Annotated in this window: 45 protein-coding genes (2 of these 45 cut by a window edge); 13 read left to right on the top strand and 32 right to left on the bottom strand. The window is 37.3% G+C overall.

All coding sequences use genetic code 11. The annotated features are described in order from the left end of the window. From BC008_RS20640 to BC008_RS20580, 13 genes are all read right to left on the bottom strand, one after another. A protein-coding gene (locus BC008_RS20640) for a GumC family protein (RefSeq protein ID WP_027840278.1) crosses the window boundary here: on the bottom strand, positions 1-129 show its 5' end (the start). The gene continues 2,127 nt to the left of window position 1, outside the view; the window shows 129 of its 2,256 coding nt (coding positions 1-129); its start codon is at positions 127-129; the stop codon falls past the left edge of the window. A 24-nt stretch (positions 130-153) separates the two neighbouring features. Then, positions 154-1,254 carry a glycosyltransferase gene (locus BC008_RS20635; RefSeq protein WP_027840277.1) on the bottom strand — a complete coding sequence of 367 codons (1,101 nt, stop codon included), beginning with the start codon at positions 1,252-1,254 and terminating at the stop codon, positions 154-156. Between the two features lie 218 nt (positions 1,255-1,472). Next, positions 1,473-2,234 (bottom strand): PIG-L deacetylase family protein, encoded by a 762-nt coding sequence (locus BC008_RS20630; protein ID WP_027840276.1) that lies wholly within the window; start codon positions 2,232-2,234, stop codon positions 1,473-1,475. Then, the gene (locus BC008_RS20625; RefSeq protein ID WP_027840275.1) at positions 2,227-3,435 is read right to left on the bottom strand and encodes a glycosyltransferase; all 1,209 of its coding nucleotides are present in this window, start codon (positions 3,433-3,435) and stop codon (positions 2,227-2,229) included. Before BC008_RS20625 ends, BC008_RS20630 begins: the two co-directional genes overlap by 8 nt. 1,092 nt (positions 3,436-4,527) lie before the next feature. Then, entirely contained in the window at positions 4,528-5,841 is a 1,314-nt protein-coding gene (locus tag BC008_RS20620) for an NAD(P)H-dependent oxidoreductase (RefSeq protein ID WP_027840274.1), read from the bottom strand. Between the two features lie 501 nt (positions 5,842-6,342). Next, on the bottom strand, positions 6,343-6,888 hold the full coding sequence (rfbC, locus tag BC008_RS20615; protein WP_027840273.1) for a dTDP-4-dehydrorhamnose 3,5-epimerase: 546 nt from the start codon (positions 6,886-6,888) through the stop codon (positions 6,343-6,345). Between the two features lie 106 nt (positions 6,889-6,994). Continuing rightward, positions 6,995-7,960, bottom strand: a complete 966-nt coding sequence (locus tag BC008_RS20610) for a glycosyltransferase family 2 protein (protein WP_058183801.1) — start codon at positions 7,958-7,960, stop codon at positions 6,995-6,997. Positions 7,961-8,441: 481 nt separating this feature from the next. Continuing rightward, positions 8,442-9,470, bottom strand: a complete 1,029-nt coding sequence (locus BC008_RS20605) for an NAD-dependent epimerase/dehydratase family protein (protein WP_027840272.1) — start codon at positions 9,468-9,470, stop codon at positions 8,442-8,444. A 423-nt stretch (positions 9,471-9,893) separates the two neighbouring features. Next, positions 9,894-11,105, bottom strand: coding sequence for an L-2-hydroxyglutarate oxidase (gene lhgO / locus BC008_RS20600; RefSeq protein ID WP_027840271.1), 1,212 nt, complete (start codon positions 11,103-11,105; stop codon positions 9,894-9,896). A gap of 85 nt (positions 11,106-11,190) precedes the next feature. After that, positions 11,191-11,964, bottom strand: a complete 774-nt coding sequence (gene rfbF, locus BC008_RS20595; protein WP_027840270.1) for a glucose-1-phosphate cytidylyltransferase — start codon at positions 11,962-11,964, stop codon at positions 11,191-11,193. Between the two features lie 829 nt (positions 11,965-12,793). Further along, positions 12,794-14,977 carry a tetratricopeptide repeat protein gene (locus tag BC008_RS20590; RefSeq protein ID WP_027840269.1) on the bottom strand — a complete coding sequence of 728 codons (2,184 nt, stop codon included), beginning with the start codon at positions 14,975-14,977 and terminating at the stop codon, positions 12,794-12,796. A gap of 76 nt (positions 14,978-15,053) precedes the next feature. Then, the gene (locus BC008_RS20585) at positions 15,054-15,833 is read right to left on the bottom strand and encodes a PP2C family serine/threonine-protein phosphatase (protein ID WP_027840268.1); all 780 of its coding nucleotides are present in this window, start codon (positions 15,831-15,833) and stop codon (positions 15,054-15,056) included. 50 nt (positions 15,834-15,883) lie between these two features. After that, on the bottom strand, positions 15,884-16,558 hold the full coding sequence (locus BC008_RS20580; RefSeq protein ID WP_027840267.1) for a vWA domain-containing protein: 675 nt from the start codon (positions 16,556-16,558) through the stop codon (positions 15,884-15,886). A gap of 592 nt (positions 16,559-17,150) precedes the next feature. Between BC008_RS20580 and BC008_RS20575 the strand changes: the two genes are divergently transcribed. The 4 genes from BC008_RS20575 (at position 17,151) to BC008_RS20560 (ending at position 22,139) form a co-directional block, all read left to right on the top strand. Beyond that, a complete protein-coding gene (locus BC008_RS20575; RefSeq protein WP_027840266.1) occupies positions 17,151-18,530 on the top strand; it encodes a response regulator in 1,380 nt (459 codons plus the stop codon). 176 nt (positions 18,531-18,706) lie between these two features. Then, entirely contained in the window at positions 18,707-19,111 is a 405-nt protein-coding gene (locus tag BC008_RS20570; protein WP_058183800.1) for a response regulator transcription factor, read from the top strand. Between the two features lie 104 nt (positions 19,112-19,215). Continuing rightward, positions 19,216-21,654, top strand: a complete 2,439-nt coding sequence (pheT, locus tag BC008_RS20565; protein WP_027840265.1) for a phenylalanine--tRNA ligase subunit beta — start codon at positions 19,216-19,218, stop codon at positions 21,652-21,654. Between the two features lie 215 nt (positions 21,655-21,869). Further along, positions 21,870-22,139, top strand: coding sequence for a YciI family protein (locus BC008_RS20560; protein WP_027840264.1), 270 nt, complete (start codon positions 21,870-21,872; stop codon positions 22,137-22,139). A 305-nt stretch (positions 22,140-22,444) separates the two neighbouring features. On the opposite strand, the gene BC008_RS20555 is transcribed toward BC008_RS20560, so the two are convergent. Continuing rightward, complete coding sequence (locus BC008_RS20555; RefSeq protein ID WP_036263784.1) at positions 22,445-22,633, bottom strand: hypothetical protein; 189 nt, start codon at positions 22,631-22,633, stop codon at positions 22,445-22,447. A gap of 643 nt (positions 22,634-23,276) precedes the next feature. Here BC008_RS20555 and BC008_RS20550 point away from each other — a divergent pair. After that, a complete protein-coding gene (locus tag BC008_RS20550; protein WP_027840263.1) occupies positions 23,277-25,808 on the top strand; it encodes a mannose-1-phosphate guanyltransferase in 2,532 nt (843 codons plus the stop codon). A gap of 1,056 nt (positions 25,809-26,864) precedes the next feature. Beyond that, complete coding sequence (locus BC008_RS20545) at positions 26,865-27,764, top strand: pentapeptide repeat-containing protein (protein WP_027840262.1); 900 nt, start codon at positions 26,865-26,867, stop codon at positions 27,762-27,764. A 372-nt stretch (positions 27,765-28,136) separates the two neighbouring features. On the opposite strand, the gene BC008_RS20540 is transcribed toward BC008_RS20545, so the two are convergent. Beyond that, positions 28,137-29,468, bottom strand: coding sequence for an ABC transporter ATP-binding protein (locus BC008_RS20540; RefSeq protein ID WP_027840261.1), 1,332 nt, complete (start codon positions 29,466-29,468; stop codon positions 28,137-28,139). 660 nt (positions 29,469-30,128) lie between these two features. Here BC008_RS20540 and BC008_RS20535 point away from each other — a divergent pair. Together BC008_RS20535 and BC008_RS20530 are read left to right on the top strand one after the other, a co-directional pair. Further along, complete coding sequence (locus BC008_RS20535) at positions 30,129-30,809, top strand: single-stranded DNA-binding protein (RefSeq protein ID WP_027840260.1); 681 nt, start codon at positions 30,129-30,131, stop codon at positions 30,807-30,809. Between the two features lie 261 nt (positions 30,810-31,070). Further along, positions 31,071-31,943: a tetratricopeptide repeat protein gene (locus tag BC008_RS20530; RefSeq protein WP_027840259.1), complete on the top strand. Its 873-nt coding sequence runs from the start codon at positions 31,071-31,073 to the stop codon at positions 31,941-31,943. Positions 31,944-32,088: 145 nt separating this feature from the next. Here BC008_RS20530 and BC008_RS20525 read toward each other — a convergent pair whose 3' ends face one another. The 3 genes from BC008_RS20525 to BC008_RS20515 form a co-directional block, all read right to left on the bottom strand. Further along, positions 32,089-32,643 (bottom strand): GNAT family N-acetyltransferase, encoded by a 555-nt coding sequence (locus BC008_RS20525; RefSeq protein WP_027840258.1) that lies wholly within the window; start codon positions 32,641-32,643, stop codon positions 32,089-32,091. After that, positions 32,640-33,467 carry an EndoU domain-containing protein gene (locus BC008_RS20520; RefSeq protein ID WP_407657068.1) on the bottom strand — a complete coding sequence of 276 codons (828 nt, stop codon included), beginning with the start codon at positions 33,465-33,467 and terminating at the stop codon, positions 32,640-32,642. The genes BC008_RS20525 and BC008_RS20520 overlap by 4 nt, the downstream gene beginning before the upstream one ends. Positions 33,468-33,612: 145 nt before the next feature. Beyond that, positions 33,613-33,951, bottom strand: a complete 339-nt coding sequence (locus BC008_RS20515; RefSeq protein ID WP_027840256.1) for a winged helix-turn-helix transcriptional regulator — start codon at positions 33,949-33,951, stop codon at positions 33,613-33,615. 107 nt (positions 33,952-34,058) lie between these two features. On the opposite strand from BC008_RS20515, the gene BC008_RS20510 reads away from it, so the two are divergent. Beyond that, positions 34,059-34,370 carry a hypothetical protein gene (locus BC008_RS20510; RefSeq protein WP_027840255.1) on the top strand — a complete coding sequence of 104 codons (312 nt, stop codon included), beginning with the start codon at positions 34,059-34,061 and terminating at the stop codon, positions 34,368-34,370. A 333-nt stretch (positions 34,371-34,703) separates the two neighbouring features. After that, positions 34,704-34,931 carry a hypothetical protein gene (locus BC008_RS20505; protein ID WP_058183799.1) on the top strand — a complete coding sequence of 76 codons (228 nt, stop codon included), beginning with the start codon at positions 34,704-34,706 and terminating at the stop codon, positions 34,929-34,931. Positions 34,932-35,036: 105 nt separating this feature from the next. Here BC008_RS20505 and ilvC read toward each other — a convergent pair whose 3' ends face one another. Together ilvC and BC008_RS52145 are read right to left on the bottom strand one after the other, a co-directional pair. Further along, positions 35,037-36,032, bottom strand: a complete 996-nt coding sequence (gene ilvC / locus BC008_RS20500) for a ketol-acid reductoisomerase (RefSeq protein ID WP_027840254.1) — start codon at positions 36,030-36,032, stop codon at positions 35,037-35,039. Between the two features lie 91 nt (positions 36,033-36,123). Next, positions 36,124-36,258, bottom strand: a complete 135-nt coding sequence (locus BC008_RS52145) for a hypothetical protein (RefSeq protein WP_268768238.1) — start codon at positions 36,256-36,258, stop codon at positions 36,124-36,126. A 1,172-nt stretch (positions 36,259-37,430) separates the two neighbouring features. On the opposite strand from BC008_RS52145, the gene BC008_RS20490 reads away from it, so the two are divergent. After that, positions 37,431-38,966 (top strand): SagB/ThcOx family dehydrogenase, encoded by a 1,536-nt coding sequence (locus BC008_RS20490; protein ID WP_027840252.1) that lies wholly within the window; start codon positions 37,431-37,433, stop codon positions 38,964-38,966. Positions 38,967-39,784: 818 nt separating this feature from the next. On the opposite strand, the gene BC008_RS20485 is transcribed toward BC008_RS20490, so the two are convergent. The 7 genes from BC008_RS20485 to BC008_RS20455 all read right to left on the bottom strand — a co-directional run bounded on the left by BC008_RS20485 (position 39,785) and on the right by BC008_RS20455 (position 48,326). After that, positions 39,785-41,278 (bottom strand): GMC oxidoreductase, encoded by a 1,494-nt coding sequence (locus tag BC008_RS20485; protein WP_027846004.1) that lies wholly within the window; start codon positions 41,276-41,278, stop codon positions 39,785-39,787. Between the two features lie 61 nt (positions 41,279-41,339). Next, the gene (locus BC008_RS20480; protein ID WP_235595897.1) at positions 41,340-43,367 is read right to left on the bottom strand and encodes a P-loop NTPase fold protein; all 2,028 of its coding nucleotides are present in this window, start codon (positions 43,365-43,367) and stop codon (positions 41,340-41,342) included. A gap of 231 nt (positions 43,368-43,598) precedes the next feature. Next, entirely contained in the window at positions 43,599-44,219 is a 621-nt protein-coding gene (locus BC008_RS20475) for a cytochrome c oxidase subunit 3 (RefSeq protein WP_036267877.1), read from the bottom strand. An 81-nt stretch (positions 44,220-44,300) separates the two neighbouring features. Further along, complete coding sequence (gene ctaD / locus BC008_RS20470) at positions 44,301-45,968, bottom strand: cytochrome c oxidase subunit I (RefSeq protein WP_027846006.1); 1,668 nt, start codon at positions 45,966-45,968, stop codon at positions 44,301-44,303. Between the two features lie 135 nt (positions 45,969-46,103). After that, positions 46,104-47,033, bottom strand: a complete 930-nt coding sequence (locus BC008_RS20465; protein WP_027846007.1) for a cytochrome c oxidase subunit II — start codon at positions 47,031-47,033, stop codon at positions 46,104-46,106. 173 nt (positions 47,034-47,206) lie between these two features. Next, positions 47,207-47,806, bottom strand: a complete 600-nt coding sequence (locus BC008_RS20460; protein ID WP_027844774.1) for a DUF2231 domain-containing protein — start codon at positions 47,804-47,806, stop codon at positions 47,207-47,209. 19 nt (positions 47,807-47,825) lie between these two features. Beyond that, complete coding sequence (locus BC008_RS20455) at positions 47,826-48,326, bottom strand: DUF2231 domain-containing protein (protein ID WP_027844775.1); 501 nt, start codon at positions 48,324-48,326, stop codon at positions 47,826-47,828. A gap of 1,057 nt (positions 48,327-49,383) precedes the next feature. Between BC008_RS20455 and BC008_RS20450 the strand changes: the two genes are divergently transcribed. Then, entirely contained in the window at positions 49,384-49,644 is a 261-nt protein-coding gene (locus BC008_RS20450) for a chlororespiratory reduction protein 7 (RefSeq protein WP_027844776.1), read from the top strand. Positions 49,645-49,795: 151 nt separating this feature from the next. On the opposite strand, the gene BC008_RS20445 is transcribed toward BC008_RS20450, so the two are convergent. The 3 genes from BC008_RS20445 to BC008_RS20435 form a co-directional block, all read right to left on the bottom strand. Further along, positions 49,796-50,938 (bottom strand): hypothetical protein, encoded by a 1,143-nt coding sequence (locus tag BC008_RS20445; RefSeq protein WP_027844777.1) that lies wholly within the window; start codon positions 50,936-50,938, stop codon positions 49,796-49,798. Positions 50,939-51,549: 611 nt separating this feature from the next. Continuing rightward, positions 51,550-51,939 carry a RidA family protein gene (locus BC008_RS20440; protein WP_027844778.1) on the bottom strand — a complete coding sequence of 130 codons (390 nt, stop codon included), beginning with the start codon at positions 51,937-51,939 and terminating at the stop codon, positions 51,550-51,552. Positions 51,940-52,189: 250 nt separating this feature from the next. After that, complete coding sequence (locus tag BC008_RS20435) at positions 52,190-52,621, bottom strand: NUDIX domain-containing protein (RefSeq protein WP_027844779.1); 432 nt, start codon at positions 52,619-52,621, stop codon at positions 52,190-52,192. 417 nt (positions 52,622-53,038) lie between these two features. Between BC008_RS20435 and malQ the strand changes: the two genes are divergently transcribed. Further along, on the top strand, positions 53,039-54,547 hold the full coding sequence (gene malQ / locus BC008_RS20430; protein WP_027844780.1) for a 4-alpha-glucanotransferase: 1,509 nt from the start codon (positions 53,039-53,041) through the stop codon (positions 54,545-54,547). 259 nt (positions 54,548-54,806) lie between these two features. Here malQ and BC008_RS51440 read toward each other — a convergent pair whose 3' ends face one another. Then, positions 54,807-57,245 (bottom strand): CHAT domain-containing protein, encoded by a 2,439-nt coding sequence (locus tag BC008_RS51440; protein ID WP_058183798.1) that lies wholly within the window; start codon positions 57,243-57,245, stop codon positions 54,807-54,809. Then, positions 57,230-57,671, bottom strand: partial view of a HEAT repeat domain-containing protein gene (locus BC008_RS52480; protein ID WP_058183797.1) — the 3' portion only. It continues 5,198 nt past the right edge of the window; the window shows 442 of its 5,640 coding nt (coding positions 5,199-5,640); the start codon falls outside the window, past its right edge — the gene reads right to left on this strand; the stop codon is at positions 57,230-57,232. Before BC008_RS52480 ends, BC008_RS51440 begins: the two co-directional genes overlap by 16 nt.

Here is a 57,671-nt window from a genome sequence, read left to right as displayed (position 1 = left end):
CGCCACAGAAGCACTAAACACTACTAAAAACCAAGGAAATCTACGAATTAAAATCGCAAACAGTTGTCCATACCCTGGTTCTGGCTCAGGGGATGGATTTAAGTTGGGATTCAGACTGTTTTGAATCACGTTTACTATCCTTGAATGAACAAATCAGGTGAATGATTTTTGTGGACTACAAGATTGTTCTATTACTTGCTCTACTTTATTAAAAAAAGCTTGTTCTGAAAAATTTTTCACTGCATGATTGCGAATACTGTCATAATTCCAAGAGATTTCTCTACTTTCTAGTAGGGCTCCTTGCAGTGATTCGGGAGTTTGTCTTTTAAAAAATACTCCGGTTTTGCCAGGAATTTGAGTATCGAGAACACCGCCAGCGCCATAAGCAACCACTGGTGTCCCACTAGCATTTGCTTCAACTGGAACTAGTCCATAGTCTTCTAAAGCAGCAATGATTACGGATTTGGCTTTTGAGAACAACTGAGTACGCTTGGTGTCGCTAACATGACCCAAAAATTTAACGTTATCTAAAGCTTTAGACTGCAAACGTTCTCTTTCGGGACCATCCCCAGATATTAGTAATTGCCAACCCAGCCAATTAAAAGCCTCGACTATTATATCAAGACGTTTATAGCTAATCATCCGGGCTGAAGCAAGATAGTATTCATCTTTATTTTGCGAAAAACTAAATTTGCTAGTATCTATGGGATAGTTAATAACTATGGCTTTTTTGCCATAAATTTCTTTAATTCTGCGAGCTACTACGCTGGAATTAGCAATGTAAAGGTCAGGCTCTTGAGCATATTTCAAGTCTACCTTTCTCATCATGTCAAAGATTTTTTCAATTAGAGGTGCGAAATATCTATAATCTCCATATTCTCTAAGGTAAGTTTGAGTATCCCACAAAAAACGGGTTACATTGTGACAAAAACAGACGTGTCTTGCATTTGGTTTTTTTTGTACTGCTTTTGCAAAACTAGTGCTGCTGGAGATAATCAAATCGTATTCCTGGAGATTTAAGGCCCGAAATGCCGGGAAGTACAAAGGTGCCATCATTCGGAAATATTTAGCAGCACCAGGAATTTTTTGGAGAAATGTGGTGTTTACGATCCGTTCGCCTAAATCTATAGTCGCTTTGGGATCGTATAAAGATGTAAAAATATCTGCTTCAGGAAAACGCTTGCATAATAATTCGAATACGCGCTCTGCGCCACCTTTTTGTGTTAAATAGTCATGTACTAGAGCAATTTTCATAGGTTCTTAATAGGTTTAAGCTATACAAGTACTTGTTGAATAATCAGTTGATATACGTAGAGATAGAGATTTAGATTTAATTGTTCGGATTTAATCTTTCAAATTTAATTGTTTTAACTAGTTGAATTGACTGAGTGATATACTCTATTCTCTACGTAGATCCACAAGACTTTATAAATTTTCCTGAAAGTCTTGTTAATTATTCGAATAATTTATGTTTACTTTTTGAAAAAAATTTCCTCTGAGTTCAAAGAAGATGCCAAAACTCCGTAGGGTAAGTATCTTAACTGGGATTTGTAACTCTCAATAGCTTGTTTTTTTTGCTTTTTAACTGCAGCTATAGAGACACGGTGTGCATTTGTTAAGTTTTCTCGATGCAGTTTAGAATTTAAAGGATTTTGCCAAAATACCCAAATTGGGTACTGGAATAATTCTGTTTCCAGACCGGAGTGGGCGATCGCTGCTAAAACTAAATCGAATGTGGCTTCATGGTCGGGGTGACCATCTTGATTATGGGGCACATAAACTTCCTCTGGGCGCGATGATTTTAAAATCTTGCTTAAACGGGAAATTAAGTCATATCTTTGTGATTCCGATAGTTGGGAAAGACTACCATCCGGTTCGCCAAGAAAGTATGTATCAGATTGTTCGACTCCCAAAATATTAAGAGCAGTTTCTGCTTCTTTTTGCCTAAACTGGATAATATCTTCTGGTTCGATCCAATCTGGTCTACCGTAGCGCCCATCAGTTAGAAAAACGACCTTGACAGATACCCCCAAAGAACGCTTGATTGCGATCATACCCCCACAGCCAAGACTTTCATCATCTTGATGTGGAGAAAATACTATAGCCGTTTTATTATTAGCCTTAATCCTTTGGCTTTTAAATTTTGCAGTCAGGAAAAGTACTTTTGAGTTAATATTGCGAACTACTTCTCCTGTGAATATTTGTAGCCGATTTTTCAAGGTTAATTTAGACATAACTGGCTAGCTGCTGTTTTGAAGTGCGGTCTTTGATAATTTGTTTGATTGTTTGAGAATATACCCGAGCAAAATTTTCTTGAGTATGGTGTTCTCTGACAAATTCTCGAGAGTTTTTTGCCATTAGTTGTAATTTTTGAGTTGGAAAATCTGCAAGGGTACGAATTGCATTTTTAATTTCCTCCAAAGAACAATTTGGCAATATAATCCCACAATCTTCATTCACGTCCACACTCGATTCATAGCTCACAATGGGAATTAATCCTCCATGCATGCAAGTAATGACGCATCCTCCTCCTCCTTCCGAGCATGAAGGATAGATAACAGCAACACAACTGTTAAGAATTTTCAAAAATTCTTTACTACTTATGTCAACCCAACCAATAGTATCGATGTTAGGAGTGTGATAAAGTTCCTTTTCGAAAGCAGCCTCAAAGTCCTTCTCCTTATTAATAGGTCCACAAATGGTCAGATGATAATCTGGCATTTGGGCAAAGACATCTAAAAGTAAATCTAATCCTTTATGAACTAAACCACCGCTACCAAACCAGAGAAAACGTCGACGACAAGTGGAAAAGTCTTTATCTTCAAACCAAGGGTAAAGTACTGGCGTTGAAATGGGTACTCTATAAATAGGTTTATTTGCATATTTATAAGTACTTATGGTAAATTCATTCCCTAGAACAATAGCGCAATCGGCGTGTTCTATGGCCTTATTCGGCATTTCAAACCTACGGGGTGTTAAAGTTAATCCCCTTCTTTGTTGTAGTTGTAAGAGTCTATTAGCTTCTGCAGCATTGTGAAATATTAGATGAGCTGCGTCAGCATGAAATATTTTGATGCAATTTTGATCTAAGTGAGGTGTACTTCGTTGTAGATTCCATCGAGTCTCAATAAAAAAATCATATTTTTTTTGTGGAATAAATACATCGTTGTCAAATCTGATTACATCAACGCAATAACCCATATCCAGGAAAGTTTTTGCCATTTGTAAGCATTCCCAAAAGTGAGTATGGGATAATGGCATTTCCTCGCCAGGTTTTAAGAGGAAAGGAGTAAGAATATAAGATATCAGTACGTTACCAATCGGATTTTGAGGTGGGTTAAGAGATATTATTCGTCTTCTTTCAATACGACCTTGGATTTTAGAAGTGACTAGGTTGACGCTATCTGTAATGCGATTAACGATATTGATTTGCATTTTTTACATACCTGGGATGTGGAGTTAACTAATTCAATAAGTTTATTTTAAAACTTACGCATTAATAAAAGTTCTCTTATACACAAAGCCTTACTTTCTTAAAAGAATAAGATTTGATGGTTTATATAGTGGATTTCTTATACCTCTTCTCTTAAGTTTAAGTATGAAGGCAATTAACTTATACAAAACTTGGAATAAAAATGTTACAAGTTAATTTAGGACGATTCATCCTATCAAGTACTTTGCAGATAGTCCAGATAAATTTTAAGTTTTTAAGTTTGTCAATAGTGGAGTGCTTAATTTCCGACATTCAAAAACACTTGTACTATATTTGAGTTTAGTATCTGATATAGCGTTACGCGCAAGTCATTAGCGGATTGCAGGTTTCTGACAACGTTAGCGAAGAATTGCCGTGAGGCTTAACCGTAGGCGTCGGCGTTAGCCTAAGCGCGTGTCCGTAGACATAAATTAAAAGACCGCGCCTTGTAACGTTAGTCATAGGCGCGGATCCGGCAACAAAAAGCTCATAACTCATAACTTTGCGGGATTTACCAATGTCCTAACCTTATTACGTGGTGCTATATTTCCTGAGGAGTATACCCACCCTATATATTTTTCAGCACCCATCCTATGTATATTGTTGGGGGAAAGCTTAGCTATAGTGCTACGTGCAAGTCATAATGGGCCGCGCCCACGACTAAATTCACCTCACGTATTGGCTCAAAAGCTTGCTAATTATAGCTTTCAGACTTAACCAACATCATAACCTGATTACCTCGCGCTACACTGCTTTACTGTTTTCGCTCGGAAATTATAAGCAATTTACAAGATTATTCTGAACGCAACGTTAGTGAATCCAATTCAAGCAAGGTAGATGCAAATCAAATAGATTAGACTGCGAACGTAACAGCAGTATAGTTTTTAGAATACTTTTCTGTTCCCTTTGGAGTGAAATTTAGTCTTTACTAGGGAGAAAAGAATCTCTATACCCCGAACAAAGGCAAGAGACTCTTTTTTATTTTTTATTTACTCGCAGCTTTTTAAACGAATCATAACAGTGGGATAAAAAGCAATATAAAGTAATTTCAGCTATTACCTCGCCATTGCTAAATTTTTAGAAGCATCAAAGTAATTATTTTGCTCCATTCTGAGCTTATCGCACAATCTACCTTGCGGTAATTCAACATCTTCATAGGTTAGTACTGCATCTTTAGGAATATCTCGCTTGAGGCGACAACCTTCAGCTAAACCAATTGGAAGAAGATTTTGCTTTTGGGTGGTGTCGGAGTTTTCACACTGTCCGTATGTCATATAGTAGCCAATACCATCCAAAGTTTCACCCGCTTTAAGATTGATTTTAGCTGTGGTTACTACATCAACTATTGGACCTCCCAAGGGGCTTAAAACATAATCTTGAAAGAGAACAGCACGAGCGACAGATATTGGTACTTCAAAATGACACAGATGATAAGGAGTATAAAAACTATAGAGTGGACCTTCCCCTAATTTGTATAAATTAAGATAATGACGTTGCTTGGGGTCATCATGGGTTCCAAAGACAAATACTCCTGGACCAGGCTTTGCTCCAACTACATAATCAACAATTCCACCTAGCTCTTTAAGTTGCTCGACATCATACATGTTGGTCATTTCATCCACATGACCTTTGAAGTCATAACCTAACATCCCACGCTTAGCAACCTTCATACCTGTTGCATTAGCAACAATTGCCTGTTCAAAGGAGATTTTTGTCCCGTCAGCAAAACTAGTGACCATATGGGGTTTTTGTCCCCAACGTTTCGCAAATGCTTCTTGGGTTGTGGGATTGCGATAGGGGTCTTGTAAACCTTTGATATTTCCACATAGCAGGGGAGTTAAACCAATGCTTTTGACAAAACGATAAAGGTTCATTTGTACCCCAGGCTGATCGCCATCACATGCTGAAAGGATTACTCCAGCTTTGTCCGCGTGTACTTTGAGGATGGGGCCAATTGTACCGTCAAGCTCAGCATTCATCATAATTACGTGCTTGCCATTGGCGATCGCTTCCATGACTACATGAGCGCCAAACTCTACTGCACCAGTAACTTCAATTAAAGCGTCAATACCAGAAGCACGGCACAATAACATTGCATCTTCAGTGATAGCATAGCTGTTATTAGCAATACTAGCTTCTAAATCGCTGACGCTGGAAACAACCTTAAAATCTTCAATTCCTGCTTCGGAATAAGCTCGCTTAGCTGCATCAATGCTGCGATTAGAAATTGCAACTAATTCCATACCAGGAACTGAGTTAGCAATCTGATTGGCAATACCCCTACCCATAAAGCCAGCTCCAATCATCCCAACTTTGATTGGATTACCTGCTTCGGCACGAGCTTGTAAAGCACGATCTACAATAATCATGGATTTAGACTTCCTTTCAAAAGTAATTTTGCAATTAACTAGGATTTAATATTTTTTCTAAGTTTCGTAGGAGATTAACCTTTCACAAATTTCACAAATTATTCTTCACACTCTTAGCAGCGATAATTTTACGTTGTAGCGCAATATATTAGCAGACGCATAGTATTTACAAGAGCACAGTGTCGACAAAATAGGAAATTGGCATTCCTGAAACATCTAGTTTTCACTGAGATTAATTTACTTATCTATAGAAGAAATATTGCCAATAAGTCTTGTTAATTTACTTAGCGTCCATAAATTTAATAAAGGATTTATCTTAACTACCCATGGCAAAAATCGTATTCTTCTATTCAGGTAGTTGATAAAATAATCCGGAGATTGTGCGGCAACCATATCTATAGATTTTTACGCGCAATATAATTCAGCCTAAACTTCTGCAAATCTATTAAGAGAGTGAAAAATTGTAAATTCTAAGAATTTTAAAAGTGAAAATTTTAACTTCTAACCCCCTACTCTCATCATTGTCATCAAAGGCCAATTAGAATCTTTTTCTGAAATTTCAGTTACTTCGGTAGGCCATTGAATATTAAAAAATGGATCGTTATAGCGCAGACCCCGCTCATAACCAGGTGTGTAAAACTCTCCTACTTGATAGACAACTTCTGCACCATCTGTAAGTGCTTGATAGCCATGGGCAAACATTTCTGGTACATATAAAGCTTTACGATTATCTTGAGTTAACTCCACACCGACATGGGAAAGATAAGTAGGAGACTCCGGACGCATATCAATAATAACGTCGTAGATGGCACCTCTAGTACAGCGAACTAACTTGGTTTCAGCAGCAGGGGAAACTTGATAATGCATCCCCCGCATCGTACCTTTTTTATGGTTATAGGATAAATTACACTGGGCTACTACTGGTTTAAGTCCGTGGTCTTCAAATTCTTTCGCGCAAAAAGTACGGGCAAAGAAACCACGATGATCTGGCTTCTCTTCCAATTCGATGATGTATGCGCCTTTGAGCTTTGTTTCAGTAAATTTCATTGTTAACCTCAAGCAGTAAATATTGGGATTAAGATGCTTTCTAAATTTTGACTGTAAACTTAATAAAACCCTGGTTTAAGATAAAGTAAAAATTCGTGAATTTGCGTTAGTTATTTTCCAGGTTGAGTTGTCTTGGATTTAAAGGTGGATGAAAAATATTACCCACAGTGCATTGATAAACACAAAATAAATAAGTAAGCATCGCTTTTATGGCAATCAAAGGCCATCTTCTCAAAGCACCAAACAATACCCTCCAGTTGAAGTGAATCAATCTGCTCAGAACCATTTTTCTACTAAAACTGCTAGAAAAACCGACTTCTGGCAACTTTGCTAACACCTCTGGAATATCAGCATACTCCAGGGCAACTAAGAGTTTGGGATTTTCCATAAAATAATGGGTGCCAGCAACACATTCTAAGTAATTCTCTTTAGTAATACGAACAGTACCTTGACTTGCACAAAAAGCTGTCCAATAAATTTGAACTGCTAGATTTTCTAGACCTGTTTCCCATTTACCGATCGCACGTTGTGCTAATTTTGTTTTATAGACTAAAGCCGTTGTCAGTCCTACGCCGCCAATGCTTTCTTCTAAGCGCTGCTCAAACAAGGCTATTCCATTGCTGGTAATTTCATCTCTCTCTACATCAAAGCAACGCGGTTCAAAAACTTTACCGGTTTTGGCATCACTTTTAGAAAAATTTAAAATCACCAGTGCTAAATCCGCAGACTTTTTTAAAACCTTGACTAAATAAGCAACTGTTTGATCGAATATTTTGTCATCATCGCTGATTGTCCACACATATTTACCAGTCGCACTCTGAATACATGATGCAATATTTTTCACCGCACCAATATTTTCTTGGTTGCGCTTAGAGATAAATTTAGTGTTCTCGAAAGCTAATTGCCATTTTTCAACAACTTTGGGAGTATCGTCAGTGGAGCAATTATCGGATATCAAAATTTCGCATTCTGATTCAAATCCTTTAATTGCACCAGCCAGCCATGCTAGTTGTCTATCCAATAATTCCGCACGGTTAAATGTCGGAATCGCAATTGTTAATAATTTGTTCATCAGGACAACCACAAAAATAACTACTCAGCACTTGGGTAATCTGCGCTCGAGATTACTCAAAGGTTTTTCACCGCATCACTGTTTAATTCTTGAGAGAAAACTGGTCTAGAACAAGCTACCACCCCATGCTTAGTCATAGACAAATACTGTTGTTGAACTTAGGTAGATAAATAATCAATGAAGTTTTCCTAAGTAAGTCCACGTCAGACAAGACTTATAAGCATTTGTGTTAGAACAATGATTTCGCTAGCCGAGTCAGCAAACAGTGCATTACTGTTAGTTTCAAGAATTTGTTTGTTAATGGCGAATAATTAATAACCTTATTCATTGGCTGATGGTTAACTGTCAGAATTTTTTTAATGACAAAAACCTTACTTATTATTCCCTCTGATTCAAATTATCTTGCTACACACAGTTATTCCGAATCATAAATTTTCTGATTCGGAGCATTAAACACTGCTGCTGGGAACTTAACTAATACTTACTTCTTATTCCAAAAGAAATTTCCATCTATTTGTTGAGTGCGAATAAGATACTCTAACTGCTTTAAGCGTGTAAAGCCGCGAAATTGAAACATGTCTTCAGTCATATCAATTTGCTCAAATAGGTCGTATAGCTGCTGAGCGCCAAGTTGAGCGTTCCAATCGCATTTAAAACCGGGCAACTTAGTATTAATTTTTTCAAAGGATACTCGATAGCTACGATTGTCCCCACCACTATCGCCGAAGCTTAATTCACAGCCTTTAAATATACTCGCAATAATTTCAGCGACCTCCTTAACTCGATAGTTATTACTTGTATCGCCAACATTAAAAATTTGGTTGTGGATGATATCCCTGGGCGCTTCTAAAGTACAAACAATAGCTTTACATATATCTAAAGCGTGAACCAAAGGACGCCATGGAGTCCCATCACTAATCATTTTTATCTCTTTGGTGGTCCATGCCAAACCAGCTAAGTTATTGAGAACAATATCAAAGCGCATTCTGGGAGAAGCACCAAAAGCAGTTGCATTACGCATAAAACTTGGGGAAAAGTTGTCGTCTGCCATTGGCTGAACATCTCTTTCTACCAAAGTTTTACATTCGGCATAAGCTGTTTGAGGATTTACTGGAGATTCTTCTGTAACATCACCTTCAGTTGCTACGCCGTAAACACTACATGAAGACATGTATACGAATCGACGCACTCCAGCTGATTTTGCTAATTCAGCAAGACGAATAGAACCTTTATGATTAATTTCGTAGGTAATGTTTGGCGCAAGTTGTCCGGTTGGATCGTTGGATAACTCTGCCATGTGGACTATTGCTTCTACACCTTGTAAGTCTTCCTTGGTTATATTGCGAATATCTTTATTTAAAGTTTTCGCTGTTAGCGTAGTACCGTTGTACAACCAACCAGATTTATAAAAACCTGTATCCACACCAATTACTTCATGCCCTTTTTCTAATAATAAAGGAGGCAATAATGACCCTAGGTAACCCTCAGTTCCAGTGACAAGAATTTTCATAGATGCCAATTCCTATTAGTTAATTTGTTCAGTTCTATTTTTGCTTTTATCAAGCTATTTACCTGGCGCTTAGACTAACTTTTAGTCAGCCCTTATGTCAACAAATTTTAAATTTTAACAGTATTTATTGACACAAATTTCATAATCCATGTTTCTTGATAAAAATTTCGGAAAGTGTGTTTGCATAACACTGACTACATCAGCAGTAACTGGTATCAGCAAGCCAAATCAACCTATATTTTTACCCAGGAAATATAGTTTTGCAACAAGCAATTAAACCGCTTTATTACACCAATAAACCATCTCCTAACTTGTTATTAATGATGTAATAGATGTAAATTTGAGATTATTTTATCCACCTATAATTTAGATTTGCCTGCGCCAATTTTTGTTTGTCAGACGCAAGCAATAATTACGAGAGAATTAACTCAACACAGGCTGTAACGGCGATTGTTCTTTAATCCTTTCGACAATGGCTTTACCTATTTCTAAAGAAGAAGTTGCAGCAGGTGAAGGTGCATTGCAAACATGAATTGAATTTTGACCTTGAACAATCAAAAAATCATCCACCAATTTTCCATCTCTCATTAATGCTTGAGCTCGAACCCCTGCGTGGGTTGGAACCACATCTTGTGCTTGAACTTCAGGAATCAATTTTTGCAGGCTTTGCACAAAAGCCGCTTTACTGAAAGAACGAATAATTTCTTTGATGCCCTCATCTGCATGCTTAGCTGCTAATTTCCAGAAGCCAGGATATGCCATTACCTCAGTAAAATCGCGTAAATTAAAGTCTGATTTTTTGTAACCCTCACGCTTGAGGCTAAGAACGGCGTTGGGACCAGCATGAACGCTACCATCTATCATGCGGGTAAAATGTACTCCCAAGAAGGGGAAGTCTGGATTGGGTACCGGGTAAATTAATCCTTTGACTAGATAACGTTTTTCTGGTGTTAATTCATAGTATTCACCCCGGAAAGGTACTATTTTGGCTTGAGGATTAACATGACCAAGCTTGGCGACGCGATCGCTGTATAAACCAGCACAGTTGACTATAAAATTAGCTTCAAATGTACCGTTATTAGTTTCAAGTATTTGAGAATTACCCCGAGTTAAGATTTTTTGAACCTTGGTGTTAAGACGTAAATCTCCACCACCCTCTGCGATTATTTGGGCATATTTAAAGCAGACCTGCTTGTAATTAACAATGCCAGTGGATGCTACATATATTCCACCAACACTGTTAACGTGGGGTTCAAATTCTTTAACTTCTTCTGGACCGATTCTTTTGACTTCAATATTATTTTCTAAACCGCGTTGGTAGAGATTTTCCAGGCGGGGTAATTCCGAACTATCTGTTGCAACAATTACTTTGCCACAAACTTCATGGTCAATATTATGCTCTTGGCAAAATTCAACCATTGAGCGGCAACCATCTCGACTAAATTTAGCCTTGAAACTTCCAGGTTTATAATAAATACCAGAGTGAATTACGCCACTATTATTGCCAGTTTGATGGGCAGCCCATTGGTTTTCTTTTTCTAAAATTAATATACTTGCCTCTGGGTAAGTTTGACTTAATTTCATACCGATGGACAGACCGACAATTCCACCACCAATAATTGCAAAATCGTACATTAATGTTCTGCTCCCCTGTTTATTTAATATTCCCAGTCCCTGTTCGGATAATGAATGAATTAAATTAACCAATTATTTGCATCAGTTACCATATTTTCCAGGGAGCTTGATTATTATTCCACAGTCCCTCAAGATATCTTTTATCTCTTAATGTATCCATCGGATGCCAAAAGTCATAATGTTTATAAGCAGATAACTGTTCCATTTCTGCCAATTTTTCTAACGGTTCTCTTTCCCAAATGCTACTATCATCAGCAATTAAATCGATTACTGCTGGTTCTAATACAAAATATCCACCATTAATCCATGCTCCATCACCTTCTGGTTTTTCGCGAAAGTTGGTAATTTTTGTTTGTTCTTGACCTAAGACAATAGCACCAAAACGTCCTGGAGGTTGAACTGCTGTTAATGTTGCTAGGGTATTTTGTTGTTTGTGAAAGTTAATTGCTTCAGTGATATTTATATTGCTTACACCGTCACCGTACGTAAAGCAAAAAGTTTCATTTCCAAGATGTTCTCTGACCCGCTTTAAGCGTCCACCTGTCATCGTAGTGTCGCCAGTATTTACCAAAGTAACTCGCCAAGGTTCTGCATTACCAGAGTGAACATTCATCTGGTTGTAGCGCATGTCGAAAGTCACGTCTGACATGTATAAGAAGTAGTTGGCAAAATACTCTTTGATGACGTAACCTTTATAACCACAGCAAATAATGAAATCATTGATGCCATGGGCTGAATAGACCTTCATTATATGCCATAGAATTGGCTTGCCACCAATTTCTACCATTGGCTTTGGTCTGACACTAGTTTCTTCGCTGAGGCGAGTACCAAGACCTCCAGCTAAAATTACTACCTTCATAAAACTACCTCTAATTTTATTTGCATATTGAGCAGATTAGTATAAAACTGCTGAATTTTATTACAATACAAAAATAAATATTAATTTTGTTAGTAATAAATTTAACTATATTATTATCCACAGGGATAAAGAAAAGGTAAATAAAATAGTTTAGTGTGTGAAAAATTGAAAAAGTTTACTAAAAATATAATACACACGATATTAACACTGAAGTACTTAATCAAGCTCGAAATATACAAGTATTTTTAAATAAAAATATTGAAATGTATAAAATAATTTTGTATTAAAATTCTTTTACAAAAAATCTGGGTGTTATGAGAAAAAATGGTTATATTTTTATCTTTGAAATAATTGATGCTATTATGCAAACCTTTTGTTAATAATCAATCTTAACTCTCATAGATTATTACATTTATTTTCTTGCAAGGAACTTTGGGAAAAACTAAATTTCATTCAATCAAGGGTTTTTATTTATACAAAAACTGACAATAAACTTTATTACACATATCTAATCTGTAAAGTATCTAATCTGTAAAGAAAAGAAAATCAATTAAAAAACCGCTGTCCTATTTTGGAAAGCGGAATACTTGAGGATATTACCTAAATTCATTTTTAACTTTTGCTGATACAGCTTCTGTTAATAAAATTCAAATCAAAAAATTTGTATCATATAGATGATATGTCAAATTCCTAATTGAATACCTAAAACATTTAATTTTTTATTTGATTTTTTAACCTATTAAATAGAACTCCTAATAAATAGATGACACCCATGAAAGTAATATGAAAATGATATGAATGAAAGTGATATTCCTAAAAATTATTTTAACTAGCTACTTTTACCAAGTACGCTGCTATTTTGGAAGAAAGTATCACACCTATTCTCCAGGACCACACAAATACTACTGAGTGCTTGTTGGTAGCTATCCATATCTTCCTGCTCTAAGGAAATCTTCGCAGCTTTTTGTAAATCATCAACTGCCTTCTTATGATTTTTCCCTGCCTTAGCTAAACCATATTGTGCAAGTTCATAACGAACTACACCACGTTTTAAGTAAACTTTTGCCAAACGAGAGTTAATTTTTAATGCTTTAGAAAAATCATTAATAGCTTGTTTATACTCAGACTCAAAACTACTGCTATACTGTGCAATTTGATAGCGGAGTAAACCACGCTGATAGTAAGCTTCTGCTCGTTTTGGGCTGATATTTATAGCATAATTAAAGTCGTTGATTGCTTTCTTAAAATCATGTTGTGAGTCCCCACTATATTTAGCCATTTGGGAACGTACTATTCCGCGTCTAATAAATGCTTCAGCGTCCTTACTATTTATATCTAGTGCCCGATCATAATCTGCGATCGCGAGCTTGTATTCTTCGTCAGGGTCGGTGCTATATTCAGCGAGCATGTGGTGAACATTACCCCTGTTGACATAGGCTTTAATTTCTGAGGGGTTAATTTCTATTGCTTTGTTATAGTCTGCTAAAGCTGCTTGATATTCTTTGAGGTTGTAATGGGCATTCCCACGATTTACATAAGCTTTAGAATGCTCACTTTTTTTCTCAATCGCTTTACTGAATCTATCTACAGCTTCTTGATAATTTCGAATTTTATAGAGAGCATGACCCTGTTTGTAATAATCATCAAAAGTATAATTATTAGCTGAAGCTTGATTTTGTTGTAAAAGTTGTTGCGTATAAGCACTCTGAGAAATGAATGGACGATTAGTAAGTTTTATCATCCAATCCAGATAACCTAAAAGACCAAAGCCAATCAAACAAAACATCATCGGATATAGTCGACGCTTTTTGATCGGTTGGTAATAAGGAACATTTTGAGCACTTACCCTTTGGGGAAAGTTTGTGGCTTTCCAAGGAATGGTAGTATTCTGTGGTATCCTCTGAGGCTGATAGGAAGGTCTTTTTGACTTAATTCTAGGTTTTAGGTGCTCCTTAGCCGCAATTGCTTCTGGTGACGGGAATGGATCGCGTCCTCCCAAGCGAGAAGTTCTCTCGCACCAAGGACATTTATGTAAATGATTACTATGTATGTGCTGAGGATTACTAGAACAAGTAACTAAAGCTTCTTCTGCTTCTGCAAGTGCTAGCAGCCAATGTTGAGCGCTAGGACGTAATTTAGGATCGTAATGACCATCCTCAAAACAACGAACAAACAGTTGTTGCAAAGTCGGATGGAGAATTTCCCAATTTGGTGCAATTGGAGTAGCTACATACGGGACTCTCCGTCCCTGACTGTACGTAAAATGACCTTCCGCAATACGAGCTTCGTAAGCTGGAGGTTCTCCTGTGCCTTGATATATGCCGGAGAATGGATGTGTCCCTTCCATCAATAACTGAAATATTAACACTCCCAACCCAAATAAATCATGAGTTTCGCTACGTTCGTGCTGACCGAAGTTTTTATTTTGTAGTTCTGGTGGGGTAAATTCCGGTTTACCCACTTTACAACGGTAGACAGTTTTATGGCTGGGGTCTGAAACTTGGAACGAATCAGTGTCAACTACTGTAACTAGGGCAGCATCACTAACAAGTATGTTTGACTCATTGACATCCCCTATACAATAACCACTTGTATGTAATGATGCGAATGCTGCCGCCATATTACGAGCAGTACGGAGCAGATACTGATAATTGAATAAAGGACAATGTTGTCGTCGCGTTCTGGGGTTATAAAAATCGATGATTGGACGCATTCCTCTCAGGCGTGGCATCAAAAAGCCAACAATCCGATCGGTTCCATCGCTTGAATATAACGCTTCGGTAGGCCAAGCAATAGAAATATGACCCAAACTCGCTGTGGGGTTGTCTGGGGGGTGGGCAATCATTACTTCAAGCTTATGACCCTGCTCTTCAGTCTGTTTATGATAAATTTTTGCCACCGAACTGCCATCAGTGGGTACAGCATAAACACAAGCTTCCCCACCACGTCCTAAACTGACTGTGAGATTAATCGCAATATTCTTGTTGTCAGGAAGACGACGTAGTACCTGCATGATATGATTTGGGTGAAACAGAAGATAAAAAATAGATTATTCTCATAGTTCAAAAACTAGATAGTTCAAAAACTAGCTAGTCTCTCAATGCACCTATGATCAAAGTTAAGTCATCATCAGTACGCTGGGTTATTTTATCCGAACGTAGAAACCTGACTAGTTGTTCTTGAGCTACGGACTTATCTTGAGCATTGGCGACAAACTCAAATAATGGCATGAAAAAAGGTTTGTGAGGTGCACCAACAGCCATGTTCATGGCTAACATTTCCAACCCGTCTGTAATCATACCAACGTTGACTATAGGTTGACGCCATATCTTCAATTGTGCAGTTTCTAGTGCAGTTGGAGAAGTCAAAAATGTGGTCTCATTTATATATTCACCGTTATCAGGGATAGTAAGTGCTAGCAAATTACCCCCCTCATCCTTTGCTACTGCTACACCATCGCCCACTTGTGCCACCGCAACAAGTTCGGGTGTAGCAATCATAATAATCAAAGTAGTCGCCAAATCCATTGGCAGCTTCTCGCAAGCTATTGCTTCTTCCTCTACAGCTTTTGCTGCTGAAAGCATTGCTTCTGCCAAAACCGATCGCACTAGTGCATCATCAACCAGTGTTTCTTGAGTAATCTCTTTATTAGAAATACTCTCGACCGCAGTTTCCACAGCAATCATTGCTCCAACTTTGCCCTGGATTGCAGAACCTGCACCATCTGCGGCTGCTGCCACCAAGATATTGTCTGACAACAATTGCCAATGATGAGCATCTTGACACAACTGCTTGTTCTTTACGTGACTAGTACCACATACCGATGCAGCAACTACCCGCCAATTAAGTATTTGCTCCGAAATTTCCATAAACAGTTTTCTAACAGTTGTGGGTGCATTCGGTCGTCGCGAACTTTATGTTATACCGAGTTCCAACCAATGGGTGGTAGTGCGACTTGCTCGTCCACCTTTGATTGGGATACCGTCGACATACTAGCTGAAAGCCAAACAAACATCTCTACAAAATTTAAGCCCTCTAATTTTAAAGGTGTGCGTACAGAGATTTGATTCAAACGCGTCATATTAGCATTTTCAACACCTACAGTGAAAAATGCCACGCGTTTATTAGCTTCATCCGCTTGCAAGCGACGCGACGCCTGCTCTACGATATCATCCATCTCGCCTTGGGGTTCGCCATCTGTGATCATAAAAACCCAAGGGCGATAATAAGCAATACCATTAGAACGATATTGGGCTTTCCGCTCTTGAATTATATCCAAGGATTTATTAATCCCTGACCCCATAGTTGTAAGCCCTTGAGCTGTAAGTATGGGTGGATTAAACTGATCGGCAGTCACAAAGTCTTGGACGACATTTACATTACTATCAAAAGTTATGATAGCTACTTCGACCCTTCTGGACGCCAAAGAACTTTTAGTCAACTCATCTTTAAAACTGAGCAGACCTTGATTCAGAGCTTCGATAGGCATTCCCTGCATCGAACCAGACGTATCTAGTAACAAGACACAAGGACAACGCGGCTCTGGATTTTCAGCAAATTCAACTACTTCATCAAGTTTTAATGTGTCGAGCATAACTTTGTGCTGCTATATTAAACTCCAAAGCTTAATTTCCTTCAGATAAAAGTATATAATTTCAAAGCCCCAATAAGATTAAATCTTTTTTGGTGCTTGTCCCTTATTAACTTACTTTTCATTAAAAAAAAATAATACTACAGGAATACCTCACACTTTAAAGAAATCTTAACGAAAATATGTTTGTATAAAAGTGAATAGTACAGATAAATTTACTTTCTCTGATAGTGTATTCACGGTAATTTGTACACAAATATAGAATACAATAGCCTCACAACTTAGTTCCTACATGTATTTAAAGATTCTGTGTAGAAAAGACTGATTTTACATGAACTAATTAACTGTAATTCATATAGTCAGATTGAATACTACAGAAATATAATTTTAAATATTTACATTAAAAAAACATTGAAAACCACTGAGAATGCCTGTGGGAGCGAGCAGTTAAAAAGATAATCGGATATAACTTTTATTGTGGGTGCGTTTGTGGATAGTGTGTTTGTGCTTGGGTGTTTGGAAACGCAAAGTCCTGTTTCGTAGCTATGTATATTTTTTGGCTTTTTTTGTAGTTAGAATCATAACCTCTAAGTAGATGAAAAATTTAGGTACATTTACGAAACTGCGTCCGCCGAGCTTGCTAAGACACCTAACGAATGCCTCTGAAAATGTTTTTTTGCAAGCGTTCAGTCAATCAATTAATTGGACGATTTATATAGAAAATGGGAAAATTATTTATGCTACCCATTCTGTGGAACCTTTCGACCGATTAGAGCGTCATCTGCGTCGTCTGAGTTATCAAGTTCCCACATTGGACAAAGAAGTGCGGGCACAAGTTCGGCTGAAGTTTGAATCTGATACCCACATTCCGCCTTTAATGCATCCAGAATATGAAGCTATTTCTTGGTTGCTCAATGAAAAATATCTACAACCGACACAAGCAGCTTTAATCATTCAAGAACTTGTTAAAGAGGTTATAGAGTCATTTATTTTAGTTAAAGAAGGTAAGTACGAGCTAAGTCTTTTTGATGGCAGGGTTCCAGTTTTAAGTAAGTTAAGTATAGATAAGTTACTTGTTTATTCACAAGAGCGATTGCAGCATTGGCGGTCATTTGCACCCCAAATTACATCTCCTTTTCAACGTCCTTATTTATTGATGAAGGCAGATGGTAATCATGGAAATTTACCAGGAATTCAACAAAAATTAGCCAACTGGATGAAAGGATTTAGCTTGCGACATCTTGCAGTAATTATGAACCAAGATGAAGTACAGTTAACTCACAGTTTGTATCCCTATATTCTTAATGGTTCAATTTTATTACACGAACCAGATCCTCCTTTTGATAAGTTACCAAAAACTTTTGATGAAAGATTAAAAGCACAAATTTATCATCATCAATTAAATAAGTATCAAGTTGTTGATATAAAGGAATTACATAATAAAGTAACTCCGATTAATAATGTAATTTTACCTATTACTAATTTGGTTGCGACTGAAGAAGAGGTTCAAATTCCTCCTTCAAGAGAAGAAAATATAAAATATTCTACTACAGCAACTAAACCAAGTCATAATTCTCGCAAAGGCAAGCCAGCAAAAAATACTGGGAAGAAGAACTACACCATAGTTTCAGTAGATGACAGTCCCACATTTCTTAAAGAAATTAGTCGCTTCTTGGAAGACGAAAACTTCTCTGTGGTTACGATTAACGATCCAGTCAAGGCTGTGATGTTGATCATTCGCTACAAACCAGACTTGATTCTATTAGATTTGCACATGGAAGGAATTGATGGTTACGAACTATGTCGAATCATTCGCAATAACTCCATGTTTAAGAAAACTCCCATCATTATGGTTACTGGGAGTAAGGGAATTGTCGACAAAGTTAAGGCAAGACTTGTAGGTGCATCTGGATATCTAACTAAGCCCTTCACTCGAGCTGATTTATTAAAAATGGTATTCATGCATTTGACTTGATGATTTTTGGGCTTGATTATTTCATGATTAATGCTTAATTTTAAGGATGAGTTGAGAAATATATATTACTAATAGTGAATACTAATAAGTATTTTTTATTAAGTAATTATGTAAGTTTATCAACATTATTGATGTCCAAAAATTATCCATTCTAATGATTTATTGGGGGTACTTGTATGGCTACAGTTTTGGTTGTCGACGACACTCCATCGCAGTTGGAGTTGATGAATGTTTATTTACAAGATGGTGGTTATCATGTGATTACTGCTAGCGATGCTAAAGATGCATTACTCAAAGCAGAAAGTTATCAACCCGATGTAATCCTCACTGACGTTGTAATGCCGGGAATGAGTGGCTTTGAATTTTGTCGCCAGTTAAAACGAAACCCAGTCACCCAAAATTTACCAATTATTATTTGCAGTTCCAAAAACAAACAAATAGATAAAATTTGGGGAATGAGACAGGGCGCAGATATTTACTTGACTAAACCCTTCAGCAAGCAAGAATTAATTCAGGCATTAAAATCGGTTTTAGATTCTCGAACGCCAATAGTTAGTCATATACGAACAACTGTTTCCTAAAAATGGCAAGGAATAAATGACCAGTGACAAGTGACCAATGAGTAGTGAATTCTGCATACAATTAGAGGAATCATTAAAATTTTTAGAACTAGTCAGCAAATTTTATGCGTATTTCTCTCAATTGGCTGCGGGAACTGGTAGAGTTGAAACTTAACCCAGAAGAATTAGCTGAAACTCTGACAATGGCGGGGTTTGAAGTCGAAGATATTGAAGATCGTCGGACTTGGGCTAATGGTGTAGTAGTGGGAAAAGTTGTAGAACGAGAACCCCACCCAAACGCAGACAAGTTGAGTGTCTGTCAAGTTGATGTTGGTACTGGTGAAAATTTAAATATTGTTTGTGGCGCTCCCAACGTATGTCCAAATATATATGTACCAGTGGCAACAGTGGGTTGTTACTTACCCAATATAGATTTAAAAATTAAACCTGCTAAATTACGCGGGGTTAAGTCTTACGGGATGATTTGTTCCTTAAAAGAGCTTGGTTTACCTGCAGATGTGGACGGGATTCACATTTTTACTGGGGAAGATTTACAACTAGGTAGCGATGTTCGTCCCCTCTTGGGTTTGGATGATGTTGTTTTGGATGTAACTACCACAGCAAATCGGGCTGATGCTTTAAGTATGGTCGGTGTAGCGAGGGAAGTTGCTGCATTGACTGGCGGACAACTCAGTTTACCAGTACCTGGGAAAGTTACTTTTTCCCAAGATACAAGCAATTTAGATGTTCATGTGGAGGATAAAAAAGCTTGTCCGGCATATTTTGGTACGGTCATTGAAGACGTCAAAATATCATTATCTCCTGATTGGTTGCAACAACGCTTGCGTTCTGCTGGAGTACGACCAATTAATAATGTGGTGGATATCACTAATTATGTAATGTTGGAATGGGGACAGCCGTTACATGCTTTCGACCGAGAACGCTTGCAGGTTGTGGCTGATGGGAAGAAAAATATTACCATTGGCGTACGTTTTGCCAATGCGGGGGAAGAAATTAAGACTTTAGATGGTCAAACGCGCAAACTTTCCACCCAAAACTTATTAATTACTGCTGGTGATAAACCTGTTGCGATCGCGGGTGTAATGGGTGGAGAAGAAACAGAGGTCCATGAAGGTACCCAAAATCTAGTATTAGAAGCTGCATTGTTTGATAACGTTCCGATTCGTCGTTCCTCCCGCAGTGTTGGTTTGCGCAGCGAGTCTTCCGGTCGTTACGAACGGGGAGTAAATCGTGCTGAATTGGAAATTTCCTGTAATCGAGCTTTATTGTTATTGCAAGAGTTAACTGGTGGAAATATTATTTACCAAGCTGTTTCTGACAGTCGCCCAGATCCTTCTAATTGGTCTCGTTCTATTGAATTACGTTTGGAACGCGTAAATAAAATTTTAGGACCAACCAACTCCCAAGAGGAAAATACAGAAGTAACTAGCGAAGATGTAGAAAGAATTCTCACCACATTGGGTTGTAAATTAACTTTAGAAGATGAAGGACGATGGATGGTTTCCGTTCCTTCCTATCGTTATCGAGATTTGGAGCGAGAAATCGATTTAATTGAAGAGATTGCTCGTCTATATGGTTACGATAACTTCTGCGATACCCTACCAGAAGAATCAGAAGCAGGTTATTTACCATTAGACCAAGAATTAAAACGCTGCTTGCGTGCAGCATTCCGTGCTGAAGGATTGACGGAATTAATGCACTATTCTTTGGTCAAACCAGGGGAATCAAGACAAGTAGTATTAGCAAATCCCCTACTTTCAGAGTATTCAGCATTGCGAACCGATTTAATTTTTGGGTTAGTTAATGCTTATAAGTATAATCTAGAGCAAGGAAACGGCGATCTCAACGGTTTTGAAATTGGGAGCTTGTTCTGTGAAACAGAGGATGGCTTGAAGGAAGAAGAAGCGATCGCTGGGATAATGGGTGGCGATACTACTTCCAGTAGATGGACTAGAAGCGATCGCAGACAACCTATGACTTGGTACGAAGCCAAAGGAGTTTTAGAAAGCGTCTTTGACAAGGTGGGTTTGCAGGTCGAATATCAACCTGATTGTAGCGACGGTCGTTTTCATCCAGGTCGTACTGCTTCCCTGTGGTTGGGCGGTAACAAGCTAGGTATTTTTGGACAACTGCATCCCCAATTTAGACAAGAATGTAGCTTACCAGATGAAGTCTACGTATTTCAGATGGATCTGGAAGTACTCTTAGATGCTCTTGACTCCGATGAGATTCTGGTTCCACAATTCCAAAATTATTCCAACTATCCCGCTTCCGATCGCGATTTAGCTTTCTATGCACCTGTGAATATTAGAGTTGCTGAAATTGAAAAAGCAGTTACTAAAGCAGGTAAGGGTTTGCTTAATTCCGTAGAATTATTTGACGAATATCGTGGGGAAAATGTCCCCACAGGACAACGTAGTTTAGCATTTCGCTTGATTTATCGTGCAGAGGATCGAACTTTAACTGATACAGAAGTCGAACCAGTACATCAAAAGGTTCGCGATACTTTAGTTGAGAAGTTTGGTGTGGAACTGAGAAGTTAACAGTTTATGGCTGACGCCACGCCCTTACGGGCTACAGTTAACAGTTAACAGTTATCAGTTATAGGCTTTTGTCGCACCTTTTCTCACTGAAGTTTATTTACACCTGATCTAGGGAACCATTACTAGCTTATAGTTCCAGAAGAAGTAGAGTTTTTTGGATAATAACCAATGATAGCTGATAATTGATAACTGGTAACTGGTAACTGAAAATAGCCATGGCTAAATACATTATGTGGGGAAGCTACTGCGAAAATGTTTTGGAAAAACGCGCTCCCTATCGTCAAGCACATTTGGATGGACTTACAAAACAAAAAGCAGAAGGAGTATTAATTACCCTTGGTCCCACAAAGGATACGACTCAAGTTTTTGGAATTTACGAAGCTGAAGATGAAGCGACTGTGCGCCAGTTAGTGGAAAACGATCCGTATTGGAAAAATAGTATTTGGACTGAATACACTGTCAAAGAATGGATTCAGGCTTTTTAAAACTATAGATTATTGCTGTATCCTCGGGATACGGCCTGAAAATTACAATGGGCACGATGAACCATGTCTATCCGCTAAAGAAATATATCCAAAACCAAGATGCGCCTTAACCAGACAAGAAATTTTGCCAAAATTGAATGACAGTAAGCCTACAACAAAAATCTGCATTTTAACTGTTAATAACAAGTCAAATGCAGGGTATGAAACCATAGTGCTTGCAAATCCTTAATAAATCTCTACAAATAGAGCATTTTTCAGATTTAGATATGACTGGAAGATATTTGATTGCCAAGTGGATAAACTCTCTAATCCTTTAGTGCTTTTTTAAAATTCTTCCGATAAGATTTATTTGCCACAAATAAAACAGGCCAAAGCAACGATAAAAAAAGGCGATTTGTCTCAGGAGAAAAATTTGTATTTCTAAATCCTTTCCAGAACTTTCTTGCACCAACAACATAACCAACGATTAATAATATAGCAATAATTTGGCTCATAAAATCAACTCCCTGAATAGTTAAATCTTTTGATACCGAATTGACTTAACTGTATTGGCAATTTAAGAATAAAGCCAGGAAAATAATATTTTCTCAGTATTTAGGATAGTTATTGGCAAAATTAAAGGATATTTTATAGTTTTACTTTAACTCCCAGTGACACGCCGGTCAGAGTGACATTTACTTAAGACGGTGAAATGTATGGGGAAGCATGGAATAGAGACAATTAGCCAATTGTTCGCCAAAAATTATTGAATCCTTGAATCCTGTTCTTTTAACCTAGTCGATCAGAAAAATTATTCCAAAATAATATCAAATTCCCAGCGAAGGCTCGGTACATTATTCATCAATATCTCGATTCCTGATTATTTTTTTCACGCTCTTGATTCATTAATCGTATCCGAAACTATTCTGAAAAAGAAACTTAAATCTCAAACATTTTTAAGCCGCGATCGCTTTATCGAGTTGGTTTTTTATCAAGAAACAAGTTACGGTAGCGGACATGTCCAGCAATTTTTTTGAGTAATGAATGTTGTTTAAGTGTTTCAAGTAACCTCATTCATAGGACACTAAATATATAGGGATACAAATATCCTATAGTTCAAATGGCATCGAATGGTGCAAACTGTTACATGGAGGATTTATGCGTGCAGTACTGATGGCAGGCGGTTCTGGAACACGACTGCGTCCATTAACTTGCGATCTGCCCAAACCTATGGTGCCTATTCTCAACCGACCAATCGCCGAACATATCATTAATCTTCTCAAAAGGCACAATATCACAGAAATTGTTGCAACATTGCATTATCTGCCTGATTCGATGAGAGATTATTTTCAAGATGGCAGTGACTTCGGCGTACAAATGACCTATGCGGTAGAGGAAGACCAACCTTTGGGTACGGCAGGGTGCGTCAAAAATATTGCCGAACTTCTCGACGATACTTTTTTGGTTATTAGTGGCGACAGTATCACAGATTTTGACCTCCAAGCTGCAATTGATTTTCACAGGTCGAAAAAGTCAAAAGCTACGTTGATTTTGACCCGTGTTCCTAATCCGATCGAGTTTGGAGTAGTTATTACTGATGAAGAAGGTCGGATTAATCGCTTTTTAGAGAAACCTTCTACTAGTGAAATTTTTTCTGATACGGTCAACACAGGAACGTATATCCTCGAACCAGAGGTTCTAGAATATTTACCTGTTAACCAAGAATGTGATTTTTCTAAAGAATTATTTCCCTTGCTACTGGAGAAAGGGGAACCAATGTATGGCTACGTTGCTCAAGGGTATTGGTGTGATGTCGGTCATTTGGAAGCATACCGTGAGGCACAATACGATATCTTAGCAGGTAAAGTAGAAGCTGATTTTGCCTATAAAAAAGATGAATCTTTTGACTTGTGGATCGGTCAGAATACTTTTATCGATCCTAGTGCTGAAATAGAAGCGCCAGCAATCATTGGCGATAATTGTCGAATTGGTCCCAGAGTTCACATCGAAGCGGGAACGGTAATTGGCGACAATGTAACCATTGGTGCCGATGCCAATCTCAAACGCCCAGTTGTTTGGAATGGGGCAATTATTGGTGAAGAAGCTCAGTTGTCGGCTTGTGTAATTTCCCGTGGCACCCGTGTAGACAGACGCGCTCACGTTCTTGAAGGTGCGGTTGTCGGTTCCCTATCAACAGTAGGAGAAGAAGCCCAGATTAGTCCTTCTGTAAGGGTGTGGCCCAGTAAGAAAATTGAATCTGGGGCAATCCTAAATATCAATTTAATTTGGGGTAATACAGCCCAAAGAAATCTGTTTGGACAACGAGGTGTTCAAGGTTTAGCCAACATTGATATTACTCCCGAATTTGCAGTTAAATTGGGAGCCGCTTTTGGTTCCACTTTAAAACCTGGTTCTCAGGTAACAGTTTCTCGCGACCAGCGTAATATTTCGCGAATGGTAACGCGGTCGTTAATTGCTGGCTTGATGTCGGTGGGTGTAGATATTCAAAACTTGGATGCTGCGGCTATACCGATCGCTAGAACTGTCATACCAATGATGGATGTTGCTGGTGGTATTCACGTTCGCGTTCATCCCGATCGCCCCGATTATATTCTGATTGAGTTTATGGATGCAAAGGGAATTAATATTCCCAAATCCAAAGAAAAGAAAATTGAAGGAGCTTACTTCAAAGAGGATATGCGGCGATCGCAAATCCACGAGATAGGCAATGTGTCTTATCCGAGCCAAGTTATAGATCGCTACTGTAACGCCTTTGAAAATTTGTTGCATGTTGATACCCTTCGGAATAGTCGGTCGAAGGTGGTTATTGATTATGTATATGCAGTTTCTGGTGCTGTTCTGCCACAAATGTTAAATAAATTTGGTGCAGATGCAGTCGTACTCAATGCCAGTTTAAATACAACCGCTATTTCAGGTGATGAGCGGGAAGCACTACTAACTCAATTGGGTCATGTAGTAGAGGCACTAAAAGCAAATTTTGGCGTTCAGGTATCTGCTAATGGGGAACAGCTAATTCTAGTGGATGAGTCGGGTATGCCGATTCGTGGTGAAATGCTGACAGCATTAATGGTTGACATGGTGTTCACAGCTAATCCTCGAGGAAGTGTGGTTGTCCCAGTTCATGCCTCCTCTGCTGTGGAACAAATTGCCCGTCGTCATGATGGTAAAGTTATTCGCACTAAGGCAAACCCCACTGCTTTGATGGAAGCAACGCAGAAAAATCCCAATGTAGTTTTAGGTGGTAGTGGCGACACAGGTTTCATTTTCCCCGATTTACATCCGGGATTTGATGCGATGTATTGCATTGCTAAGTTGGTTGAAATGCTGACAATCCAAGAAAGGTCTTTAGTGTCAGTACGAGCAGAATTACCTCGCTTGATGCACAAAAACTACACTATCCGTTGCCCGTGGACTGCCAAGGGTGCATTAATGCGTTATTTGGTAGAAACTCATCCAGCCCAAAATCTTGAATTGATTGATGGGGTGAAGATTTGTCAACCCTATGAAGATAATTGGGTATTAGTCCTACCGGATGCTAGCGAGCCAATAGTACATTTGTATGTAAATAGCAGTGATCGTGAATGGGCAGATAAAGCTCTGAGAGAATATCGCGCCCGCGTACAGGAGTTTGTTGAGAAAGAAGAAGAGCAAGTAACCACCGAAGTTTAGAAACTAAACCAAGTCTGAAAACTAAGTGTAGTACTTTGTTGCAATAATTACTATTGCCAATAATTTTAGGGACGTAGGATTCTGCGTCCCTATGAAGGATAAGTCTAGGTAAAAATAATTATTAATTGTTTAAAATCAATCATCATAGCTTTGAGTATTTTTCTTTACTCTAAACTAATTACGTAGTTGCTATAAATAAAAAATGAAAAATTTAATCCACTTTGTATAAATTTTTAATGTCATACATAGCAGATTGCAAATAACCAGTAATTAACTATATTTTGTCAGTCAAATAAAACGAATATCAAAAACCTTTTTCCATGAAACTAATAATGGGTTAGTTGATTTATTTTTTGGTATTGTTATAAGAATTATAATTTTGCCTAAAAGTCTTACATTGTCAAGATTTTATTTTTTTATTCAGAGAGCAATTAAAGAAAACTGATACATCATGATACCAGGTACGCTATTAATTAAAATGTATTGGTATATAATTCGGCTAAGATACTCTTCATTCGTTTGACTTAAAAGCTCGTTCAATCTACAGACTTTCTAGTAGCATGTCCAGCTTAAGAAGGGTTATTTTGGAGTCGTTCTAGATAGCGACTTATTATAACTAAAAATGAGGCCAAAACCTTATTTTAGCTAAGGGAATATGTTCCTAGAATACTGTTCTAAAACTCTATTGGGGTAAGAGTTACAGTTTGATTGCAATTCGTGTGTTTTCAGAATGCCTTGGCTAGGAGTTTTAAATGTTTTGCTTGGTATCGTCAGTTAAATCAGCTTATGCCTTTGTCAAATCTGATGGGTTTGGGTTGCACTCCCAGCTTGTATTACTTGCGTCAGTGAGAAACTTTCTTACAGGGACAAAGTATCAGAAAAATTAACTGACAGCTAAGAAATATTTCTCATTCCTCTTGGTCAGCATCATCACCTTAGGATACTCATTAACAGTACCCAGGTGTTTGCAACGAATGCAACTTACGTTGTTACTCAGTTTGACCGCTTTTTTCCCATTCCTAGAATGGATGGTTTCCCTAACTCCTACGAGGTTTTATGAAAAAATCAAACGAATACTACAAAGCATTAATTAAGGGTATTAAGAAACATTCAGATGCGTGCAAACCAAGGATAGCTCAAATGGGAATGAGCGACTCCTTAAGAAGAAAAGTTGAAAAAGCTCGGGAAAAAAGAACCCTGATTATTAATAGAGATTTGTCAAGACCAAAAACAAATATTGATATTTCTTGGCAGCTATGGGAGGAAGGTTTTGATTCGTCTTACCAAGAATATCTTGTCGCAATGGAAAATCTTACAGGAGAACCGGCAAGTAAGATTCACCAGGATATTTTAAGCTTTGGGGGGCTAGATTTGGAACAGGAGTTTAAGGTCAAAGCAAGAAAATATTCTAGCTTGGGATTGAATACTTTAGTTGGAATTCCTGCTCTCATAGCTGTTTTATTTGGTGTTGCTACTATCAGCGATGTAAAGTTAGAGAATCCAGAACTTACGACTCTCGAAATGGGTGGTAGGAAGATAAAACGTAAAGATATCAAGCGTATAGAACTCAGACATATTGAACTTCGAAGAACCGATCTTAGTGGTGTTGATCTTAGTGGTGTTGACCTTAGCGGTGTCGATTTGAGTGGAGCTAAGCTAATGCATACCGATTTGAGCGGAGCTAAGCTCATAGCGACCGATCTCAGTGGTGTAGATTTCAGAAACGCAAATCTTAGTGGTGTGGATCTTAGAAGTGCCGATCTTAGTGGAGCCAAACTTTTGAATGCAGACCTTAGCGACACTACATTGTGGGATAAAAAATTAGGAGAAGCAACCAATCTAACTCCAGAACAAATTAAACAAGCAAAAAATTGGGAAAAAGCTGTGTATAGTCCTCAACTTCGCAAAAAGTTAAATTTACCAGAAAAGCGACTAACTAAAAAATACAATCCATAAACTGAATCGATTGTATCTACTGTCGAACGTGGATTGCCAATAAATTAACCTCCCAAAATCCTGTATTTCTGTTAGTTAGCCCTCCAAGGGAACTCCAGTTTTTATGTTATTTAAATCTCACAAATAGCAAAGCAATATTGATCAATTACTAAGCTTTTTTTGACTCGATTGATGCTATGGCGCGGATTTAAGTTGTGAGATTAAGGAATCTGAATTTAAGTAATAAATAGCTTGAATTTTTAACATTAAAACTGGAGTTAATTGCATAAAGTGTGTGCGTTCGGGCATGTTAATTTTCTCTGAATAGAGCAAAGGATGGGGAAAATTTTTCCTGACAATGTAGTTCAAAATATCTGAATATTGAACCAAATCCTAGCTTTCAAATGGCAAAGATAGAGAACGACTTCTAGGAAAAATTGCTAATTCAGTTTCAGGATCGAAGAAATGAATTTTTTCAGTATTTATTGACAACCAAACTTCTTCACCAAGTTGAAGTATGCGCTCTGGAGAAATTCGCGCTTGTAGCAAATTATTTCTTCTGGAAAAATTAGGTTCTGGAGAGTCTAAAAGTAAAAGTTTAAGAGAAATGTAAGCATCATTTCCTAGATTTTCGACTAATTCGACCCTTACTGGCAAATTTTTGGTCGCAGGTACCCCAATGCTCCAATTTTCCGGACGAATACCCAAAATTAAGCTGCATCCATCATATTTTTGTAAGGCATTTTCCCATATCGCCGGTAAAGTCATACGAAAATCACCATGAGTGATTAATAACGGTGCGCGAAAAGTTACAGGGATAAAGTTCATCGGTGGCGATCCAATAAACTCTGCTACAAATAAATTTGCTGGACGGTTATAAATTTCCAGTGGGGGGGCTACTTGCTGAATTTGTCCGCGATCTAAAATTGCAATGCGATCGCCCATTGTCATTGCTTCGGTGCAATCGTGAGTCACATAAATAGTTGTAATTCCTAATTGACGTTGTAGCTTAACTATTTGGGCGCGGGTTTCTGCTCGCAATCTTGCATCCAAATTAGAAAGTGGTTCGTCCATCAAAAATACTTGAGGGTTGCGCGCGATCGCTCTTCCTAATGCAACTCTTTGCTTTTGTCCTCCAGATAGTTCTTTGGGAAATCGATGTAATAATTCCTTTATTTGTAGTAGTTGGGATACTTCATAAACTTTTTTTGTAATGAATTTTTCTTGGTTAGAATTATGGTGTAATTCGTTGGGTATTTTTTTTACTCCACCTGACAGTAAATTTTGCCAAAAATTTGTTGAAGACTGAAGGTTCTCAGGTTTTTCCTTAAGTCTGAGACCAAAGGCTATGTTATCAAAGACTGTCATATGGGGATAAAGAGCATAGTCTTGGAAGACCATCGCAATATCTCTTTCTCTAGCAGGTAGATTATTGACTAAATCCTTCCCTACCCAAATATTACCGCTTGCGATCGGTTCCAATCCGGCAATCAGACGTAGAAGAGTACTTTTACCGCACCCAGAAGAACCGAGTAAGACCATAAATTCCCCATCGGCTACTGATAAATTAATACGTCTTAATACATGGATGTTGTTATTACGACCATTGTCTGAATAACCTATGTTACGCTTTACCAGAGCTTGAGAGGCAGATGGGGAAAAACTAGCTTCGCTGTCGCGTCGGGAAAAACTTTTGTAAATATTTTCTAAAATAACTTGCGCCACAAGAATTTAAGATAATTTTTTAGCTTTCGAACATTAGTTAATTATCACTAAAAATAGTTAACAGTACGTATGGCTGGCAAAGAATAATCAATAACCACTAATCAATTAATTTTACTGATTATAATCGCTATAGCTGTGATATATTTTTTACTTTTGAATGTAAATTTATCTCTGATGTCAAGATACTAAGGAAACCATTGATATCTTTTAAAAGTAGACCCTAGAGCATAGGATTACCATAATGTAATAGAAATTTGCAAGCTGTATAATTTTTTAGTAAAAGATTTTATTGATAAACAATTTCTGTCAGAAGTCAGAAATCAGGAGAGGAATAGATAGCGCCCGAGGACTTATTCAGTAAATCCTACTTACGAACGGCTACGAATTTGTATCTTGTTTTGTATAAGCGAAGTATTTAAACTAAAATAGTACTATTGTACTGAAAGCATTGTATGGATTTTAAGCGTTGATGTTAAAAAAAATCACAAAAGAAAATAACAAAAAAGGAATAATATAATGTTTTTTCGTACAATAATATCCGCTTTTGTTAGGTTAAGAGCATTGGAGAAATTATTAATTTTCCATACTTAACCCTCTCTTGAGAGTAGTAAGTGGCTTAAAGGAACTGGTACAAATCAATTTCAAAATAGGGCTAGTGTTATGAATAGTTGTATTTTAATGGCGGAAATTATTCAACCACCGCAACTACGTTATACCTCCGATAACTTAGAAATAATGGAGATGATGGTGCAATTTACATCCGTGCGAGAAGGAGAAAGTCCATCTAATTTAAAAGTGGTTGCTTGGCGTAATACAGCCAAAGAGATCCAACAAAATTATCATCAAGGTGATCGGGTGATCTTAGAAGGACGTTTGAGTATGAGTACATTCCAACGTCCTGAAGGCTTTAAGGAAAAACGGGCTGAACTTACAGTCCAACGTATTTATCCCTTAAGTTCCGCTGTAAATACTGGCGCGGCTGCAACCATGGAAACTATACCGGCGACAACTGCAAATCCTAGTTTTGCAGCGCAACCTGCTGGAACATCTTTCGAAACCAGATCTCCCGAACCAACATTTAATAGTCCGGTACCAGCTGCAACACCAAGTCCAGGAAATAATAACTTTGGGAATACTCCACAACCAAATTTTGAACCTGCAGCTTCTCCTACTCCAAATTATGAACCAAGTACTTATCCTGCAATGACAGAACCAGACGTTGATGATATCCCATTCATGCGTCCGATTCATTCTCGAAGCAGTTGGGGACATTCTTTAACAGACTCCTTTGAGTCAGAAGTAAATTCTGCTTGGGAAGGAGTCAAGCAGTTTAAACCTTAATAATTATTTTTAATTACTTCCCGGCTTGTTTAAGTCCCATATTTTATCTGAGGGAATAGGGCTTCTAAGCTGATTAGGAAATATATCTAAGCAAGAGAAGCCTTATCTCGTATAATTTCAGAGGTTAATAATTCCTTTTTAAGTAGGACAACAGGGGTCTTTCTGTGATGTGATGCATCCTAAAATTATCTCTGACTGTCGTTCAAACAAAAAAAGAATATACTTTTTTGTAGCGAGGATAACTATTTAGGGGAATTGAATATGGTTGAAGCTAGTCCTGTTAATATGGAAGGTAGTTTACCTAAAATCGATCAAGATCGTTATTCTTGGTATCAAGAAGGTAAAAATCTGGAGCGGGAAGGATTTTATGAAGAAGCAGTAGTTTGCTACAATCAAGCCGTAGCCAATGGCGTTGATGAGTATTGGTTATGGTACGACCGAGGTAGCGCTTTGCGGGAATTAGGATATTACGACGAAGCAATTACTAGTTTTCAGAATGCTTTAGAATTGCGTCCTTATGATTATTGGAGTCGATACAATCAAGGTTGTATCTTCTTGGAAGATTTAGACGAATTTGAACGAGCAATTTCAGCATTTGAGAACGCCCTCACTATTCGTAAACATGACTATTGGGCTTGTTTTCGCCTTGGGGATGCTTTAAGACATTTAGGTAAATACGAACAAGCGATCGCCAGTTACAACAGAGCTTTATCTAGCTACAGCAATGATTATTGGGGATGGTTTCGACGTGGTGATGCTTTGAGAAAATTGGGTCGATATGATCAAGCAATAGTCAGTTATGATCGCGCTTTAGAAATTCGTCCGGATGATTTTTGGAGTCATTATAAGCAGGGAGATATCTTTAGATTTCTCCAACGTTATCAAGACGCGATCGCAAGTTACCAAAAAGCAGTAAAACTGAATCCAGAAGATGAATATGCTTGGTATAACTGTGCTTGCTGTGCGGCGTTGCAAGGTAAAAAATATTTAGCACTTGATTATTTAGAGCGAGCTCTTCACATTAGTCCTGCACAATTTCTGAGTTTTGCTCAAACAGATTCAGATTTTGATGCTATTGAAGCAAGTAAAGAATTTCAGGAGCTAATTGCAAGTATAAGCTTGAACAGAACTTAGATTTGTTATTTTCATTTCTCAACATCAATTGAAGAATCTCAGTTCATAATCACAAGTCATTGGTAATCAAATTTCTTATTCTTGCAGATGTTATTAAAATCCTAACTGGAGAGGTGAGAAGTTTTGCTTTAGGTTTCCCCTCTCACTATTTTGTAACATCGAATTGTGAGATCCATTCATGGTAAAGAATTGCATAAATAAACTGGTCGTACCACCTACCCTTGATAAATTCTTTTTCTCGTAGATGTCCTTCTCTACACATACCAATTTTTTCTAATACTCTTGCTGAAGCTGTATTTTCAGCAACACACCAAGACCAAATTCTGTGCATTTGTAATTCTTGAAAACCAAATTGCAAAATAGTTTTTGCAGCTTCAGTCGCATAACCATTTCTCCAGTATTGGCTATTTAATTCATAACCAATATTTGCTTCTTTTTGTTGAATATCATTAATCCGAATACCGCAGTTACCTATAAGTCGATTTTCTGTTTTGAGAATAATAGCTAGCTGAAACTTAGTTCTTGGTTGATGACTTTGTTGAATAATAAATGTCTCAATAAAATCACGAACATCCTTTTCTGTACGCTGTACCCAAGGATAGTAACGTAGATATAACGGGTCAGATTGATAAGTTAAAACTTCTTGAATATCACTTTTTACAAATTCACGCAGCAGCAGTCTTTCTGTCTCTAGGATCATATTTTGCTGTTTGTTTTACATTGTCTTCCTTTGGGAGTCGCATCTGGATAAAAAGTAATTATTGCTTGTTCTCTTCTAACAAATACAGCTGGAAAGGTTTGTCCCGTATTGCGGTCTCGAACCTCGTAAATACACGCACCTTCAGATTTTCCCTGAAGTTTATGAATTTGGGTTACGTCCAAAAGAATTTCTAAGGCGTTACTCAAATAGCCGTAACCTTTTATTACATCTGTGATAGTGCGATCTTTTTGCTTAATTACCACACCCATTGTGTAAATTATACCTGGAACAACTTCCTGTCTTCGAGTATTTTTTGGCAATCTTCCACCGATTCCTTCTTGTTGCAGTTGCAAATATCTACCGTAAAAATGCAAGCCACCAATATCATTTTGGTTATAAATTTCGCCACAAAATATATGTTCAAAACCTTTACGTTTAAACCAAATATCGGTGAGGTCATTGATAAACTCCGATTGACTACGGCGACCCGGACGTAACTCACCATCAGTTACTTGCTGGAGTTTTTCTACTACATCTGGGTACTGAGATAAAAGTTGTTTAAAGCGTTCGGGTTTGACTCGTGTTCCAATTGCTCCACAGGTTCTGAGTACCGCTAGGTCGAAGGAATTTAGCTTGGGTGCAGGAGGGGAAATATCTAAATTTTGTCCCCGAGGAAAGCCTACGGGAACAGGGTTATTGACATTATCGAAAAATGGTAAAAGTTTTGTGTTCTGCGATTGTGCTTTGACCGGGTTACTTAAACCAAAAGGTAAAAGGAAGAGCAAAATAGTTAATAACTTGAGCATGTGTTTTCGCAGTGACATTGCAAGTTTTATTTTATACTTACTGCTAGTGAGTGCCAAAAAAATGGCAATCTTGGTTTACGAAGACAACCGAAATCAGTACCAACTGTAGTTAACTAATAAGCTAGCTTTCCGGGTTAAAAATAAGTGGAAAGGGAGGTAAAAATCATTTACTATACAGAGCACCAAACTTCTCTAGCTCGGCAATTACATTCTTTAACTTTTTACCTCTCTCAGTAAGAGAATACTCTACCTTTGGAGGAACAACATTATATACTTCGCGCGAGATTATTTCTGCTTGCTCTAATTCTTTTAAAGACTGAATTAACATTTTTTCAGAGATACTCTTTACTGAATTCTCATTCACCTTTCTTTTAATCTCGCCAAATCTTAAAGCTTCATTCTCCAAAAGAAACCAAATTATAATTCCTTTCCATTTACCAGAAATAGTATCCAGGGCAAGCTGCAAGGGACACCCATACTCTTTACTAGCTACGGTAAACATATTACGATACTTACTTTTACTATAGTAACATACTAATAAGTATGTACTTGACAATAAGTGTTGTAAAGACAAGAATTCACTTAGCTACAAATGAAAAAACTAATTTTATGAGTACAAAGGTTGTAGAAATAGCTAAGTTTAAATTAAGAAATGGAATTGCAGATGCAGACTTTTTAGTTGAAGACAAAAAGGTGCATGAAATGGTAATTAAACAGCAGCCTGGATATATCAAACGTACAACTGTAAAGTCTGAAGACTTAGAGTGGGTCGATCTGGTTTGGTGGAATTCTTTGGAAGAAGCTCAGAAAGCAGCTAAGGTGATAATGGCTGATCCACAAGCTAAAGACTGGGTGGACATGATGCTTACATCTGCAATCTCTTTGTGTCACGGAGCTATCATTTCAGAGTTTGAGCAATAGTTAGTGAAAAACAGCTTGTGAATCAAGTTGAATTGGAAAGGCTTATTCTAAATAGGTATTCTCATTTTCTTAAACTGAACACCTATGGTGAATTGCCTTTTTTTAATCCAAATTTTCACAAATATATTATTTTTCGGGGGCGTAGTCTAAAAATACAGCCAATTGTTATGTTTTGATTTGCTTCACTTTCTGCATACCACCAAGCTAAAAAAGTTTATATTTCCGAAAACGACATATTTTCAAATAACCTGGGTAACCTAAAACCAAAATAAATTTAAATCAAAAATAACTTTAAATCAAAAATAACTTTAAATCAAAAATAAAACATAAAAAATGAATATAAAACCCAGTATTTTCCTATTAATGTTAGCTTTTTTATTATTTACTGCTCTCGGCGATTCAGTTTTACCAGAACCCTTAAAAACTGCTAGCTACAATACTCGGACAACTATAAACAAATTTACTATTGGTTTATTCCCAGCTTGGCAACCGAAACAAAAACCCCACGAACGTACCAGGAAAGCTTTGGAGAAACTAGAAAAAGATACAAGCACAAACTAAAAAATATCCAAAGGTAGGAGCGATATGATACTCCTACCAAAATCAAATTAATTGGATAATTTAGTTATTTATCGATATTCTCGAATTGGATGTGGAGGTAAAATTCTACATTTTTTTCAACCAGCTAAACATCGCCCGCAAATCTTTACCCACCTCTTCAACTGGGTGTTCCGCTTCCTGACGACGCATAGAGATAAATCCAGGTTTACCAGATTGATTTTCCAACACAAATTCTCGTGCAAATTGACCGGATTGAATTTCTGAGAGAATTTTCCGCATTTCGGCTTTTGTTTGGTCATTCACAATGCGAGGTCCGCGAGTATAATCCCCGTATTCAGCCGTATTGGAGATACTATCACGCATTTGCGCCAATCCACCTTCAACGACCAAATCAACAATTAGTTTTACTTCGTGCAAACATTCGAAGTAAGCTAATTCTGGTTGATAGCCTGCTTCTACTAAAGTTTCAAATCCGGCTTTAATTAAAGCACTCAAACCACCGCAAAGAACAGCCTGTTCGCCAAATAAATCTGTTTCGGTTTCTTCACGGAAAGTAGTTTCTAGAATACCTGCGCGAGTACCACCAATACCCTTCGCATAAGCCATCGCGCGATCGCGTGCTTGTCCGCTAGCATTCTGATAAACTGCAAATAAACATGGAACTCCCTGTCCTTGCTCGTAAGTTCTACGAACTAAGTGACCGGGACCTTTAGGCGCAACCATCACCACATCAACATTATCCGGTGGAACCACCTGACCAAAATGGATATTAAAACCGTGAGCAAAAGCGATGATATTTCCTTCTTTTAAATGGGGTGCAATTTCCTGTTGGTAAACAGTTTTTTGTACCTCATCTGGCAAAAGAATCATAATAAAATCAGCAGCAGCTGCAGCATCTGCCACATTTTTGACGGTTAAACCTGCAGATTCTGCTTTTTTCGCCGACTTACTCCCAGGATAAAGCCCCACAATGACATTCATGCCACTATCTTTGAGATTGAGAGCATGAGCGTGACCTTGAGAGCCAAAACCAATGATGGCAATAGTTTTTTCAGCTAAAAGGTCTAAATTTCCATCTTCATCGTAATACATCCGAGCCATAGAAGCTTCTCCTGTCAGCAAGCATCCTGATATCATTGCAAGGGTATGATTCTACCGCAAAATCAGGTCTTAACCGATAATTGTAAAAACTCTATAGCTTAAAATTCGCTGCAATCCAACCCAGAGATATTCCCAATCCAGCACTTCCTGTAAGAGCTATCATTGCAGCGAAAAAGCTATCAAAAGTTTGGCGTAGCTTTCTTCCTGCTTTGTTAACGGTAATCATAAAATTGCAATACCACACTAAGTCAAAGACCACTTCCCAACCAATTGAAATCCATAGGAATATTGCTAACGTGACTATTACCGCAGGAACTAGGATCCCTCTTGTTCGTGCTACAAAGTATACTACGAAGCCAAAAAAAATGAGATTTATACAAAAAAGTGCGCTCGTAAAAGGTGTCACTCCTGAAAATTGAACATCAGAGAATTTAACAAAAAAGCAAAGAGTTACTGCGAGAAGTAGACGGGGAAGGATGAGAGAAGTTATTAGTGTCAGATTATTCTTGAAAACAAGACCAAACGTAAAGAATAAAGGAAAGACAACAAACAAAGCTAGTAAATACCACCCTGCTTCGGCTACTCTTAATAACCAACCATTAAAAACACACATTAGAAAAAAAGCAAGAAACCAACCCCAATCAAGGAGCAAGGGGTGATACAAGATTTCGCGGTAAGATTTAATACTACGCATCAAACTCGTTATTATTTAGGCTATGTTGCTGAAATTAGGCTTATTTGTATCTAGAAAATCGTCAACGTTAGGTAATAACATTGAGATTTACGAAGAACTAAGGAGTTTATAGATTTAGATTTTTATAGACCCCTGATGTATCGGTACAGATACAAATGTTGTACTCAAACCAATGACAATGGGGGTGCTAAAAATTTTCTGTGAATATTGGGTTTCCATATCTGTTGCAAACTTACAGTGCTACTAACTGTTTAACAGTTTTCAACAAGATTTTTCGCCCACCAAAAGTTCAATAACTTAAAGAGTAGGCACATACTATTCTCTAATAAATTATTATTCTTAAGATACTGTCCTTAAAATAGTTCAAAAAAATAATTCAAATTCAGCAGTTAGAATTCAGCAGTTAGAACTCAAAAGTTCAAATACTAAGACCTATTAACGTTACTTGTGCGATGAATCCTATATGCTACTTTCAGAAGTGGAGTATTAACAAATACAAAGCACTTGTGTATTTGTAAATTCAAGCTAAAATTTTGGCAGATGACAGGAAAGCCCATCTATATTTAAAATGCTACTTTTTAACGCTGAGTGCAAATATCATTTGGGAATCATACACTACCATTATTGGCAGTTTGTGCTAATTCTAACGAAATGATAAGGCTAATGAATGCCAAGATATGTACCAGACGCGTATTTGAACTCTTATGCCAGAATTACGCCTTTCTATTGCGCAGCATTATCACGAGCGGACAAAGTACGATCCGCAAACTATAGCTGCAAAGAATCAAGGTTTGGACTGGTCAAAACAACCAGTACCGTTTAAAGAATACAAAATTGGTTCGTCTTTCGATCTGAAATCTTATCTTCAAGAACAACCAGAAGCGTTGTTGGATCGACCTGATGAATTATGGTGGCGGAGGTTATCGCGGTTACTTCATTGTAGTTATGGAGTAACTGCCAGAATGCCTTCCATGGGTAGTGCTGTATACTTGCGTGCTGCCCCCAGTGCTGGAGGTTTATATCCAGCAGAAGTATATCTAGTATCCCGTGGAACGCGATTATTACCACCCGGATTGTATAACTATCAATCTCGCAATCATTCCCTCATGCATTATTGGGAAAGTGATGTTTGGCAATCTTTACAACAAGCTTGTTTTCAGCATGAGGCTTTAGAAAAAACCGAACTTGCAATTATTGTAACTGCTGTTTTCTACCGTTCGGCGTGGCGTTATGAAGATAGGGCTTATCGGCGAATCTTTCTCGATACTGGACATTTATTGGGTAATATCGAACTGGCAAGTGCGATGAATGATTATCGTCCACACCTAATTGCCGGATTTGCTGATGAAGCAGTAAACGAAATACTGTATCTCGACACGAGTCAAGAAGGTACAACTGCAGTTATTCCCTTAGCAGATTTACTCGATAGCAACCAACATTTACCGGTATCCAAAACTTCTCTGTCCTCAGCAACTGAAACAGATTATCCTAAAATTCCTGATGGAGAATTATTAACTTATTTTCATCAGGCTACTTGTATCCCAGAAAGTAAAACGGATAAAACTGATTCATCTTTTGTCAAAAAAGAAAATCCTTCGGAGGATAAATATAATTTTCCTTTCTGTCAAAAAATTTCTACCGCTACAACACAACCTATCAATTGGTCTACAAAACTTACAGGTTTGGAAAATACTATTCTTAAGCGTCGTTCTACCCGTGCTTACAGTGGTGATAATTTAAAACTTGACGAACTTAAAGCTCTGCTAGATTTTACTTACCAGCCACAAAATTATACGGCTCAAAATTTAGATATTTCCCCCGATTATTGCGACCTGAATTTAATAGAGACATTTATTGCTGTTTCTGGTGTGGAAGGATTGGAGTCAGGGTGCTACTATTACGCCCCAAAAGCACAAGAATTAAGACAAATCCGCTTTAAAAACTTCCGTCGAGAATTACATTTTCTTTGTCTGGGACAAAATTTAGGACGTGATGCTGCGGTAGCTTTATTCCATACTGCCGATCTAAAAACGGCTGTTTCGTTATATGGCGATCGCGTTTACCGCTATCTGCATATGGATGCAGGTCATTTGGGACAAAAACTTAATTTAGCTGCAATCCACCTGAATTTGGGTGTGAGTGGAATTGGTGGTTTCTTTGACGACCAGGTCAATGAAGTCTTAGGTATTCCTGGCGATGAAGTAGTTTTGTATATTACGACATTGGGACGTCCCCGTTAATTTTGTTGGTAATGAGTAATGAGTAATGAGTAATGAGTAATGAGTAATAAGTAATAAGTAACAAGTAATAAGTAAAAACTAATAAGTAATAAGTAATAAGTAATAAAAAGACCAATTACCAATTACCAATTACCAATTACCAATTACCAATTACCAATTACCAATTACCAATTACCAATTACCAATKACCAATTACCAATTACCAATTACCAATTACCAATTACCAATTACCAATTACCAATTACCAATTACCAATTACCAATTACCAATTACCAATTACCAATTACCAATTACCAATTACCAATTACCAATTACCAATTACCAATTACCAATTACCAATTACCAATTACCAATTACCAATTACCAATTACCAATTACCAATTACCAATTACCAATTACCAATTACCAATTACCAATTACCAATTACCAATTACCAATTACCAATTACCAATTACCAATTACCAATTACCAATTACCAATTACCAATTACCAATTACCAATTACCAATTACCAATTACCAATTACCAATTACCAATTACCAATTACCAATTACCAATTACCAATTACCAATTACCAATTACCAATTACCAATTACCAATTACCAATTACCAATTACCAATTACCAATTACCAATTACCAATTACCAATTACCAATTACCAATTACCAATTACCAATTACCAATTACCAATTACCAATTACCAATTACCAATTACCAATTACCAATTACCAATTACCAATTACCAATTACCAATTACCAATTACCAATTACCAATTACCAATTACCAATTACCAATTACCAATTACCAATTACCATTAATTAACCTTTTAACCTTTCAATCAAATGTTCTCCCACTCGCAAAGCATTAGCAATAACTGTTAATGCGGGACTAGTTGCAGAACTAGAAGGGAAGAAACTACTATCTACAACATAAAGATTATCTAGATCGTGGGTTCGACAATCGAGGTCAAGAACTGAAGTTTTTGGGTTTTCTCCAAACCGACAGGTACCACATTGATGGGCTAATACTTGAATGGGTGTTTCGCCACGGGGATAGATATTCTGTCGATTTTTATCCACAGCTTTGAGTACATCAATCCAACGATAAATTAGGCGATCGTGTGCCTCAGTATTGTTAGGGGTGTAGTTTATGTGGAGTTTGGAATTTTGTAAATACACCTGATTTTTGGGTCTTGGTAAATCTTCAGTTTGCAACCACCAACCAATTGAACGTTTAGCTAATTGTTTCAACCCAAATCCTGGCATTAATTTAGCAGCAATAGATAAAATCGGTGGTGACTCAGAAAAAATTACATCTTGCAAAATCCCACCTGAATTTTGAATATGACCCATTGGGTAAGAAAAATCTTTATCGCCCCAATAAAAATCATTAATATAACGGGTTCTTTGAAACAATCCAGAATTAGATGTTGGGGTAAGTTGTACCACCACGGTCATTAATTGTTTCATTAAATTTCGTCCGACTAAATTAGAACTATTTGCAAGACCTTGGGGGTGTTTTTCGTTTGCCGAACGTAATAATAAAGCTGCGGAGTTAACTGCACCACAGGAAAGAACAATAATATCCCCCATGAAAAGGTAGGAGCGTCCACCAATTTCTGTTTGTACGGCTTTGACTACTTTTCCCGAAGGGTTAGTGTGCAGACAAACAACCTTTGCAGAAGTTTTGAGTGTGACGTTGTTATTGATTGCGATCGCTGGAGTTACCCCCGTATCTTCTGAGTCAGTTCGTCCTTGGTCTCCAATTCCGATGGGAAGGTAAGCGGGATGCAAACCTTGTTGGGAAATGCTATGACAAATCTCCTCAACTTGGGGTTGACTATCAACTACAGGAAATGGGTAATCTTCGCTGTGGGGAGGTTCTGTAGGGTCTTCACCTTTTTGACCGTGGGCGCGATAGAGTTTCTCAGCCTCTGTATAGTAAGGTTCAAAATCTTGATATTTAAACGGCCATTGGGGAGAAATACCATCTTGATGTTGAATTTCCTCAAAATCTTTCTCCCGCATTCGTTGTAGTACGCCGCTATAAAGCTTTGTATTTCCACCAACAGAATAACTTGCTTGGGGAGGAAAAGGTTCTCCATCGCAGTCGTAGCATTGTTCCGGTGCATGAAAGTCTTCTTTTTTGAAAACTTCCACATCAACTAATTCTGAGCTTTCTTTTTCTAAAAATTCTCCCTGTTCTAACACAAGGATTTTTTTCCCGGTGGATGCTAGTTTGCGGGTTAATGTACCCCCACCTGCACCGGTACCGATAATAATTACATCGTAGTATTGGTCATCGATAATCATGATTTCTCCTTTGTTATTCGTTTTTTATATTGCCTTTTGATGCTGGGTTTTCCTTTACCTTTTAATCTTCTTTCTCAAGCATACTAATTGCTTCATTTAAATACTTTTTGATCAATACTTCTGGGCGATAACCGCTAGGCTTACCTTTTCTACGAATAGCTTCTTCTAGTAATAAATTACGAACAGATTTTAGCCACTCTAATTCTTTAAATAATTTTTTGTTTATTTCATCTGATTCATAACGCTGTCTCAGTCCAGAACAACAAAGACTTTGATTTTTAAAATCCATAGATAAAAGTTTTTCTGTAAAGTCAGTTTCTTGGATAAATTGAAGTAGGGGAATTTTATAATATATTGAATGCAACTCATCTACATTATTTATAGAACTAGTAAAATCATTTAGACAAATGATTGTATAAAATTGCCATTGATCGTTCTGCATTATTTCGAGTAATTCTTGAGCCAGAATCGGCATCTTTTCTTCTATTGCTAAATGTCTAACTTCTTGAATATAAGAACAAAATAATTGAAACTCTTCTAGTTGTTTTCCTTGAAACTCTAAACCCTTATAACCAATCATCGATTCAATTAATGAAGGAAGAGAGCGTTCTGTAATATTTAGATTTAGTTTATTATTCTTCTTCAAGCAATTAATATAAAGCTTTGAGTCCTCTAATAAATCTTCCTTACTTTTAGAATACAGTTCAATATCAGAGAGTCTTAAGAAAATTCCTGTAACGTGCTTGATTTCTTGTATATTAGTAAATTTTCTATTGTAATAGTCTGATTCGACATTTTTAAGTAATCCATCAAACTCATCATCACTCAGGTCGTTAAAGTGCCAAAGTCTAACCCAATTAGGGGTGTTTTCATCCTGGAAATATATACTGTTAAAGATTGAGTGCTCTAGTTCCTGAGTGTCTATAATGCCTTTGTCAAAGAATGTTTGCCACCATGCTAAATTTGGAAATGGTTCGTATAAATATAAATCTAAAATGCGATATCTATCAATTAATTTCTTAAGAGAATTCAGTTGTTGGGTATCCTCGTTGGAGGGTAGGGTAGATAACTTCTCTTGATCGGTTTTGGTTTTGCTTCTCGCTTCTGTATAATTACGTCTAGCCTTAGCCGTAGCCTGAGTCAGTTCAAACGTCTGTGCCTCTTGCAGTTTGCTAATATCTTTTGGAAGTATTATTCCGCGTTTAATTTCAATCGAAAACACTGTAAGTAGCTTTAATAAGTCTTGAATAAGCCCTATCTTACTTTTTGCTTTATCTGGTAAATTTTCAAAAATTCTCTCAAAATCCAAAATAATTTGCTTTAAAGCTCTTAAATTCTCAAATCCTGCTTGATGATATAATTTTTCTATTAATTTACTATTTTTATATAGAAAACTTTTTAGTTCTGAATTATTACTGTATTCGATAAAGTCTTGTAATGCACCGTGAAGATCTAGGCACACATCAAATGTTTTACCTATCAACTTCTCTCTAATGTCTTTATAATTACTATTTTCAAGTAGTTTATCCTCATTGGCGACAATAACTACTTTTAATCCTTGGTGTTCTACAAAGTAGTTTATGTATCCTAAAATATTTCCGATATCTATCTGACAACGTTCTAAATCATCAAATATTAAGATACTTTTATCGATATTTTGTAGATATTTAGGAAGATTTATATCAGGAGTCTTAATGTTTACCGATATATCATCTTTAGCATCACTATTGATGTCGATTTTAAAATAGGCTTGAATCATTCCTTGAAACATCTTGCCTGCTATTTTCATTGGCTTTGATGATAGTACGGGGTGCAATTGCTGAAAAAATGCATTTTCTATCTCAGAAAAGTTAGTTATTCCGTAAAGACTGACATACAAAGCTTTCTTTTTTAATTGTTTTATTTTTTCACGATACTTGTTAATAAACCATGTTTTTCCAGAACCCCACTGACCTTTTAATAAAACGGCAAATCCAGGCGTGTGAGATAATCCACAGTAGTAATCTAAATAAGTTTCTATGTGGCTATTGATCGATTTGTTGTCTTGAGTCATATTTCTTTTTTCAGGTTTTTTCTCTTTTATTTCCAAACCCTGCCGATTGACTATGATATTTTTGTCGTTGCTAAATAAAAGTATAATTTGTCGATGTGGAGACGCGAGATATTGCTTAGCGAAGAATAAAATATTACCTTGCAGTCATGCTGCGCTAACATACCTCAAATCAACAACGCCACATTTTTAGTGATTGGACTACTATGGTGCAGAACAACAAGGTTTAGATCCTAATTATCCCGCACCCAAAATTTCATAGATAGCTCCTCATTGCCAGACATAGATAAGAACAAACAAAATAATCCAAATCACATCAACAAAGTGCCAAAATAGCGAAGTTGCATCGACACCAAAATGACCGTCTTCGTAATTACCAGGAATAAAGGAACGAATCAACATAATTGACTGCAACAGAACTCCAGTAAATACGTGTAAGCCGTGGAACCCTGTCAATAGATAAAATGTTCCACCAAATGTACCAGAGGTGAAACCAAATTTCAGACTATTCCACTCAACAGCTTGACCGTATAAGAAGTAACTACCCATTGCCATTGTTAATAACCAAAACAGGCGAAAACCCCAAAGGTTATCTTTTTTTAATGCTCGTTCGGCAAAGTAAATTACAAAACTACTGGAAACCAGAATTACTGTATTAATAAATGGCTCTCTAACTTCTAATCCTTCAATTCCCTCCGGTAACCACTCAACTGCTGTTGTTTTGTAAACAATATATCCCGCAAAAAAACTCAGGAAAATCACACTTTCCGACAGCAGAAAGACTATAAAGCCAAACATGCTGTTACCTTCTTCATCATGCTCGTGTTCGGCTAATAGGGAAGGATCGTATAATTCATCAGATGATGCAATTGCTGTTTCTCTCTGGGACATTGCGTTGTCTGTACTTGCCATGATTGCTTATTCTTATATTTGAGTTTTCTAGTAAGAGCGAGCAAATTAAAAAATCTAGTCTTAGTTAAGTTCTGAAGCGTTTGCTACTAGAGGTTCAGATTTTCCATAGCCATAGGGTTCTGCAATCACAATAGGAAGTTGTTCTTCAAAATTTTCTACAGGTGGTGGTGAAGAAACTAACCATTCCAAACCAATTGCACGCCAAGGGTTATCCGATGCTTTCTTACCGTCAATCCAAGAACTTATAACATTAAGCAAAAATGGTAGGATAGACATTCCCAACAAGAATCCACCAATACTAGCAATGACATTCCAAAATGCAAATTCTGGATCGTAGGAAGCTACTCTACGAGGCATTCCTTGCAATCCTAAGGGGTGCATAGGGAAAAAATTGAGGTTTGCACCAATAAAAGTTAACCAGAAATGCAGTTTACCCAAACCTTCGTAATACATCTTTCCAGTCATCTTTGGAAACCAGTGGTAAATAGCAGCATAAATCCCCATTACCGTAGCGCCATAAATAACGTAGTGAAAGTGACCAACTACAAAGTAAGTATTATTGACATGAATATCAACGGGAACTGCAGCCAGCATAATACCAGTGATACCCGAAAACACAAACATTACTAAGCCACCCAAAGCAAATAACATGGGCGTATCTAGTCGTAATTTACCTCCCCAAATTGTTGCTACCCAGGCAAAAACTTTAATACCTGTTGGTACAGAAATTAACATTGTGGAGAACATAAACAGCATTCGCATCCAGCCAGGAGTACCACTAGCAAACATATGGTGAACCCAGACTACAGCGCTCAAACCAGTGATGATCAAGGATGAAACTGCTACCACCTTGTAACCAAATAAAGGTTTACGAGCATAAACTGGAAATATTTCCGAAAAAATCCCGAAAATTGGCAGTATGATTACGTAAACAGCTGGATGGGAATAAAACCAAAATAAATGTTGATATAAAACTGGATCGCCACCTTTCGCAGCGTCAAAAAAAGTTGTTCCTACAGTCAAATCAAACAACAACATAATTGCCCCTGCGGTTAGTGCAGGTAATCCAAATAACTGAATCATCTGGGCACTTAATACCGTCCATACGTAAGCAGGCATCCGAAAAAAGCCCATTCCTGGAGCCCTCATCCGGAAAATTGTTGTAACAATATTAACTGCACCTAAAATTGAAGATATCCCCGATAATGCTACGGCTAATAACCATAGGAATTGTCCGTTAACTAGATTTCCAGTAGGATTTTGGGTACTAACCGGTGGATAAGACCACCAACCAGCTTGGGCTGCACCGCCAGGTACTAAAAAGCTGCCCATAAGTATAATTCCAAATACCGGAACCATCCAAAAAGCAACAGCATTCAGACGAGGAAACGCCATATCCCGCGCCCCAATCATTAAAGGTACGAGGTAGTTCGCCAAACCAGCTAGTACTGGAAAAGTCCACATAAACAGCATGACCGTACCATGCATGGTAAACATGGCGTTATAAATAGTGCGGTCTACCAAGTCAGATTCTGGGGTAATCAGTTCACCCCGAATAATCATGGCGAAAATTCCACCGATGAGGAAAAAAATAAAAGCAGTAACAGTATATTGAATACCAATAACTTTATGGTCAGTACTGAAGCTAAAGTAAGTTTTCCAGGTGGTTGGAGGATGATGATGTTTCTCACTTATAACCCCGGTATTTTTGCGCTGAGTGCCTGTCATTAACTAAATTCCTTCTGATTAGAGGATAAAAATTAATCTTTCTAGAACACGGATGACACTGAGAACACGGAAGAGGCATTTGAAAGAGTTATTACGTTATATTCGCAATGTCCCATGCCCTATGCCCAATCCCCACTAATCGTGATAATTAACCACTGGAGGTTGTGCTGGTTTAACTGTCACCCAACCACTATTAATTGCTTGATTTGATTTGCGAGTATATTCAGATGCTGCTTGATTGAATGCAGGAGATGGTTCGCGTTGAGAAGCAAGTTCGAGCCATTGTTGATATTTTTCTGGAGATTCAACAACCACATCAGCCTGCATGGCTGCAAAATAAGTCCCACTATATTGGGAATCCCTTAACCTATATTTGCCCTCAAGAATAGGGGTAAACTCAAAATTAATTATTTCGTTCGGAATCACATCTTGCTTGACTCGAAATGCAGGAATATAAAAGCCATGTATGACATCCTCTGACCTAAGAGTTAGATAAGCACGCTGGTTTACAGGTAAATGTAATTCGGTACTACTAATATTTTGTTCTGGGTAGTTAAACACCCAAGCCCATTGTTTGGCTGTCACTTGGATCGCGAGGTTTGACTGAGGAGCAACTTGGTTTGTTTTTGATATTTCTGAAGTTTCAGAAATCGGTTCAGCAATCGCCGACTTCATACCCATTGACATATGGTGATGTTCCATTGGACCAAGAATCGACATTTGGTCATAGATTTGGTAGCTATAAAGCGCTATCCACAAAACCAAGACAAAAGGAATTGCTGTCCAAACAATTTCCAAGGTGATATTACCCTCTATGGGAGGACCATCACTCATATCATATTTGGCCGCACGGTGGAAAATAACTGAATATGTTAGTGCTCCAGTCACACCAAGAAATATAAATGCGCCCAAGGTGACCAAAAAACTAAATAGACGATCAACCAGTATGGATTCTGCTGCAGCTTCAGGAGGAAGCCAAGAGTAAGCCTGTTGTCCAATCCAAAAACTAACAACAGCAAGAATAATGGCGCTTGTAACCAGTATTAAAATATTGTGGGTTTTCATAAAAATAGGGATTGGGGATAGCACTGCGTGCCGCCTTGCGGCATATAGGGACTGGCGACTGGCGATTGGGAATTGAGGAATAACATTACTCCTTACTCATTACTTATTACTTATTACTCATTACTTATTACTTATTACTCATTACTCATTACTCATTACTTATTACTCATTACTCATTTCAATAAAACATTAGGGTCTTGCCCCAATCGCAGTAAGTTATCTGCTGTATTATGAACGCCAAACTCTGCTGCAAGCTGGGCTCCCAGCGTCCCGTGGACATACATAATGAACATGATAAACAGCCCTACAAGGAGATAACTCCACTGGACTTGTCGAGAGGTATCTTTACGCCACAAATAACGCTGAAATCCTCGCCATATAGTCATTCCAATAATCATTGCTAATAAAACAACACCTCCTACTCCATGCCACAGCATCGTTTCCATCGCTTCCAATCCCCAAGCACTTTTAACCTCTGTTTGGGGTTGCGCCAACATAATTTCGTAGAAGCCTGCTGCAACCGTAAAAAAAGTAATAATAGCTGCGGCTAGCATGTTGTACCAGCCAACATCAAATAAGCCCGAACGAGTTGCAGGAATAGCAAAAAATTTAAATACTGGTTTTTCTAAAGGGAAAAAAACACCCACGAAATCAAAAGCGATCGCAATGATAAATAGACCAAGGGTCAGATGTACCAGATTAGGATGAATCGGAATGGTGTAGGGTAGTCCGTTTGGACCTAAAGTTAACTGCTTAATTAGTTCTGAGTTCATTTATTTGCAAGACCCCCTTTTATAAGACTCCCTCTTTTATCGCTTCCACAACTGGGACTGTATGTAGTCCATATACCCAAACCAGTTCGTCTCCCAGATATACCTGGAAAAAGACCAAAATCGTTAACAGTAATCCCACTCCCAGGTAAGACATTGGTATCTTTTTCGGATCGCGCAAGCGAATTACATAACGCCAAGCTGTAATGGCTGCAATGATTCCAGAAAGCGACCAACCAATAAGGGTATGTAAATTCAGTACTGGTTCAACAGCATCATAAGCTTGTGCTAGACCGGCTTCAATTTGACCGAAAATAATGGCAATGAAGATAGAAACCGTAGCGAAAAACATATTCCACCAACTCACCTCCAAGAGACGAGAATTAGCACTAAAATAGCCGATTAAATCGCAGATAAAAGCAAATAAAACCATTGCAATCACAAAGTGAACAACAATGGGATGAATAGTATCCGGGTATGGTAGATTATGGTCATTTAAAGCTGGAAGAAGATTTTCAAACATTGTGTTCCTCTCTACATATCCGGTAACTTATGCGCGTATATTTACGATTTGATAATAGCAATATTATATTCATTAAAAACTTTATTTATTAGTGTAATGTATTCAACTAAAACTAATATTTTCTCTATGAGCTTAAGTTATATTTGAGGATTTTCCCAGCATTTATGTGTTTGACCAATCGTCATCCTTTAAATTATGACGAACTGTCTTTTGAGATTAGTTAGTTATCTATATAGAATAATCTTTGAACAATAATAAAAATCCTCTATACGCCTTGTAAATGTAATGTATACCTGTAAAAATCATCAGTTCATGACACAGCATATAGTGAGGCGATTGGAAAATTATTTCCAACAGTTTGGGGTATTGTATTACTTACTGTCATCGTTCTCCTGATGATCTTACTTATTGATAATTCATGCTTGAAATCTTTCGTGTTCGAAATAACTAAATAAATCTACTAATTAGCGATAGAGCTATTGATAACTTACGTGATATTTTCTCTAAATAAAAATAATTTTGTAGTTACGATTTTCCACATTATTAAGTATAACTTGAAGATGAATTTTTATTATTGTTGACCCAAATCCAAATCATTATTTTGCACTCAATAAAATTTGAATGGACTGTCAATACATTAAATATTTTATTGTTTAGGGTGCTGCAATGCAAAACTTAAATTACCACTATAATTAATGATATAGCCTTCCTGTTTGATTTATGAACAGATAAATACTGTAAAGATGTGGCATGATGACTTTGCGCTCATGCTTCACTAACGCATCTCTACAATTTTGATTTTTACCACATCAATGATGTAGGATTGCTATTTTAAACTTAAAAAGCAAATACTTATTGTTAGGACTTACGCACTCACAACCTACAAATAAGAATTTGGGATTACTTGCTAGCCTTGTAATAACGTAAATTCATTATCCGTGGTAAGTCCTGATTGTCTAAGAGCAAAATACTTTTATTTTGAGAATTCCTGTTTTACGTCGCAGCATAAAATAATATCATTACGTCAGAACTTACAGTCACAGCAAAAAGTTATTTTATGGCAGATTCATTGATGTATCAGGAGGATAATTTTGTTGTCCTCGAAACTAACGAAACAGAAAAATTCCTTACAGCCCCAGAGTTACAAGAAAAACTTGAGGGAATTTTGCAGCAAATAAAATCTGAAGATTTACCTGCAGAACTACAAAGATTTGATTCTATTCAAGCTCAAGCAAAACATTTACTCGATACTAGTTGCGAGTTAGATCTTGGTCCAGATCGATATTTACAGTGGTACGCAGTTCGTCTAGAAAAATAAATTCGTGTTTATTATGCGTAGGGACGCACCAATGTGCGCCCCAGATAGTGGAATATTTTTCAGCACTCTACAGCAATAATTGATTCTGATTCTCCACACAAGATCTAATTTGTAGTGGTTGAATTTGTATTGGGAGTTATCGCGATCGCATTTAGGGAGTAAAAGATAAATGAAAGCTTACGGGAGCACTTTTACTTTCTCCTCTAAAACCGAGGCTATATCGTTTTCTCACAAATAATGCTTTCATTCCTTGTGTGTAGGGTTCCAACAAAGCTTTCTCTTCAGGAGTGACATAGTTTTCTAACTCTGAGGCTAAAACATCACACCATTTTTCGGTTAATTTCCAATCTATACCCAAAGCTTCAACCACAGCGATACATAAAGGAAGTAATTCTCTTTCTATGGAGTTGAGACTCGATTCTAAACAACAAAGTAGTATGTAAGCCTGAAACATATTTAGATCTCTCAAGCTAGAGTGGATCACACCAGCTTCAGTTAAAGTTCCTCTACGACTGCGACTGTCTGGTAGTAATTCTATTAATTTACGATAAACAGACTTGGCAATTTGTGGTGCAGCAGGTAGGATTTTTTCTAAAAGATTCAGCTGCGGGGTATTGATTTCATGCTTAGCAGCAGCAACACAAACCCGATACCAAGGCATAACAACGTGTTCTTCCAAAAATTTTAAATAGGGACTTATTAGTAATTTTTCTGACGCTTCCAATTCCTTCAAAATTAACTGGTTAGTAAAATTCAAATGGGTAGTCATAAAACCCAGACATCGCCAATCTCCAGATGCGATGTGTTGTTCTTGATATATCAGTAATATTGGCTCTAACGAATATGCCAAACTATCAACTTCTGGAATACCTACATATTTCAGTCTTTGATCTGGAGATAATTCTACACTTGATGGTTCTACACTTGATGATTCTACACTTGATAAATTATCCACAAGGGATTGCTTCTGATAAATTTCCAGCAATTTGCGATAAATCCGAAAAGAAAATTCAGTAACTCGACTTGCTTCATTGATATCTAAGACATTCGGGATATAGTCATAAAGCTTTTCTGTGTACATCCACCCCGTTTGACAGTTTGCATTCAAAATTTTGTCTTGTAATTTTTTTACTGTTAGGTTTCGACCCTCTAGTGAATCTGCATCAATCAACGAATTGTAGTCTAAAATATTTCTCTGTAATAAAGGTGATAGGTCGTGGGTATAGCGCTGTTGCCAAAGTTTAAGTAAGCGTTCAACTGACGGAGTTCTGAAATCGCGAACAGCTTTTAGCATCGATTTTTCCTTGATTGAAAAGACTAACTTAGTAAGTTGCTTTTAGCACAATGTTTACAATAAATTAGCAAAAACAGCACAAGTGTGCTACTGAGCAACAGAATTACAAAGACGGTTTACCTAGAAGCAATTCTGATATATACAAATGCCAACGTATATCTTTGGATACACTACGGGCTTAGGTATTTTATGCATGAAATACATCGCTACAACAAAGCAAACCCATCTATATAAATTTTATAATTTATCGGTATAAAAATAGATTTATTATTTAGTATAAAAATTTTTCATTTTAAATTCGCTATCTTAAAGCTCTCCAGGTATAGGATTTTTTTTATAAATGATGTTCCAACAAAAATAGCTACAACCATAGAGAAATTTTTTTTAACAGTAAATACAAAGGAAAGTAAATACAAAAATCCTTCTTCGCTTACGAGTTCAAAGTGATACATCAAACTTTGAATTTAGCTTAGAAGGTTTTAAATTAAAATCTATAATTTAGTTTATATCAGTTTATGTCTACAAATTTGCTGCCAAAATGGCAACTATTTGGTTTTTCACACTTTCTTTGATAGTATCTTAGCTGTGATTGAATGAGTGTAATCAATTTCTCAAATGACTGCAATACATTCGATTTCGACTAAAACATCTTTTGGTAAACGCGAAACTTCAACGCAAGCACGAGCAGGTGCAGTTTCTTCGTCAAAATATTTCGCGTAAACAGTATTCACAGCAGCAAAATCATTCATATTTGCCAAAAATACACCGGTTTTGACAACATTATGAAAATTAGCTCCGGAAGCTTCTAAAATTGCTTTAATATTTTCCATTACCTGCTGTGTCTGAGTTGATACATCATCCAGACCGACTATTTCTCCTGTAGCAGAATTGAGGGGGATTTGTCCAGCAACAAATAGCATTTTTCCCGCGACAGCGATCGCTTGATTATAGGGTCCAACAGGTGCTGGTGCGTTAGGTGTGCGAATAATTTCTTTATCCATTTTTTTCCTTTGTATTAGTATACTTTACCTAATATTTGTTCACATTCCCACCCAATATTTATTAATATTTTTTCTTGCGATTACCAATACTCTATGTAGTTGATTGTGATGTATCCTATAGAAGTTGTAGTACTAATTTTATAGAAAGGTATCGAGTTCATAGAATCATATTCATTGAAGCAAAAAGTTCGAGAAGACCCAAAAAATCAAAATCAATAAATCAAAGAAATCAAGAAAAGCAAAAAATTAATTATCCTAACCTTGGTCTTATCCTATTATTTCGGTAAAGCCAATAATCGTACAAAATTCGATCGTGATCGAAACACAAATTTGTTGGTACTTGCCAAGGTTCAAAAATGCCTAAGTTTTTTGCATCATCACCAGCTTTTGCTTCACCTTGTGCAGTAGCGATAAAAACTATACTTATAGTATGTTTGCGACGATCGCGTTCTGGGTTGGAATATACCAGAAATTGTTCGATTAGCTCCACTTCTAGACTAGTTTCTTCTAAAGCTTCTCGACGTGCAGCTACTTCTACTTGCTCGCCATAATCAACAAAACCACCCGGTATCGCCCAACCAAATGGTGAATTTTGTCTTTCAATTAAAATTATTGGTCGGTGTGGTCGATCGATGAGTTCAATAATAATATCGACAGTGGGAATTGGGTTACGATAATTCATAACTTATGTTTTATATCCTAGTAATCTGTATCTCACAATTTATGTCTCATAAGCTATGTTTGATCAGCTATCTTGGATAAGCTATGTTCCATAATTTATCGCAGTAGCAAAAATTTGACTATATCTATTTTTTTCCCTTTTTTTCTTGAGACCAAAACATAATATCCTTACTAACATGTAGTTACAATATGTAATACTCATAGCAAATTTTCACCGCTCTAACCAAGAATATAGATAATTAAAAACGGTGGTTCAAAAATTAATTTTTTAATTAACTGCTTAGTTAAACGTTTAAAATTAATAGTTAAAAATTTTAACAGTTGAGAATTAGCAGTTTAAAGCAAATAAATATCTCTTATGATAAATTCGGTTGATGTGTCGTTCTTATACTAACAGTCTTATAGCTTAGATTTATTTATGCCTTTTCCTAGATCCAGTGGAATTTTACTTCACCCTACCTGTTTCCCCAGTCGCTTCGGTATTGGCGACTTAGGTGCAGATGCTTATCGCTTCATCGATTTTCTGCAACAAAGTAATCAACAATACTGGCAGATTTTACCTTTAGGACCGACAGGTTATGGTAATTCGCCTTATATGTGCTACTCTGCCATTGCTGGTAACCCCCTTTTAATTAGCCCTGAAAAGTTAAAGGATGAGGGTTTATTAACAGAAGAAGATTTTGATAATCTACCTGCATTTCCTGGAGATAGGGTAGATTATGAATTAGTTGTGGATACTAAAATCCCTTTATTACAAAAAGCCTGTAATAATTTTAAGCATCATGCTTCGCCAGAAAAAAACCAAGAATTTGCCGATTTTTGCAGCGATAAGTCTTCTTGGCTAGATGATTTTGCCTTATTCATGGCACTAAAAGATCGTAATGAAGGTGCCAGCTGGCATACTTGGGAAACAGAGATTGCTCGTCATGAGACAGAAGCGATTCAAAAAGTTCAAGAAGAATTATCTGAAAGTATTTTTTACTACAAGTTTGTTCAGTATGAATTTTTCCGTCAGTGGTCGGAACTGAAAAATTATGCTAACGAACGGGGTGTGAACATTATCGGTGATATTCCCATTTATGTCGCACATGATAGCGCTGATGTCTGGGCAAATCGAGATATTTTTTCTCTGGATGAAGAGACAGGAGAAGCCGCACAAATGGCTGGGGTACCACCGGATTACTTTAGCGAAACCGGACAATTGTGGGGTAACCCCGTTTACGATTGGGAAGCTTTACAAGAACAAGATTTTGATTGGTGGGTAAAACGCTTTGAAGCGATGCTTGACTATGTCGATATTATTCGCATCGATCACTTTCGGGGATTTGAGGCGTTTTGGTCGGTACCCCAAGGTGAAGAGACTGCAGTTAATGGGGAATGGGTGAAAGCACCAGGAGATGAATTATTTGAAACTATCCGGCAAAAGTTAGGTAAATTACCAGTACTAGCAGAAGATTTAGGAACAATTACCCCAGAAGTACTTGCATTGAGAGATAAATTCGAGTTTCCGGGAATGAAAGTTTTACAGTTTGCTTTTGGTTCCGACCCGACTAACCCTTATTTACCTTTCAATGTGCCCCAAAATTGTGTGATTTACACGGGAACTCACGATAATGACACAAGTATTGGTTGGTACAATACAGCTTCAGATTGGGAAAAACGTAACCTATGGCTTTATTTAGGAAGCATTAGTCCTGATGGGGTTCATTGGGATTTAATTCGCCTAGCTTTAAGTTCTGTGGCGAATCAAGCGATTATTCCTTTACAAGATATTTTGAGTTTATCTACTCAAGCACGCATGAATGTTCCTTCTAAGGGTGAAGGTAATTGGGAATGGCGTTATTATGCTGAGGCTTTAAATGAAGAGTTGAGCGATCGCCTGAAAAATCTGACTGTTTTATTTGGACGCGCTCCTGAGAACAGTTAACAGTTAACAGTTATCAGTTATCAGTTATCAGTTAACAGTTATCAATTATCAGTTAACAGTTAACAGTTAACGGTGATTAACAAAAATGCTGTAAGTCCCCAACTATAAGACAGTTTAGTTGGGGTAGTTTATTCCACAGACTCATAATCCAATACAGTTCAGTTAAGGTTGAACCATGATTATTTTGGGCGTGTAGAGACGTTGCAGAGCCTGCGGCGTCGGCGTTAGCCTCTGCAACGTCTCTACCAACCGTATTTAATCATAATCCACTTAAAATAATTCCGTCTTTGGCTCGCATGTACAGCACTGGTGTTGCAAAGTCCCGTGTATTGAGTCCACATTCCATAGAAATTGCATTCCGAGTTTTCTGGATTGCTGCATCTATGGGATAACCTAGTGCTAAAGTACGATAAAATTCGTCTGCAAAAAGTTTTGCTGTGTTGTCGAAAATAGAATACTGCATTGCTATTACTGCGGGTATTCCCCGACGCACTAGGTTTGGTGCTGTACCCCTCATCGCTTGATTTGAAGCTACTTTTGCTCCTTGACAGGAATTTAGAATAACTAATCCCACATTATGACTACCTAAAAAGAAGTTAGCGAAGTTTTCATCATCCATATATTTCGCTTTTCTTGCTTCATCTACAAGAATGATGTAACCTTTGTTATTCTCAAATTCACCATGACCGATAAAGTGAAACACATCGTAATGCTTCTCATTTAGCTTTTGCTGGATTTCTCGTCTCGTTGCTGTTTGTAAGATATCTAACTCAATGTTTTTTGTTTCTATGTGTGTTTTTAAGGCTTCTTGAATTAGTTTTTCTTCTCCAGCAACGTCTAATGTGGCTAAGTCAGTGGGGGTGGAAATGACTAATAGGACTTTCAGAGGTAAACTAACGGCTTTTAGATCGCTTTTTCTTAAGGGAAGATCGATATAACGAGAAAGAACGGTTTCGGTGTTGTTTCCTAAAAAAGTGTTGGTATCTTCGTCGTAGAGGAATTCCCAAGGTAGAGAAGCTAATTCGGGCGATTCAAATATTAGACGTAAGCGGACGCTTTCTTTTTTTGTTTGTGCGCTTGCTAATGTAGCGTGGAATCGAGCGTTAATTTTATCGGGAAAGAGTGCTTGGTAAAGCTCGTGACCTAGTGCTTTGAGCAGTTCTGTATCTGTCTGATTGAGTTCGACTAGTTTTAATGTCAGTTTTATTTTATTGATATCTAATAATAATTGGTTTTTAACTTCCCCTTGTTCTGAGGAAGCACGAATATAATGATTTTTATCAACTATGATTTGAAAATCCTGGTAATTAATTTGAGTTTGATTTTGAATTTGATTTTGTTTACATAATTGTTTATCTAATAAAACTTGTTGCGATTGCTTTTCAGAGTCTGACTCAGATGTATTAGGACTTAAAGTATTAGAAGTTAAATCTTTTACCCATTCTTGAAATAGACGAGAACCTAATATGTAAGATTCATCATCTAGTAGGTGAATTACACCGGTACCAGCCATTACTTCTAATGCTTCTGATACTTTAAATCGGCTGAAACTTGTATTTTTTGCTAAATCCTTGGGGGTCGCTTGGCGTTGTTCGATTAAGGTACAGTAAATTTTGCGTTCGTCTTCACTAAAGCAACCAGAGAGGTGTTCGGTGTTCCACCAGGAAGAGAAATCTTTATCGTGATGCTGTAATAATTTGTTGATGAGATGAGTATCTAAGCATTGCTGCTCAAGCTCAAATTGCTGGTTGGAGTCAAAAATCATGTTGAGCAATTGTTGGATCAAGTAGGGATGACATCCAGACCATTCGATAATTTGTGCGATCGCGTCTTCACTCAAAAAAATTTTTTCTTTTTCGGTGTCATAAGTCTGCAACATGTGCGAAATGCGGTCACATACCAATTTTCTGGTATCTTCTTCACTTAATGTGGTTAACCATTCAATTTCTGCTATATTCAATAATGGCGAACCGACGCGTTGCTGATATTCTTTTAAGTCTCGGTAACCGGAAAGTAACAAACCTAAAGCTGATTTGATGGCGATGTCGGTATCTTTCAAACCCCGTAGATAAGACCAAGCATCAGTAGCCCAAGTTTGACGGACAATGAATTCAGCACCATCAATCAGGAAGCAGACGCCTTGAAAGTTTAATTCTTTTTGTTTTCGTAGTTCTTCTTTTGTTTTTAAGAAAGCGAGTCGAAAGTTATCGTTGTTTAACCGTTTTTCGGTATCGGAATTATTACTGTTACAATTAATACCTAAACTTGAGAGGAAATTCAAAGTAACTTCAGCACCCTTAACTTGATTGAGAAACTCGGGGTACATTTGGTTAATGTATGTTACAGGAATTTCTCGCCAGCGTTCCATTGCTTCTCGGAGTCTGGCGATCAGGATATAACGTAGATTATCTAAGTCTTTAGGTTGTTCTAGCTTGAGATCGATTAATACCGGGAAAGCACGACGAAAATATTTAGAATTGGGATTGCGATCGGGATTATTATTAGGATCGAGCAAGTTCCATTCGACAGCACGTAAGGCGCTGGTTTTACCCAAACGTCTTCCACCTAAGAGTATCCGCACCTGAAAGGGGAATTTGAGCATGGTATGAATTAATTCACTACGTCCAAAGAAGTAGGAGGGTTCTGTTATGGGGGTGCGGTAATTGTCAAAAGGACGTTCTCCTACGGAATCGTACATTGCTCAATTTCCTCTTCTGTCATCTGCATGTAGATCCACCTTGATAAGAGAGGAATTCGGATATGGTAAAGTTCGTTACTTTGAGCTTCTTGGGTTTGAATTTCTGAATCTTCCACTTTTAGTTCTTCAACTTCCTCCTCATATAACAATCCAACACTTATCAGCCAATTGCAAGCATTTAATAACCGGTTGGTTGTAAATTGGCTTTTTAGTTGGTTAAATAAGGCTGTTTGTGTTATTTTCCGATGTGAATCTTCGTTACAGGCGATGCATTGCAGCACAGCAATAGCAACTTGAAAGTTGCGTTTCTCTAAATCTTCCCAAATACTTTTTTCTAGATAATTTTTTAACTGACCTCTTTGGGTTAAGGTTTTCTTTAAATATTTTTCTACCATTCCCCACTCAATGAGCATGTTATTGTTTTGA

The organism is Mastigocoleus testarum BC008, assembly GCF_001456025.1.
In the GTDB taxonomy this organism is placed as follows: domain Bacteria; phylum Cyanobacteriota; class Cyanobacteriia; order Cyanobacteriales; family Nostocaceae; genus Mastigocoleus; species Mastigocoleus testarum.
This window is presented reverse-complemented; position numbering and strand designations above follow the sequence as displayed.

What these genes read in the sequence shown, in the direction of transcription:
- BC008_RS20635 (WP_027840277.1), bottom strand. Translation starts at nt 1,254, where the DNA reads ATGAAAATTGCTCTAGTACATGACTATTTAACACAAAAAGGTGGCGCA.
- BC008_RS20630 (WP_027840276.1), bottom strand. Translation starts at nt 2,234, where the DNA reads ATGTCTAAATTAACCTTGAAAAATCGGCTACAAATATTCACAGGAGAA.
- BC008_RS20625 (WP_027840275.1), bottom strand. Translation starts at nt 3,435, where the DNA reads ATGCAAATCAATATCGTTAATCGCATTACAGATAGCGTCAACCTAGTC.
- BC008_RS20620 (WP_027840274.1), bottom strand. Translation starts at nt 5,841, where the DNA reads ATGATTATTGTAGATCGTGCTTTACAAGCTCGTGCCGAAGCAGGTAAT.
- rfbC (WP_027840273.1), bottom strand. Translation starts at nt 6,888, where the DNA reads ATGAAATTTACTGAAACAAAGCTCAAAGGCGCATACATCATCGAATTG.
- BC008_RS20610 (WP_058183801.1), bottom strand. Translation starts at nt 7,960, where the DNA reads ATGAACAAATTATTAACAATTGCGATTCCGACATTTAACCGTGCGGAA.
- BC008_RS20605 (WP_027840272.1), bottom strand. Translation starts at nt 9,470, where the DNA reads ATGAAAATTCTTGTCACTGGAACTGAGGGTTACCTAGGGTCATTATTG.
- lhgO (WP_027840271.1), bottom strand. Translation starts at nt 11,105, where the DNA reads ATGTACGATTTTGCAATTATTGGTGGTGGAATTGTCGGTCTGTCCATC.
- rfbF (WP_027840270.1), bottom strand. Translation starts at nt 11,964, where the DNA reads ATGAAGGTAGTAATTTTAGCTGGAGGTCTTGGTACTCGCCTCAGCGAA.
- BC008_RS20590 (WP_027840269.1), bottom strand. Translation starts at nt 14,977, where the DNA reads ATGCAGGTACTACGTCGTCTTCCTGACAACAAGAATATTGCGATTAAT.
- BC008_RS20585 (WP_027840268.1), bottom strand. Translation starts at nt 15,833, where the DNA reads ATGGAAATTTCGGAGCAAATACTTAATTGGCGGGTAGTTGCTGCATCG.
- BC008_RS20580 (WP_027840267.1), bottom strand. Translation starts at nt 16,558, where the DNA reads ATGCTCGACACATTAAAACTTGATGAAGTAGTTGAATTTGCTGAAAAT.
- BC008_RS20575 (WP_027840266.1), top strand. Translation starts at nt 17,151, where the DNA reads ATGAAAAATTTAGGTACATTTACGAAACTGCGTCCGCCGAGCTTGCTA.
- BC008_RS20570 (WP_058183800.1), top strand. Translation starts at nt 18,707, where the DNA reads ATGGCTACAGTTTTGGTTGTCGACGACACTCCATCGCAGTTGGAGTTG.
- pheT (WP_027840265.1), top strand. Translation starts at nt 19,216, where the DNA reads ATGCGTATTTCTCTCAATTGGCTGCGGGAACTGGTAGAGTTGAAACTT.
- BC008_RS20560 (WP_027840264.1), top strand. Translation starts at nt 21,870, where the DNA reads ATGGCTAAATACATTATGTGGGGAAGCTACTGCGAAAATGTTTTGGAA.
- BC008_RS20555 (WP_036263784.1), bottom strand. Translation starts at nt 22,633, where the DNA reads ATGAGCCAAATTATTGCTATATTATTAATCGTTGGTTATGTTGTTGGT.
- BC008_RS20550 (WP_027840263.1), top strand. Translation starts at nt 23,277, where the DNA reads ATGCGTGCAGTACTGATGGCAGGCGGTTCTGGAACACGACTGCGTCCA.
- BC008_RS20545 (WP_027840262.1), top strand. Translation starts at nt 26,865, where the DNA reads ATGAAAAAATCAAACGAATACTACAAAGCATTAATTAAGGGTATTAAG.
- BC008_RS20535 (WP_027840260.1), top strand. Translation starts at nt 30,129, where the DNA reads ATGAATAGTTGTATTTTAATGGCGGAAATTATTCAACCACCGCAACTA.
- BC008_RS20530 (WP_027840259.1), top strand. Translation starts at nt 31,071, where the DNA reads ATGGTTGAAGCTAGTCCTGTTAATATGGAAGGTAGTTTACCTAAAATC.
- BC008_RS20525 (WP_027840258.1), bottom strand. Translation starts at nt 32,643, where the DNA reads ATGATCCTAGAGACAGAAAGACTGCTGCTGCGTGAATTTGTAAAAAGT.
- BC008_RS20520 (WP_407657068.1), bottom strand. Translation starts at nt 33,467, where the DNA reads ATGTCACTGCGAAAACACATGCTCAAGTTATTAACTATTTTGCTCTTC.
- BC008_RS20515 (WP_027840256.1), bottom strand. Translation starts at nt 33,951, where the DNA reads ATGTTTACCGTAGCTAGTAAAGAGTATGGGTGTCCCTTGCAGCTTGCC.
- BC008_RS20510 (WP_027840255.1), top strand. Translation starts at nt 34,059, where the DNA reads ATGAGTACAAAGGTTGTAGAAATAGCTAAGTTTAAATTAAGAAATGGA.
- BC008_RS20505 (WP_058183799.1), top strand. Translation starts at nt 34,704, where the DNA reads ATGAATATAAAACCCAGTATTTTCCTATTAATGTTAGCTTTTTTATTA.
- ilvC (WP_027840254.1), bottom strand. Translation starts at nt 36,032, where the DNA reads ATGGCTCGGATGTATTACGATGAAGATGGAAATTTAGACCTTTTAGCT.
- BC008_RS52145 (WP_268768238.1), bottom strand. Translation starts at nt 36,258, where the DNA reads ATGATTACCGTTAACAAAGCAGGAAGAAAGCTACGCCAAACTTTTGAT.
- BC008_RS20490 (WP_027840252.1), top strand. Translation starts at nt 37,431, where the DNA reads ATGCCAGAATTACGCCTTTCTATTGCGCAGCATTATCACGAGCGGACA.
- BC008_RS20485 (WP_027846004.1), bottom strand. Translation starts at nt 41,278, where the DNA reads ATGATTATCGATGACCAATACTACGATGTAATTATTATCGGTACCGGT.
- BC008_RS20475 (WP_036267877.1), bottom strand. Translation starts at nt 44,219, where the DNA reads ATGTCCCAGAGAGAAACAGCAATTGCATCATCTGATGAATTATACGAT.
- ctaD (WP_027846006.1), bottom strand. Translation starts at nt 45,968, where the DNA reads ATGACAGGCACTCAGCGCAAAAATACCGGGGTTATAAGTGAGAAACAT.
- BC008_RS20465 (WP_027846007.1), bottom strand. Translation starts at nt 47,033, where the DNA reads ATGAAAACCCACAATATTTTAATACTGGTTACAAGCGCCATTATTCTT.
- BC008_RS20460 (WP_027844774.1), bottom strand. Translation starts at nt 47,806, where the DNA reads ATGAACTCAGAACTAATTAAGCAGTTAACTTTAGGTCCAAACGGACTA.
- BC008_RS20455 (WP_027844775.1), bottom strand. Translation starts at nt 48,326, where the DNA reads ATGTTTGAAAATCTTCTTCCAGCTTTAAATGACCATAATCTACCATAC.
- BC008_RS20450 (WP_027844776.1), top strand. Translation starts at nt 49,384, where the DNA reads ATGGCAGATTCATTGATGTATCAGGAGGATAATTTTGTTGTCCTCGAA.
- BC008_RS20445 (WP_027844777.1), bottom strand. Translation starts at nt 50,938, where the DNA reads ATGCTAAAAGCTGTTCGCGATTTCAGAACTCCGTCAGTTGAACGCTTA.
- BC008_RS20440 (WP_027844778.1), bottom strand. Translation starts at nt 51,939, where the DNA reads ATGGATAAAGAAATTATTCGCACACCTAACGCACCAGCACCTGTTGGA.
- BC008_RS20435 (WP_027844779.1), bottom strand. Translation starts at nt 52,621, where the DNA reads ATGAATTATCGTAACCCAATTCCCACTGTCGATATTATTATTGAACTC.
- malQ (WP_027844780.1), top strand. Translation starts at nt 53,039, where the DNA reads ATGCCTTTTCCTAGATCCAGTGGAATTTTACTTCACCCTACCTGTTTC.
- BC008_RS51440 (WP_058183798.1), bottom strand. Translation starts at nt 57,245, where the DNA reads ATGTACGATTCCGTAGGAGAACGTCCTTTTGACAATTACCGCACCCCC.